54 protein-coding genes (1 of these 54 cut by a window edge) are annotated in these 55,341 nt (G+C 66.9%); 33 read left to right on the top strand and 21 right to left on the bottom strand.

What is annotated here, in order from left to right; all coding sequences use genetic code 11:
* Positions 1-664: the 5' portion of a class I SAM-dependent methyltransferase gene (locus ACGFZ3_RS09500; RefSeq protein ID WP_392919951.1), read on the bottom strand. Its footprint begins 179 nt before the window's first position; 664 of the gene's 843 nt are visible here — the first part of the coding sequence; the start codon lies at positions 662-664; the stop codon falls past the left edge of the window.
* A gap of 109 nt (positions 665-773) precedes the next feature.
* Here ACGFZ3_RS09500 and ACGFZ3_RS09495 point away from each other — a divergent pair, with 109 nt between their 5' ends.
* From ACGFZ3_RS09495 to ACGFZ3_RS09485, 3 genes are all read left to right on the top strand, one after another.
* Complete coding sequence (locus ACGFZ3_RS09495) at positions 774-1,595, top strand: hypothetical protein (protein WP_392919689.1); 822 nt, start codon at positions 774-776, stop codon at positions 1,593-1,595.
* A 97-nt stretch (positions 1,596-1,692) separates the two neighbouring features.
* Positions 1,693-2,178 (top strand): transposase, encoded by a 486-nt coding sequence (locus ACGFZ3_RS09490; protein WP_392919686.1) that lies wholly within the window; start codon positions 1,693-1,695, stop codon positions 2,176-2,178.
* 509 nt (positions 2,179-2,687) lie between these two features.
* Positions 2,688-3,392, top strand: coding sequence for a hypothetical protein (locus tag ACGFZ3_RS09485; protein WP_392919683.1), 705 nt, complete (start codon positions 2,688-2,690; stop codon positions 3,390-3,392).
* A gap of 55 nt (positions 3,393-3,447) precedes the next feature.
* Here ACGFZ3_RS09485 and ACGFZ3_RS09480 read toward each other — a convergent pair whose 3' ends face one another.
* Positions 3,448-3,873 carry a hypothetical protein gene (locus tag ACGFZ3_RS09480; RefSeq protein WP_392919680.1) on the bottom strand — a complete coding sequence of 142 codons (426 nt, stop codon included), beginning with the start codon at positions 3,871-3,873 and terminating at the stop codon, positions 3,448-3,450.
* A 111-nt stretch (positions 3,874-3,984) separates the two neighbouring features.
* Here ACGFZ3_RS09480 and ACGFZ3_RS09475 point away from each other — a divergent pair, with 111 nt between their 5' ends.
* The gene (locus ACGFZ3_RS09475) at positions 3,985-4,320 is read left to right on the top strand and encodes a hypothetical protein (protein ID WP_392919677.1); all 336 of its coding nucleotides are present in this window, start codon (positions 3,985-3,987) and stop codon (positions 4,318-4,320) included.
* Positions 4,321-4,605: 285 nt separating this feature from the next.
* On the top strand, positions 4,606-5,565 hold the full coding sequence (locus ACGFZ3_RS09470) for a hypothetical protein (protein WP_392919674.1): 960 nt from the start codon (positions 4,606-4,608) through the stop codon (positions 5,563-5,565).
* Positions 5,566-5,591: 26 nt separating this feature from the next.
* On the opposite strand, the gene ACGFZ3_RS09465 is transcribed toward ACGFZ3_RS09470, so the two are convergent.
* Positions 5,592-5,963, bottom strand: a complete 372-nt coding sequence (locus ACGFZ3_RS09465; protein ID WP_392919671.1) for a MerC family mercury resistance protein — start codon at positions 5,961-5,963, stop codon at positions 5,592-5,594.
* A 70-nt stretch (positions 5,964-6,033) separates the two neighbouring features.
* On the opposite strand from ACGFZ3_RS09465, the gene ACGFZ3_RS09460 reads away from it, so the two are divergent.
* Positions 6,034-7,365: a GTP-binding protein gene (locus ACGFZ3_RS09460; protein WP_392919668.1), complete on the top strand. Its 1,332-nt coding sequence runs from the start codon at positions 6,034-6,036 to the stop codon at positions 7,363-7,365.
* Between the two features lie 9 nt (positions 7,366-7,374).
* Here the strand turns inward: ACGFZ3_RS09460 and ACGFZ3_RS09455 are convergent, their stop codons facing one another.
* Both ACGFZ3_RS09455 and ACGFZ3_RS09450 read right to left on the bottom strand, forming a co-directional pair.
* On the bottom strand, positions 7,375-8,985 hold the full coding sequence (locus tag ACGFZ3_RS09455; RefSeq protein ID WP_392919665.1) for an ABC-F family ATP-binding cassette domain-containing protein: 1,611 nt from the start codon (positions 8,983-8,985) through the stop codon (positions 7,375-7,377).
* Between the two features lie 166 nt (positions 8,986-9,151).
* The gene (locus ACGFZ3_RS09450) at positions 9,152-10,753 is read right to left on the bottom strand and encodes an EAL domain-containing protein (protein WP_392919662.1); all 1,602 of its coding nucleotides are present in this window, start codon (positions 10,751-10,753) and stop codon (positions 9,152-9,154) included.
* Between the two features lie 222 nt (positions 10,754-10,975).
* Between ACGFZ3_RS09450 and ACGFZ3_RS09445 the strand changes: the two genes are divergently transcribed.
* Entirely contained in the window at positions 10,976-11,749 is a 774-nt protein-coding gene (locus ACGFZ3_RS09445; RefSeq protein ID WP_392919659.1) for a lytic transglycosylase domain-containing protein, read from the top strand.
* Positions 11,750-11,764: 15 nt separating this feature from the next.
* On the opposite strand, the gene ACGFZ3_RS09440 is transcribed toward ACGFZ3_RS09445, so the two are convergent.
* Positions 11,765-13,282, bottom strand: coding sequence for a hypothetical protein (locus ACGFZ3_RS09440; RefSeq protein WP_392919656.1), 1,518 nt, complete (start codon positions 13,280-13,282; stop codon positions 11,765-11,767).
* A gap of 143 nt (positions 13,283-13,425) precedes the next feature.
* Here ACGFZ3_RS09440 and ACGFZ3_RS09435 point away from each other — a divergent pair, with 143 nt between their 5' ends.
* Entirely contained in the window at positions 13,426-15,510 is a 2,085-nt protein-coding gene (locus ACGFZ3_RS09435) for an NHL repeat-containing protein (RefSeq protein ID WP_392919653.1), read from the top strand.
* A 13-nt stretch (positions 15,511-15,523) separates the two neighbouring features.
* On the opposite strand, the gene ACGFZ3_RS09430 is transcribed toward ACGFZ3_RS09435, so the two are convergent.
* A complete protein-coding gene (locus ACGFZ3_RS09430) occupies positions 15,524-15,898 on the bottom strand; it encodes a YciI family protein (RefSeq protein ID WP_392919650.1) in 375 nt (124 codons plus the stop codon).
* A gap of 212 nt (positions 15,899-16,110) precedes the next feature.
* On the opposite strand from ACGFZ3_RS09430, the gene ACGFZ3_RS09425 reads away from it, so the two are divergent.
* The 11 genes from ACGFZ3_RS09425 (at position 16,111) to ACGFZ3_RS09375 (ending at position 27,566) form a co-directional block, all read left to right on the top strand.
* Positions 16,111-16,530, top strand: a complete 420-nt coding sequence (locus ACGFZ3_RS09425) for a YciI family protein (protein WP_392919647.1) — start codon at positions 16,111-16,113, stop codon at positions 16,528-16,530.
* Between the two features lie 29 nt (positions 16,531-16,559).
* Entirely contained in the window at positions 16,560-16,982 is a 423-nt protein-coding gene (locus ACGFZ3_RS09420) for a VOC family protein (RefSeq protein ID WP_392919644.1), read from the top strand.
* A gap of 67 nt (positions 16,983-17,049) precedes the next feature.
* Positions 17,050-17,457 (top strand): VOC family protein, encoded by a 408-nt coding sequence (locus ACGFZ3_RS09415; protein WP_392919641.1) that lies wholly within the window; start codon positions 17,050-17,052, stop codon positions 17,455-17,457.
* 57 nt (positions 17,458-17,514) lie between these two features.
* Positions 17,515-18,777 carry an RNA polymerase sigma factor gene (locus ACGFZ3_RS09410; protein ID WP_392919638.1) on the top strand — a complete coding sequence of 421 codons (1,263 nt, stop codon included), beginning with the start codon at positions 17,515-17,517 and terminating at the stop codon, positions 18,775-18,777.
* Between the two features lie 102 nt (positions 18,778-18,879).
* Positions 18,880-20,085, top strand: coding sequence for a hypothetical protein (locus ACGFZ3_RS09405; RefSeq protein WP_392919635.1), 1,206 nt, complete (start codon positions 18,880-18,882; stop codon positions 20,083-20,085).
* A complete protein-coding gene (locus ACGFZ3_RS09400) occupies positions 20,076-21,176 on the top strand; it encodes a hypothetical protein (RefSeq protein ID WP_392919632.1) in 1,101 nt (366 codons plus the stop codon). Before ACGFZ3_RS09405 ends, ACGFZ3_RS09400 begins: the two co-directional genes overlap by 10 nt.
* 63 nt (positions 21,177-21,239) lie before the next feature.
* Entirely contained in the window at positions 21,240-21,905 is a 666-nt protein-coding gene (locus ACGFZ3_RS09395) for a hypothetical protein (RefSeq protein ID WP_392919629.1), read from the top strand.
* Between the two features lie 18 nt (positions 21,906-21,923).
* Positions 21,924-23,459, top strand: a complete 1,536-nt coding sequence (locus tag ACGFZ3_RS09390; RefSeq protein WP_392919627.1) for a CsgG/HfaB family protein — start codon at positions 21,924-21,926, stop codon at positions 23,457-23,459.
* Positions 23,460-23,705: 246 nt separating this feature from the next.
* Positions 23,706-25,355 (top strand): M28 family metallopeptidase, encoded by a 1,650-nt coding sequence (locus tag ACGFZ3_RS09385; RefSeq protein WP_392919624.1) that lies wholly within the window; start codon positions 23,706-23,708, stop codon positions 25,353-25,355.
* Between the two features lie 188 nt (positions 25,356-25,543).
* Positions 25,544-26,803 (top strand): sensor histidine kinase, encoded by a 1,260-nt coding sequence (locus ACGFZ3_RS09380; protein WP_392919621.1) that lies wholly within the window; start codon positions 25,544-25,546, stop codon positions 26,801-26,803.
* On the top strand, positions 26,793-27,566 hold the full coding sequence (locus tag ACGFZ3_RS09375; protein ID WP_392919618.1) for a LytR/AlgR family response regulator transcription factor: 774 nt from the start codon (positions 26,793-26,795) through the stop codon (positions 27,564-27,566). Before ACGFZ3_RS09380 ends, ACGFZ3_RS09375 begins: the two co-directional genes overlap by 11 nt.
* Positions 27,567-27,625: 59 nt before the next feature.
* Here ACGFZ3_RS09375 and ACGFZ3_RS09370 read toward each other — a convergent pair whose 3' ends face one another.
* The gene (locus ACGFZ3_RS09370) at positions 27,626-28,240 is read right to left on the bottom strand and encodes a hypothetical protein (protein WP_392919615.1); all 615 of its coding nucleotides are present in this window, start codon (positions 28,238-28,240) and stop codon (positions 27,626-27,628) included.
* 323 nt (positions 28,241-28,563) lie between these two features.
* On the opposite strand from ACGFZ3_RS09370, the gene ACGFZ3_RS09365 reads away from it, so the two are divergent.
* Entirely contained in the window at positions 28,564-29,478 is a 915-nt protein-coding gene (locus tag ACGFZ3_RS09365) for an oxygenase MpaB family protein (protein WP_392919613.1), read from the top strand.
* A 136-nt stretch (positions 29,479-29,614) separates the two neighbouring features.
* Here ACGFZ3_RS09365 and ACGFZ3_RS09360 read toward each other — a convergent pair whose 3' ends face one another.
* Complete coding sequence (locus ACGFZ3_RS09360) at positions 29,615-31,735, bottom strand: M13 family metallopeptidase (RefSeq protein ID WP_392919611.1); 2,121 nt, start codon at positions 31,733-31,735, stop codon at positions 29,615-29,617.
* A 294-nt stretch (positions 31,736-32,029) separates the two neighbouring features.
* Between ACGFZ3_RS09360 and ACGFZ3_RS09355 the strand changes: the two genes are divergently transcribed.
* The 3 genes from ACGFZ3_RS09355 (at position 32,030) to ACGFZ3_RS09345 (ending at position 37,585) form a co-directional block, all read left to right on the top strand.
* Positions 32,030-34,978: an EAL domain-containing protein gene (locus ACGFZ3_RS09355; RefSeq protein ID WP_392919608.1), complete on the top strand. Its 2,949-nt coding sequence runs from the start codon at positions 32,030-32,032 to the stop codon at positions 34,976-34,978.
* Positions 34,979-35,079: 101 nt separating this feature from the next.
* Complete coding sequence (locus ACGFZ3_RS09350) at positions 35,080-35,874, top strand: DODA-type extradiol aromatic ring-opening family dioxygenase (protein ID WP_392919605.1); 795 nt, start codon at positions 35,080-35,082, stop codon at positions 35,872-35,874.
* A 67-nt stretch (positions 35,875-35,941) separates the two neighbouring features.
* Positions 35,942-37,585, top strand: coding sequence for a Na+/H+ antiporter (locus tag ACGFZ3_RS09345; RefSeq protein WP_392919602.1), 1,644 nt, complete (start codon positions 35,942-35,944; stop codon positions 37,583-37,585).
* A gap of 213 nt (positions 37,586-37,798) precedes the next feature.
* Here ACGFZ3_RS09345 and ACGFZ3_RS09340 read toward each other — a convergent pair whose 3' ends face one another.
* Positions 37,799-38,050 (bottom strand): DUF3297 family protein, encoded by a 252-nt coding sequence (locus ACGFZ3_RS09340; protein ID WP_392919599.1) that lies wholly within the window; start codon positions 38,048-38,050, stop codon positions 37,799-37,801.
* Positions 38,051-38,151: 101 nt separating this feature from the next.
* On the opposite strand from ACGFZ3_RS09340, the gene ACGFZ3_RS09335 reads away from it, so the two are divergent.
* Positions 38,152-38,694 carry a hypothetical protein gene (locus ACGFZ3_RS09335; protein ID WP_392919596.1) on the top strand — a complete coding sequence of 181 codons (543 nt, stop codon included), beginning with the start codon at positions 38,152-38,154 and terminating at the stop codon, positions 38,692-38,694.
* Between the two features lie 81 nt (positions 38,695-38,775).
* Here the strand turns inward: ACGFZ3_RS09335 and ACGFZ3_RS09330 are convergent, their stop codons facing one another.
* The 5 genes from ACGFZ3_RS09330 to msrB all read right to left on the bottom strand — a co-directional run bounded on the left by ACGFZ3_RS09330 (position 38,776) and on the right by msrB (position 42,215).
* Entirely contained in the window at positions 38,776-39,051 is a 276-nt protein-coding gene (locus ACGFZ3_RS09330) for a DUF4031 domain-containing protein (protein ID WP_392919594.1), read from the bottom strand.
* 14 nt (positions 39,052-39,065) lie between these two features.
* Positions 39,066-39,563, bottom strand: a complete 498-nt coding sequence (locus ACGFZ3_RS09325; RefSeq protein ID WP_392919591.1) for a hypothetical protein — start codon at positions 39,561-39,563, stop codon at positions 39,066-39,068.
* Between the two features lie 138 nt (positions 39,564-39,701).
* The gene (gene motB / locus ACGFZ3_RS09320) at positions 39,702-40,673 is read right to left on the bottom strand and encodes a flagellar motor protein MotB (protein WP_392919588.1); all 972 of its coding nucleotides are present in this window, start codon (positions 40,671-40,673) and stop codon (positions 39,702-39,704) included.
* Between the two features lie 9 nt (positions 40,674-40,682).
* Complete coding sequence (gene motA / locus ACGFZ3_RS09315; protein ID WP_392919585.1) at positions 40,683-41,537, bottom strand: flagellar motor stator protein MotA; 855 nt, start codon at positions 41,535-41,537, stop codon at positions 40,683-40,685.
* Between the two features lie 210 nt (positions 41,538-41,747).
* Positions 41,748-42,215, bottom strand: a complete 468-nt coding sequence (gene msrB / locus ACGFZ3_RS09310; protein ID WP_392919582.1) for a peptide-methionine (R)-S-oxide reductase MsrB — start codon at positions 42,213-42,215, stop codon at positions 41,748-41,750.
* Between the two features lie 129 nt (positions 42,216-42,344).
* Here msrB and ACGFZ3_RS09305 point away from each other — a divergent pair, with 129 nt between their 5' ends.
* Positions 42,345-42,728, top strand: a complete 384-nt coding sequence (locus ACGFZ3_RS09305; protein WP_392919580.1) for a classical arabinogalactan protein 4 — start codon at positions 42,345-42,347, stop codon at positions 42,726-42,728.
* Positions 42,729-42,740: 12 nt separating this feature from the next.
* Here ACGFZ3_RS09305 and ACGFZ3_RS09300 read toward each other — a convergent pair whose 3' ends face one another.
* Together ACGFZ3_RS09300 and ACGFZ3_RS09295 are read right to left on the bottom strand one after the other, a co-directional pair.
* Entirely contained in the window at positions 42,741-43,013 is a 273-nt protein-coding gene (locus tag ACGFZ3_RS09300) for a hypothetical protein (RefSeq protein ID WP_392919577.1), read from the bottom strand.
* Between the two features lie 87 nt (positions 43,014-43,100).
* Complete coding sequence (locus ACGFZ3_RS09295) at positions 43,101-43,580, bottom strand: Lrp/AsnC ligand binding domain-containing protein (protein WP_392919575.1); 480 nt, start codon at positions 43,578-43,580, stop codon at positions 43,101-43,103.
* A 148-nt stretch (positions 43,581-43,728) separates the two neighbouring features.
* Between ACGFZ3_RS09295 and ACGFZ3_RS09290 the strand changes: the two genes are divergently transcribed.
* Complete coding sequence (locus ACGFZ3_RS09290) at positions 43,729-45,042, top strand: D-amino acid dehydrogenase (RefSeq protein ID WP_392919572.1); 1,314 nt, start codon at positions 43,729-43,731, stop codon at positions 45,040-45,042.
* Entirely contained in the window at positions 45,021-46,097 is a 1,077-nt protein-coding gene (gene alr / locus ACGFZ3_RS09285; protein ID WP_392919569.1) for an alanine racemase, read from the top strand. The genes ACGFZ3_RS09290 and alr overlap by 22 nt, the downstream gene beginning before the upstream one ends.
* On the opposite strand, the gene ACGFZ3_RS09280 is transcribed toward alr, so the two are convergent.
* Complete coding sequence (locus tag ACGFZ3_RS09280; protein ID WP_392919566.1) at positions 46,084-46,653, bottom strand: DUF3016 domain-containing protein; 570 nt, start codon at positions 46,651-46,653, stop codon at positions 46,084-46,086. The genes alr and ACGFZ3_RS09280 overlap by 14 nt on opposite strands.
* Positions 46,654-46,886: 233 nt before the next feature.
* On the opposite strand from ACGFZ3_RS09280, the gene ACGFZ3_RS09275 reads away from it, so the two are divergent.
* Positions 46,887-48,872 (top strand): ATP-binding protein, encoded by a 1,986-nt coding sequence (locus tag ACGFZ3_RS09275; protein ID WP_392919948.1) that lies wholly within the window; start codon positions 46,887-46,889, stop codon positions 48,870-48,872.
* 86 nt (positions 48,873-48,958) lie between these two features.
* Entirely contained in the window at positions 48,959-49,249 is a 291-nt protein-coding gene (locus tag ACGFZ3_RS09270; protein ID WP_392919564.1) for a DUF3247 family protein, read from the top strand.
* A 42-nt stretch (positions 49,250-49,291) separates the two neighbouring features.
* Here ACGFZ3_RS09270 and ACGFZ3_RS09265 read toward each other — a convergent pair whose 3' ends face one another.
* Entirely contained in the window at positions 49,292-49,555 is a 264-nt protein-coding gene (locus ACGFZ3_RS09265) for a hypothetical protein (protein ID WP_392919945.1), read from the bottom strand.
* Between the two features lie 156 nt (positions 49,556-49,711).
* Here ACGFZ3_RS09265 and ACGFZ3_RS09260 point away from each other — a divergent pair, with 156 nt between their 5' ends.
* Genes ACGFZ3_RS09260 through ACGFZ3_RS09250 form a run of 3 tightly spaced genes read left to right on the top strand, consistent with a single transcriptional unit; the run spans position 49,712 to position 52,220 of the window.
* A complete protein-coding gene (locus ACGFZ3_RS09260) occupies positions 49,712-50,830 on the top strand; it encodes a class I SAM-dependent methyltransferase (RefSeq protein ID WP_392919562.1) in 1,119 nt (372 codons plus the stop codon).
* Positions 50,827-51,546: a pseudouridine synthase gene (locus ACGFZ3_RS09255; protein WP_392919559.1), complete on the top strand. Its 720-nt coding sequence runs from the start codon at positions 50,827-50,829 to the stop codon at positions 51,544-51,546. The genes ACGFZ3_RS09260 and ACGFZ3_RS09255 overlap by 4 nt, the downstream gene beginning before the upstream one ends.
* The gene (locus tag ACGFZ3_RS09250; protein ID WP_392919556.1) at positions 51,543-52,220 is read left to right on the top strand and encodes an HAD family hydrolase; all 678 of its coding nucleotides are present in this window, start codon (positions 51,543-51,545) and stop codon (positions 52,218-52,220) included. Before ACGFZ3_RS09255 ends, ACGFZ3_RS09250 begins: the two co-directional genes overlap by 4 nt.
* Positions 52,221-52,266: 46 nt before the next feature.
* On the opposite strand, the gene fabB is transcribed toward ACGFZ3_RS09250, so the two are convergent.
* Both fabB and fabA read right to left on the bottom strand, forming a co-directional pair.
* Positions 52,267-53,475 carry a beta-ketoacyl-ACP synthase I gene (gene fabB, locus ACGFZ3_RS09245; protein WP_392919553.1) on the bottom strand — a complete coding sequence of 403 codons (1,209 nt, stop codon included), beginning with the start codon at positions 53,473-53,475 and terminating at the stop codon, positions 52,267-52,269.
* Positions 53,475-53,990: a 3-hydroxyacyl-[acyl-carrier-protein] dehydratase FabA gene (gene fabA / locus ACGFZ3_RS09240; RefSeq protein ID WP_093535600.1), complete on the bottom strand. Its 516-nt coding sequence runs from the start codon at positions 53,988-53,990 to the stop codon at positions 53,475-53,477. The genes fabB and fabA overlap by 1 nt, the downstream gene beginning before the upstream one ends.
* 219 nt (positions 53,991-54,209) lie before the next feature.
* Between fabA and dinB the strand changes: the two genes are divergently transcribed.
* Complete coding sequence (gene dinB, locus ACGFZ3_RS09235) at positions 54,210-55,277, top strand: DNA polymerase IV (protein WP_392919549.1); 1,068 nt, start codon at positions 54,210-54,212, stop codon at positions 55,275-55,277.
* Positions 55,278-55,341: the final 64 nt, after the last annotated feature.

Below are 55,341 nucleotides of genomic sequence, written 5' to 3'. Positions count from 1 at the left end.
CCTGCGAGTACAGCTCGCCGGCGATGCCGAAGCGCGGCGGGTCATGCAGGATGGCATCCACCGAGCTGCTTTCCAGCGCCTCAATGGCCTGCGACACATCGCCCTGGGTGAGCGAGAGCCGGCCGCCGCTGCTGGGCGCATCCGGGTCGGGCGACCACGGGTTGAGCGTCCGCAGCCACAGCACATCGGGGTTCTTCTCGAACGATTGGATGCGGGTGACCCCGGCTTCCAGGCAGCAGGCGGCGAAGTAGCCCAGCCCGCCGCAGGTATCGAGCACCGTCTTGCCGGCCGGTGCAACCAGTGCCACCTTGCGGCGCGCATCCTCGTAGGGTGACACCTGCGCGCTGGGCAGCATCTTGATGCCGTCGATCTCGAAGGTGGGCGCGTCCCACTCGGTGGGCACCAGCTTGATCAGCGCCGAGCCGAACCGCGATACCGCCAGGAACTCCTCGCCATCCCAGTAGTACAGAGTGCGGTCCTTGGTCTTGCCCGGGTAGGCATAGGTTTCGCCCTTCCACTGCCAGGTTTCCGCGCCCAGCGTGGCCGTGCCGGTGGAGCGTGCCAGATCGAGCGAGCCGGTCCACTCGGTGGCGCCGGCATCACGGGCGCGGACCAGGGTTTCGGCAAGGAGGCGGGTGAGCAGGGGGCCGGTGTAGTGCGTCACGGGATCAGGGCGGACCGCGCTGCGGGGCAGCCGGCCGACGGGCAGGAAGGGGTGGGCATCGTAACCGAGATAGCCGCCGGCCTGGTTCATGCAGGTCTAGAATGCGGCCATGACTCCCTCGATCCGTACCACGTTGCGCCTGTTTGCCGGCAGTCCCGCGTTGCTGCTGGTGGCGTGCGCCGTGCCGGGCGGTGGGTCGCCACCGGTTGCGATAGACAACGTGCGCTCGGTGGAGATCCAGTACCAGTACAGCGGCTGGAGCCGTGCCGACGAAGTCCACTGGCTGCAGCGCAGTGGGAGCCAACGTGCGTTTACCCGTACCTCGAAGGTGGAAACGGCCGAAGGCGTGCAGACCACTCAGGCTACGGTCCCGGCGCAGCGGGTGGGCGAGCTCGTGTGGGCGCTGTCGGCGCCTCCTTGGCCGCGCGAGCGGGCGGTGCAGGTAGTGGCACGCCGGGTGCCGGCGGCGTGGATGATGGAGAACGCGTTGATCTCCGCACGCGGTAACGTGCCCGGCTGTGACACGGAAGAGGAGATCCGCAACCGCATGTTTCCGCATCTGAGTGGTGCTGCGTTGCGTACCCAGTTGGATGCTTACTACCGGGGGATGCCGTGGACAGACGATTACCCCGGGATGCGGGTGGTGATCTCGTTCCGCCATGGGCCTGACCGGGTGATCTCCTCGAAATCGCAGGCGCTGCTCATGCTGCCATGGACGCTGGGTGAGCTGCCTGTGCCGGGACCCGCGAACGCGGGCCCGCACAGCTGGTCGGTGCCTGTCAGTGACGCGCTGCGCCGGCTGCTGCCGAGCACCTCGCAGGCTGCCCAGCGGTTGGCGATGGACGCCGACATCCATCTTGCGTCGATGGTGGCTGCTGCGGCGGAGCAGGAATGTGTGAAGGAGCTGGCTGGCGCGCGCGCTGCGCCCTGAGCATGCCCCAGCCTGACGCCTGGTCAGGTGTCACGCCGACACGGCCGCACGCACTGCCCTGATCGTTCGCATCCGCGCAGATTTGCACACTGCGCGCATGGCTACTGAACACCTCTCCTGGCAACCCGGCAGCGCGTACTTCTTCAGCGCGCATCTTCGTGATCGCTACAGTCGCCTGCTGGTGGAGCACGCGCAGGTACTGGGGCTGGCATTCCGGGTAGCGCAGCAGGCGCGGCCGTTCCGGATCAATGCCATCGTGGTGCTGCCCGATCATCTGCATGGGGTATGGACCTTGCCGGATGGGGACGAAGACGGCCACCGGCGATGGCTGCAGATCCAGGCAGTGTTCGACCGCCAGCTTCCGGGCCACCCACCCCGCGCTATGGTGCGCCGTGACCGCACGGTTCGTCCGCTCTGGCACACCGACTTCCGCGAACGTCGTCTGCTCGACGCTGAGGACGTGCAGCGCCACATCGCCTACGTGCACAGCTATCCCGTGCAGCACGGGTTCGTGCGCGAGGCCTGCGAGTGGCCCTACAGCTCCATCCACCGCCGCTGCGCCAGGGAGGGCGGGCCATGCTGAAGTACGGGCGGGCCGTGCCGTGCGGCGTGCGTTGGATGGTGGGAGGCCGACTCGGATGGCTGGCGCGTCCTGTGCCCTGGGATTCGCGCCGCCGTATGCCGCTACCGGGTGTGGCCGTGCAGCGAGGGCGTACGTGGCGTTGGCCTGCTGCGCCCGTGCAGGCAGGCTCCACTGCCAGCGCGGGCCGGCCGTACAGGGGAGCGGGAGCACGGCGGCACATGCGCCGCTACGTGCGGAAGTCACACCGGGGTTTGGTGCGGTGGGGATCCGCACCGACGAGGAAACCCCGGCGGCAACTGCATATCCGTGGTTCGCCGCAGGGCTGCGCCGCCAGCAATGCCGCCCCCCCTCGTAGCAATTGGCACCTCGTGATCCGATATGTAGCTTGAATCGTGAGTTGGAGTTTAATCGGAAACTTCGATGCCCAATGCATCAATAGCCGCGCAGTGGCACAAAAGCTGTTGAGGAGGAGCGGGAGAATAGGTCGTCAACTTTCAAGAGGGTTCTCCATGAAGAACTTGAGTCTTGCACTCCTGGCGCTGGCCAGCTGTGCTGCATCAGCCGCAGCAGCGACAAATAATCAGGGTTACTCCGATCACGTGGAGTTTGACAGAGCAGGTTTCCCCGTAACGGTCCGTACGAGTGAAGCGCCTGACCTGAAGGGGGGCAAGATGCGAATCGAGCAGCGCCTTGATGCCATCGATGCGGAGTCGTTCGTCTACGACTATCATTCGCAAAGCGCGGAAACCAAAAAATATCACCGCGAGTTTTGTGCGGAGCGCGGCATGGAACCAGCGATGGATGGCGATTCTGTACTTTCCAATGCTGTCAGTGGTTGGGTTTGTCGTAAGGACATGACAGTGCCTTCGGGCCAGGAGCATGAAGCCGGCAGCACCAGCAGCCTTGAGTCGTCGAAGGCAGTTGATTACGTCGTTGTGAGAGCGCCGTCCGGCACAGTCAGAGTTGGTGACAACTTTTATGCAGAAGGTCAGGCCAGGGCGCAGAGTAGCCGAGCGGGTGCGCTCAATACGACCGTCGTCGTCGACAATCGTTGTCGACACAATCGAGTGGAGCACCATGGGGGACCGTTCTCCACCCAGTTCTTCATTGGGGTGAACTGTATTATCGACCAAGCCCGCTCTGTACCAACGCGCATGGAAGCCTGCATTCCAGATCAATGCGGACAAGCGTCAGGCTCGGTGACGGCGCGATAGAGCCTGAATGGGCCGGTGGTTGTGTGCATTGTACTAGCCACCGTGCCTTATCGATTCAGGAGCACTGGACTGGGAACACCGGGCCAGCACCGATCAGGACCAGCGCCATGTAGTCGCTGTCCTTGTCCTTGCCCTTGAGGGTGGCGCCTGGGTTGAAGTGGAAGATGCCGAAGCCGCCGGTGGGGCGCACCAGCGCCTTGTCGATCTGGTCGGCGTCATCCTTGAAGAAGCGGGCGATATCGGCGCGCGAGGAGAGCTGCAGCGGCGTGGTGTCGCGCTGCCATTGCTCGTCGCGGTTGAAGGAGACGAAGTACTGCCCCTGCTGCTGTTCGATGCGGAATTCGGCCGGCTTGCGGGGGTGGGTGGCGAAGCAGCCCAGCAGCGGGTCGGAAGAGAACACACCGGCGGTGTTGTCATGGTTGCGGCAGGCTGAGAGCAGCAACAGGCTGGGCAGCAGAAGCAGGAATGGCAAAGAGCGCATGGCGGATCCCCCCCAGGGACAGGTTTGCCGGCATCGTGAGCCTTTGCCTGCGCAGGCGGTGTGTACGCGCTGCGTTGGGTGTACGGTTGGGGAGACCTACGGAGCAAGTCCATGCCACAACCCACTTCCCCATCGCTGCACAACCGTGTCGATTCCCCTGGTGCAGGCCGACGGTGGCCGCTGCTTGGCACCACCAGCTGGCTGGTTGCGCCCGCGATCCTCGCGGCGGCCTATGCGGTAGCGCAGGCAGCACCGGAGATGGGGCGGCTGCTGGTCGGAAGTGCCGGGGTGGCGGTGGGTGTGCTGGCGTCGTCGGTACTGGGCCTGCTGCTGACCATCGGCTCGCGCGTACGCCGCGAGCGCTGGCCATGGGTGGGCATTGTAGGCGCGGTCATCAGCGCGCTGCCGCTGCTGTTGTTCCTCGCAGGAATGTTGTTCCGGCTGTAATCTCGGCTTCGCCACGTAGGGCCACGCCTTGCGTGGCTGGATTGTTCGCAGGCCAAGGGTGCCCGACGGTCCAGCCAGGCAAGGACGTAGCTCTACCAAGTAGAGGAGACACCTTACTCATGCGACGATTTCTCTTGATTGAACCGGTCAATCAATCGTTCACCAGCGATTGAAAACTGGATATTTGTAAGTGGTCTTAGGAGATCCAGAGCACAGACCTGGCGATCGAGCCACGCGAATCTAGCGACTCCTATCGCTACAGATTGTCTTTCTATGAAGAAACGCATGTACTTGATGATCGCATTGGTCGTCCCGTTCTCTCTGCACGCGATGGATCAGCCCAAGTTTCAGGACAGAATGGAGTTCGACGCCTCCGGAGGCCGGGTCATTGTGCGAAGTGCACTCTGGCCTGATTCGAAACAGAGCATGGTGGGAATCGAACAGCGCCTCCAGGTCAACGCTGATGGAAACCTTCGATACGAGTTCGAAGAGCAGGATGAAAGGACGAAGGCCTACCATCGGGCGTACTGCGCAGCTTCTGGTCTTTACCCGTTCGTTGATGGCGAAGTCATCTTTACCCCCGAAGCCGCCGGGTGGCACTGCAGCAAAGACCAGCTGCACGGTACTGGAGCACCACTCCCCGCGGAACCTTCCAGCGGCGCAATACTGGCTGACAGAGTTGAGAGGGGCAGCTTTGGCAACGAACTGGTAGTGAGAACAAGTGCGCTCGATGACTTGCGCGGTGGGGTAATACACGTTGAACAGCGACTAGAACGCGTCGGTACCGCCAACTATAGATACAGGTACGAAGACCAGAGTGAGGGAACCAGAAAGTATCACTGGGCGTACTGTGAGGCATTGGGAATGGAACCGGACCAGGAAGGTGAAACCACCTTTGAAGGCGCGTCCAGTGCATGGGTATGCGGACAGACGACCGGGGAGAAGGCGCTGGACGCCGTGATTGCTACTGCACCGTCCGGGTCAGTTCCCTCAGGGACGAATTTCGCCGCCCACGGCCATGTAAAGTTTCGGAGCAGTCAGGCGGGAGCTGCCAGGGCGTTCATGGTGGTCGACAACCGCTGTCGTGTTGACTGGGTCCGCAACTTTGGCAGTGCCTTCAGCGACCAACGTTTCATGGGCGTAGCCTGCCTCGCACACGATTCCCGATTTCTTGCGACACGCCTCGATGCCTGTGTCCCCAGGGTGTGCGGGTATGACACAGGCACCATAGCAGTGCGCCCCTAGTGTTAAGCGTGGCCCGCTCGTATCGCTCAATGACGGTGGCGGCGCCAGGCGTTCCAGATGTGGGTGGTGGCGAGGAGCAGGCTGCCGGCTACCGTCATGGGGGTTTCGGCATCGTGGCTCGGCCAGCCTGCTGCACCTGCCAATAGCAGCAGGAGGCCTGCCGCTGCGGTCACGCCGGCCACGGCCGGCAGCGGCTGCTGGCGGTGGGCGCGCCATAGCGCGAAGCCGGTGGTCGGGGCGGCGATGGCCACGAACACGATGTGTATCCACTCCGCTTCGGCCCATACCCCCATCAGCGGCAGGGCGGCGGCGAGCAGCGGCAGGGCCAGGCAGTGCAGCAGGCACAGGCTGGAAAGGGCGATGGCGCTGGCGTCGAGCAGGGCGTTGGTGGTCTTCATGGGGGGAAGGGGTCTGGAACGGCGGATGTTATATAGTAACATTTAAGTCCACTTCCACGCTTTCGCCACCATGACCGCCTCTGCCACCTCTTTCGACTCCCGCCTGCCGGTTACAGTGCTGTCCGGTTTCCTTGGCGCGGGCAAGACCACCCTGCTCAACCAGCTGCTGCGCAACCGCGAGGGGCTGCGGGTGGCGGTGATCGTCAACGACATGAGCGAAATCAACATCGATGCGCAGCTGGTGCGCGGCGGCGGGGCGGCACTGAGCCGCACCGAGGAAACCCTGGTGGAGTTCAGCAATGGATGCATCTGCTGCACGCTGCGCGATGACCTGCTGCAGGAGGTGAAGCGGCTGGCGTCCGAAGGGCGCTACGACTACCTGCTGATCGAATCGACCGGCATCGCCGAGCCGTTGCCGGTGGCCGCCACGTTCTCTGTGCGCGATGACGCCGGGTTCTGCCTCAACGACATCGCGCGGCTGGATACGCTGGTGACGGTTGTGGATGGGCAGAACTTCCTGCGGGATTTCAGCAGCAACGCGCTGCTGGCCGACCGCGGCCAGCAGGCCGGGGCGGACGACACGCGCGGGGTGGTGGACCTGCTGGCCGAGCAGATCGAGTTCGCCAACGTGATCGTGGTGAGCAAGGCCGATCTGGTGGACGATGACCTGCTGCAGCAGACGCTGGCGGTGCTGCGCGCGATGAACCGCGATGCGCGGCTGCTGCTGTCGCGCAACGGTGATGTACCCGCGCATGAGCTGTTGGATACGCGCCGCTTTGATTTCGTGCGCGCGCAGCTGGCGCCGGGTTGGATGCAGGCGCTGCGCGGCGAGCACACGCCGGAAACCGAGGAGTACGGCATCACCAGCTTCGTGTATCGCGCGCGCAGGCCTTTCCATCCGCAGCGGTTTGCGCACCTGCTGGAGCACGGGTTGGGCAGCGTGATCCGCAGCAAGGGCTTCTTCTGGCTGGCCAACCGCATGGACTGGGTGGGCGAGCTGTCCAGCGTGGGTGCGGCCACGCGCACCCAGGCGGCAGGTTTCTGGTACGCGGCGCGGGAGCGGGTAGAGGCCGGGCTGGAAGACACGGTGCCGTTGTTGCCGCCGCCGCGGGTGCCGTACACCGATGTGGGCTGGGTACGGCAGCAGGCCGGGTGCTGGACCGCGCCCCTGCCCGGCGTGCATGAGGTCGCCGATGCCGGCGAGTACCAGGCCATGCGCCGGATCTGGCACCCGTGGTGGGGCGATCGCCGCCAGGAGCTGGCGGTGATCGGCGTGGGGATGGATGAGCAGGCGGTGCGTGCCGAGTTGGATGCGTGCCTGCTGGATGACAGCGAGATGCAGGCGGGCCCGATGTTGTGGCAGCTGTTGCCGGATGCATTTCCCGCTTGGGCGCGTGCTTGAGGTACGCGACTACAGCAGCTGCAACTGCCACCCCTCCTCGCCGGCATCCAGATGATGGGTCAGCTGTACCGCATCCAGCAGTGCCTGGTCGTGCGAGACGACCACCACGCTGCCGCGATACTGGTTGAGCATCTGTTCCAGCGCGGCCAGCGAAGCCAGGTCCAGGTGGTTGCCGGGCTCGTCGAGCAGCAGTAGCTGCGGCGGGACGTCCGCATACAGCACGGCGGCAAGCGCGGCCTTGACCCGTTCGCCACCGCTCAGGCTGGCCAACGGGCGCAGGCTGCGCTCGGCATCCAGGCCGAGCAGGGCCAGCTGGGTGCGCAGGGTGCCCTCGCTGGCCATCGGGTTCGCGCGCTGCAACAGCTGCAGCGCGGACTCCTGCGCGGGCAGCGAGCACAGGGTCTGGTCAAGCAGGGCGACGCTTGCCGCGCGCTTGACCTGCCCACGGAGCGGCGGCACTTCACCGGCCAGCACCCGCAGCAAGGTGGACTTGCCACTGCCGTTACGGCCCCGCACGCCGATGCGGTCGCCGCGCTGGAGGTGCAGGGTGATGTGCTGCCAGGGCGCCTGCACCCACGGCAGGTGCACGTTGCCAAGCGTGGCGACCTGCTGCGGACCGGGCGCGGCCAGGCTGGGCCCGAGCATCGCAATCGGGGTGGCCTCCTCCACCCCCGCTGCCGCCTCCCGTACCCGGCTGTCCGCCGCCGCGCGCCGTTCAAGCTGCTGCGTCTGCAGCCGGCCGGCGCTGTTTTCGGCGCGGTTCTTCATGCCGCCTAGCAGGATCGGTGCCTGGTTGGCGGCGCGGGCATCGCGCTGGGCGCGTGATTGGCGGTGTGCCTGCCGCTCGCGCTGTTCGCGCACTGCGGCCTGTTCCTGCCGGCGCTCGCGCTTGCGCAGGGCCAGCTCGGCTTCGGCGCTGGCCTGTTCGGCCTGCTTCTGCCCGGCGTACAGGTCGTAGTTGCCGCCGTAGCTGCGCAACCCGCCGGGCGTAAGTTCGACAATGCGCTGCATCTCACGCAGCAGTGCGCGGTCGTGGCTGATGACGATCAGCCCGCCACGCCACTGCGCCAGCGCCTCGACCAGCCGGGTTCGATGTGTGCTGTCGAGGTGGTTGCTGGGCTCGTCCAGCACCAGTGCATCTGCGTCTGAGAGCAGGGCACCGGCCAACGCCACCTGCATGGCCTGCCCGCCGCTGAGGGTGGCGGCCGGTTGCGCGGGATCCAGTGCGGGCAGGCCAAGCCGCTGCCATTGTGCCTGCAACTGCTCGCGCAGGGTCCAGCGTTCGCCCACCACGGCGAAGTCGCGCGGGTCCACGCTGCCGGCTTCGATCCGGTCCAGTGCATCCAACTGCGGCGCCACGCCCGCCAGGTCGGCGATGCGGCCGGGCAGCACGCCACTGTGCTGGTCGAGCAGGTGTACGCGGCCTTGCCGCTGGATGTGCCCGCTGCTGGGCTGCAGCTGCCCGGCCAGCAGGCGGCCGAGCACGCTCTTGCCCACCCCATTGCGACCAACCAGGCCGGTGGGGGTGGTATCGAACGAAGCAGAAAGCTCGGGGAACAGCCCACGCCCATCGGGCAGGGTGAATGTCACGCGGTCGAGCGTGAGGGTGAATGCGGTCATGCGACCTCCAGCAATGCCAAGGACTCCCCCTGCGAACAGGGCGGGAAGGAGACTGGCCGTCAAACGACGGCGGCATTACTGGCGCATGCAGGCACACCTCATTACGGGGACGGCTGAATGCCGTGCGCCCATTATAGGACGGCTTTCCAACCCGCCGATGAATCCGCTAGTCGGTGATGCTGTTGGGGTTCTGCATGTCTTCCGGTGCCTTCCCATACTGCGTACGTCGCTGCTCGTGGAAAGCAATGAACTCCGGCCCCGGCAGCGGCCGCGAGAACAGCCAGCCCTGCCCGAATTCCACCTGCCGCGACTGCAGATAGGCGAGCTGGGCGGACGTCTCGATGCCCTCGGCCACGGTGAACAGCCCCAGCGTCTTCGCCATGTCGATGATGTGCGAGGTGACCGGGCTGGTCACGCTGTGGGTGCCGATGGAATCAATGAACGACTTGTCGATCTTCAACGCGTCCAGCGGCAGCTGCTGCAGGTACTGCAGGCTGGAGTAACCCACGCCGAAATCGTCGATGGCCACGCAGTGCCCGGCGCGCCGGGCGGCGGCAAGTGACGTGCGTGCCCCCTGGATATCGAGGAAGCCACGTTCTGTCGCTTCCAGCCAGATCTGCTGCGGGTGGATGCCGCTGCCGACCAGTTTGCTGGACAACACCTTCAGCGCCCGCCCGCTGCTGACATCGCCGGCAGACAGATTGATGGCGATATGCGCACTGCGGTCGTGGATGAGCAGCTCGCGCATGTCGCTGATCACCAGATCCATCACGTGGTCGGTGAGCGCTTCAATCAGGCCGGTTTCTTCGGCAACCGGGATGAACAGATCCGGGCGCACCTGGGTGCCGTCTGCGCGCGACCAGCGCACCAGCGCTTCGGCGCCTACGCAGATGCCGGTGTCCAGTTCGATGATGGGCTGGTAATCCATGCGGAACTCGCGGCGACGCACCGCGCTGGCCAGTTCGTTGCGCAGCGACAGGCGGCGGCGCGAGAGCCAGATGCCGGCCACGGTGGCCAGTACCGCGCCCACCACGCCCAAGGGCACCAGCTGCCAGAACTGCTGCTGGAAGGCGGCCATCAGACCGATGCGCGGGGCGAGGGCGATGGCCAGCCATTCCTGGTCCTGCGCGCTGACAAACAGCGTGCGGGCAGTGTGCCCGTTGTGCGGTTCGCGCAGCAGACGCTGCAGCAGTTCCGGGTCGGCCATCGGTTGCTGGGCGATCAGCCGGCCATCGGGGGTCGCCACGGCCAGCCGCACGTTCGGTTCGGCGATGACGTCCACGAACCGGGACGGGTCCACGAGGATGTCGTGGCGGCCCAGCTGCAGCGAGAGCAGCGACGCGGCACCATCGCCGGCGACCGGCCGCACGCCCAGGGTGATGGAGGCGCCATCCGCAGTGATGTGGTCCGGGGTGGGTTCGGGCACCAGGTCTTCGACCATGCCCCAGGAGGTGCAGCGCAGCCGGCCTTCCTCGAAGTAGCCCACCTGTTCGGCCGAGGTCGTGCCCAGCGCCAGGCTGCGCATCAGCTTCAGATGTTCGGGTGAGCAGCCGGGCAGCTGGGCCTGATTGAGCTTGCGCAGGGCCAGCAGACCGGCCTCGTAGGCGCGGTGGGCACGCTGCAGGGTACGTTCGGCGGTGCGCTCGAGACGGTCGGTTTCGGTCACCTGGGCGCGGCTCCAGCTGATGTAGACCAGCGCGGCCACGGGCAGGAGGGCCCCCAGAAGGGCGGCAAGCGCGATGGCGGCGATGGTGCTGGCGCGCTTCAAGCGGACCTCTCTGCCGGTGGGGCGTGGGTTGAGTCCTATATGACCATCTCGAACGATGGTTTGGAACAGGGCTTCACGTAGATTCCTGTCGGGTTTTCCCCAGTGTCCGTATCAGGCCGCGTGAAGGGGGTGAAGCCATCGGTGGATTCACCTGCAGTTCGCACCCCGGGCCGGATGATCGCGCCACCCCTCGATCTGGCCGCCCCCGGTGGCCCCGGAGCCATGAAGCCTCTGCTGCCTGCCGTGCTGGCCCTGTTGCCGCTGCTGTTGCCCGGCACGGCGGCCGCGCGCACGGTGTACCGCTGTGTGCAGAACAACACGGTGAGCCTGGCCACGGCGCCCGAACCGGGTTCGAAGTGCAAGGCGCAGCAGATCGACGATAACGCGGTGCAGGCTCCCAACCTGTGGGGCAACATGGGGGTGTTCAGCGGCACCCTGTATGAGCGCGAGCAGGACGGGCAGCTGGTCTACTCCACGCGCAACCTGCCCGGTTCGCGGGTGTTCCTGAAATTCACCGTGGCCACCCCGCCGGGCGAACCGGCGCACGAAGGGCTGGGCAAGGTCGGCGCGCCGCAGCTCAACCGGCATGCGAAGCAGTTCAAGGCGGCGGCAAAGGCCACCGGGGTGGACGACGCCTGGCTGCGCGCGATTGCCCATGCCGAAAGCGGCTTCGATGCCGGTGCGGTGTCGCCCAAGGGCGCGCAGGGCGTGATGCAGCTGATGCCCGATACCGCCACCGAACTGGGCGTGTCCGATCCGCTGTCCGCCGAGCAGTCAATCAATGGCGGCGCGCGCTACCTGAAGGCGCTGCTGGCGCGCTACAAGGGCGACCGTACGCTGGCGGCGGCCGCCTACAACGCGGGCATCGGTGCGGTGACCCGCTACAAGGGCGTGCCGCCGTACGCCGAAACGCTGGCCTACGTGGAGAAGGTGGGCACGCTGTACGCACGCTACCGCGAGGCGATGGGGTTCAAGGCGGAAACCCCGGCGCGATAGCCGGGGAACCGCACATCACTCGTTGTAGAGCGGGTAGCTTTCGACCCGGCCGACACGGCGTATCGCCTTCTTGACGTCGGCACGCTGCGCAAACTGTTCCCAGCGTGCATTGGACTCGATATCACCCGGCAACAGCGGCGACATGCGGGTGTCCTGCAGCTCCAGCAGCGCGGTACCGCGTTCCATCGGGTCGTCCAGGCGTGCGGTCAGTGCCGCCACCGCTTCGTCCAGGCGGTTGTCGGCCACCAGCCCGGCCATGTAGTGGGCGGCGTCCGCTTCCCGCGCAGCAAACAGCGCATCGCGCGCTTCCTGCGCAGCGGCTTCATCCTTGAGCTGCAGCGCGGCCAGCAGTTGCACCAGCTGCCGGGCACCTTCGCCCAGCGCGTTGAGGTGCTGCAGGTCCTCGACCTGCTGCCGGGCCATCGACGGGCGGTGCAGGCCGATGTACAGCACGGCCAGGCCCAGTGGCTGGTTGGCAAGGCCGCTCTGCGAGGTCATGCGCACGGCAAGCTGCTGGGTTTCCACCGCATCATCGATCTGGCCCAGCTGCTGCTGCGCACGCGAGCGCAGGTCCAGCAGCCAGCCGATCGACTCCACCTCTTCCGGGGCGGGCACGGTGGTGGCGTTGGGTGCGAAATCGGCCAGCCATTGGGTCATGCCGATCACTTCCTGCGGCTTGCCGGCCACCAGCAGCGAGTAGGCCAGCTCCACGGCCACCTCATCCAGCGCCGGCGCCAGCATGCTCTGCACGCGCAGGCGGTCGATATGCCGTTGCGCCGACGCCACCGGATCGAAGCGGGGATCGGTGCGCGGCAGGTAGCGGTCGAAGCGCTTGTCGCTGCGCAGGGTGATCAATGCCAGCGGCTGGTCGATCCGCTCCAGCGTGTCGCGCACCTTGTCGCGCTGCCCGGCTTCGACCTGCAGCGTGGCCAGGGTGACCCACAGTGCGGCCGGATCGATGTCGTCGTTCTTCCAGTTGCGGTCGAACAGCGCCTGCAGCAGGTCCAGCCGGGTCGCTGGGGTGTCCTTCAGGAGCAGGTCCAGCTGCCAGACCATGTCCTTGTGCAGGTCCGGCACGCCGTCGGTATCGTCGAGCGCACGGATGATATTGCGCGCCGAGGCTTCCACTTCGTTGTCGACCAGCTGGCCGCTGGCCAGCAGCAGGCGTGCGGTGGCGTTGCCCGGATGGATCGACAGTGCGGTGTTCAGACGCTGCGCGGCCAGCGCGTCCTGCCGTTGCAGCCCGGCCACCCTTGCCGCGGCCAGCCACACGTCACTGCGTTGCTCGGCGTCCAGCTGTGCGAGGCGTGGATCGGCAAGCAGGCGTTCGAAAGCGAGGGACGCCCCCAAACTGTCGCCGCGGTCGCTCTGTTCGCCAGCCGCTGCCACTTCGGCCTGGAAGCCAGCGTCTGCGGCAGGCGCGGTACCGGCAGCGGCATCCACAGTGCCATGCGCGGCCTCGTGTGCGTCGGCCATCGGCAGGGCGAACAGCGACAGCAGCAGGGCAATCAAGGTGCGGGTAGGGCAACTCATGCGGTGGATCCTTCCTTGGCGTAAGCCTCGATTGAAACCGGAACCCGGCATCCACACAAGTCGATCCGGATACACGCAGGGTTTGCAGGCAGGCGGCGAGCGGCTAAGGTCGTGGCCGGAACGGGCAGCAGGCAAGGACAGCGATGACGCGCGGACGATGGGTAATGGTGGCGCTGGTGGGCGTGGCGGTGGCAGCGGCACTGGCGTGGACCTTCGTACGCGAACCGGCCGCACCGGCTCCGCCGCCGGGCCCGGTGGCCACGGTGCTGGGCTGGACCCCGCAGGTCAGCCTGCTGGCCGGTGACGGCGTGGGCGGGCTGCGCGATGGCGCAGCGGCGCAGGCGCGGTTTGCCGATCCCTACGGCGTCGCGGTGGATGTGCACGGCGTGCTGCACGTAGCCGATGCCGGCGACAACAACCGCATCCGCCGCGTGTTTCCCGATGGGCGGGTGGACACGCTGGCCGGGCAGGGCGAGGGCTGGCGCGATGGTCCGGCGCTGCAGGCGCAGTTCAATACACCGTCGGGCATTGCACTGGATGCGGCCGGCAACGTGTTCGTGGCCGACACCGGCAACCATGTAATCCGCCGGATCGGCACCGATGGCGTGGTCAGTACGATTGCCGGTGATGGCACCCCTGGTTACGCCGATGGACCGGCCGCACAGGCGCGCTTTGATGGGCCGATGGGCGTGGCGGTGGATGCCGGTGGCCGGGTGTTCGTGGCCGATACCTGGAACGACCGTATCCGCGTGATCGAGCCAGATGGCCACGTGCGTACGCTGGCCGGCGGTGATGCGCCGGGCAACGTGGACGGTGCAGGGGTGGGCGCGCGGCTGGATACGCCGGTAGCACTGGCGTTGGATTCGCACGGCAACCTGCTGATCGCCGACCTGCTCAACGGCGCGATCCGCCGTCTGGCGCCGAACGGCACGCTGGATACGCTGCTGGCGCGCGGCAGCCTGCTCAACGGACCGCTGGCGCTGGCGGTGACCCACGATGACGTGGTGTACGTGAGCGATGTCGACGGCAAGGTGGTGCAACTGTCGGCGCTGGGCCATGTGGTGGACCTCACCGGTGCGTCGGCGCAGCCGCGCTTCTCGCGGCCGAGCGGGCTGGCGCTGGATGCCGAAGGCGGGCTGTACGTCTCCGATGCGGCGTCGTACCGGGTGCACCGCCTGCGTGCGCTGGCGGCCGGCACCACGCCGGCGCCGGCATTGATTGGCCCGGCCGCCGATGCCGCGCTGCCCGACACAGGCGGGCGCTGGCCGCTGGCGCCGCAGCTGGGCTGGCATGAAGTGGTGGGCACGCTGGGCGAGGTGCGCGGCAACTTCAGCGGCGAGAGCCGCCACCACCTGCACGATGGCTTCGATATCCGTGGCGATGTGGGACAGACGGTGCTGGCGATGGCCGATGCGAAGGTGAGCAGCCCGTTCCCGAGCTGGTCGGTGGGCGGGCAGGCCGAAGGGCTGTCGCTGGATCGGCTGCGCTACATCCACATGAAGGTGGGCCGCGATGCGCGTGACCGTGCGTTCGACGCGCGCTGGCCGCAGCTGCGCGACCTGGACGGCAAGCTGGAGCGGGTACGCGTTCGCCGGGGAACGCGCTTCAAGGCCGGTGAGCCGCTGGGCAGCATCAACCGCATGGCGCACGTGCACCTGAGCGTCGGCGCCGGTGGCTTCCAGCGCAATGCGGTGGCGCTGGGCTTCGTGGGCTACGCCGACAGCTTCGCGCCACGTATTACAGACGTCGCGGTGCTGGATGACCTTGACCAGCCCATCAAGGCCGGGGCGAACGGGCGTGTGCCGGTTCCGCGCGTGGGGCCCGGCGTACAGATCGTGGTGGAGGCGTGGGACCAGGTGGACAACAACCTGCCGCGGCGGCGCTTGGGGGCGTACCAAGTGGGGTATCAGATCCTGGATGCGGCTGGCACGCCGCTGGCCGGGTACGAGCAGCCGCGCTTCAACATCGTGTTCAACCGCATGCCGCGCGAGGACAGCGCCACGGTAGTGGCGTATGCGCCAGACAGCGGGATCACCGTGCACGGCAGTGCGGTGACGCGGTTCCGCTACCTGGTGACCAATACCGTGCGCGACGGGTTGGTGGAAACCGGGCGCTGGCAGCCGGAGGCGCTGCCAGCGGGGGATTACATCATTCGCGGGAGTGCCCGGGATTACAGCGGGAATGAGGCGGTAGGGGCGCGGGAGTTGAAGGTTACGGTGTTGCCGTGAGGGTTGGAAAACCTCAGGCGCCGACGCGGCGGCGTTCGGCTTCGAAATCGGCTACGGGGCGAACCTCTATGCTGCCGTAACGGGACCACGGGAATTCTTGGGCGATGCGCAGCGCTTCGTCGTGGTCGCGGGCGTTGATGAGGTTGAAGCCGGCGAGCAGTTCACGGGTTTCGGCGAACGGGCCGTCGGTGATGCGGGCATTGGACCCGCGCGTGCGCAGGGTGCGGGCCCGGGCAACCGGCTCCAGCTGTTGCGAAGCGACCAGCGTGCCTTCGGCCTTGAGCTTGTCAGCGTGCTGGATGCAGCCGCGCATCATGGCGTCGTATTCCTCGGCGGGTACGTCCCGGATCAGGGCTTCGTCGATATAGATCAGCAGCAGGAATTGCATGGCCGGCGCACCGCGGGGCAGGGGATGCCCATGATGCCCCAGCCTGCGCTGCAGGCCTGTTGCAGTGCAGCGGCCGGGGGCTGTTCATGGCCGTGGCCGTCACCTTCTGGCGGCATCGGATTTTTTTTTGGCAGGCATGTCGATTTCCGTTCCACTGGGGCGTCGTAACCAGTGAAGGGCCCGCCAACCGGGCCGACAACGAGGACAAGCCGATGAAAGTCATGGTGATCGTGAAGGCGACCGAGGCGACCGAAGCCGGGGTGCTGCCCACCGAGGAACACTTCAAGGCGATGGGCGCTTTCAACGAGGAACTGGTCAATGCCGGCATCATGCTGGCCGGCGACGGCCTGCGCCCCAGCCGCCACGGCCGCCGGGTGGCCTATACCGGCGCGGCGCCGCAGGTGATCGATGGGCCATTCGCCGAAACCCGCGAGCTGGTGGCCGGGTTCTGGCTGTGGCAGGTGCGCTCGGTGGATGAAGCCACCGAATGGCTCAAACGCGCCCCGTTCCTGCCCGGCGACGTGGTGGAGATCCGCCCGTTCTACACCGAGGAAGATTTTGGCGAGGTTTTCACCCCGGAATTACGTGCGCAGGAACAGCGTCTGCGCGAGCAGATCGGCCAGGCCGACTGACCCACCCCCGTGCTTTTCAGGAGATTCCCATGAAACTGATTCCGTTCCTTGGCTTCAGCGGCCAGACCCACGAAGCCATGGCGTTCTATGCCCAGGTGCTGGGTGGCAAGGTCACCTCGGAAACGAAGTACAGCGACATGCCGCCCAGCGACATGGAAGGCTGCGGCGACAACGCCGGCCCGGCCGATCCGAACCTGATCGCGCACAGCCAGCTGGAAGTGGGCAGCGCGATTCTGATGGCCGCTGACGGCCCGTCGTCCTCGAATGGGGGCGGCACTACGATCAACATCGAAGTTGAGACCGAGCAAGAAGCCGAGCGTGTGTTCGAGGCGCTGGCCGAAGGCGGGACCGTAACGTTTCCCATCGTGGAAACGTTCTGGGCCAGGCGCTGGGGCATGTTGGTGGACCGCTACGGCAAGCCGTGGATGGTCAACTGCATGAAAGCGTATTGATCCTGCCCCCACCCGATAGCGCCGGCCGTTGGCCGGCAGAACGCCAAACGATTGCAAGGACCCTGCAATGACCGATACACCCCAGATGATTTTCGTGAACCTGCCTGTCCGTGACCTGGAAAAGAGCAAGGCGTTCTTCACCGCGCTCGGCTTCACGCCCAACCTGACCTACACCGACGACAAGGCCGCCTCCTTCAACATCAGCGACACCATCATGCTGATGCTGCTGCTGGAGCCGTTCTTCGCCACCTTCATCAATCGACCCATCGCCGATGCCCGCAAGCAGGCGCAGGTGATCCTCGCGTTGTCGTCGCCCAGCCGCCCGGCCGTGGATGCCACCCTGGAAAAGGTACTGGCCGCCGGCGGCAGCGAACCGACCCCGGCGCGCGATTACGGCTTCATGTACCAGCGCAGCTTCGAGGACCTGGATGGCCACCTTTGGGAAGTGGCCCACATGGATGGCGAACCCGGCTGATGCCCGCTGCCGCGCCGCCGCTTGTGCGGCGCGGTAACCGATGCTCTCATTCGCCGCATGGAAGCAGCGCTGACACAACGACTGGATACCCTCTGGCGCATGGAGTCGCCGGCGCTGATCGCACGCCTGGCGCGGATGCTGGGCGGCGATATCGGGCGTGCCGAAGAACTGGCCCAGGACACCTGGCTGGCCGCGCTGGAGCGCTGGCCCACCCAGGGCGTCCCGGACAATCCGGGAGCGTGGCTGATGACCACTGCACGCAATCGTGCCATCGACGTGCTGCGCCAGCACCAGCGGGTGGCCGGCCAGCATGCGCAATGGGGCAGCGAGCTGGAACCGCAGCCCTTGCCGCTGCCCGATGACAGCGACGCCCTGCAGGACGACATTGGCGATGACCTGCTGCGGCTGATGTTCGTGGCCTGCCACCCGGTGCTGTCGGCCGATGCACGGGTGGCACTGACCCTGCGCCTGCTGGGCGGGCTGACCACCGATGAAATCGCGCGCGCGTTCCTGCAGCCCGAACCGACCATTGCCCAGCGCATCGTGCGCGCCAAGCGCACGCTGGCCGACAGGCAGGTGCCGTTCGAGGTACCGCGCCAGGCGGCGTTGCCGGAGCGGCTCGGCTCGGTGCTGGCGGTGGTGTACCTGATCTTCAACGAAGGCTATGCGGCCAGCAGCGGCGATGACTGGATGCGCCCGGCGCTGTGCGAGGAAGCCCTGCGGCTGGGCCGGGTGCTGCAGCAGCGCCTGCCGACCTGGCCGCAGGTGCACGGCCTGCTCGCATTGATGGAACTGCAGGCTTCGCGCGCGGCCGCGCGCGTGGACGCGCACGGCAACCCGATCCTGCTGCCCGACCAGGACCGCAGCCGCTGGGACCACCTGCAGGTGGCACGCGGCCAGGCGGCATTGCAGCAGGCCGTGGCGCTGGGTGGGGCCGATGATGGCTACGTGCTGCAGGCGTCCATTGCCGACTGCCATGCGCGCGCACGCCACGTCGACGCGACCGACTGGGCGCGCATGGCCGCGCTGTATGCGCGGTTGGCGGAAGTACAACCGTCACCGGTGGTGGAGCTCAACCGTGCCGTGGCGGTATCCCGTGCGGAAGGGGCGGCAGCGGCATGGCCCTTGGTAGAGCAGCTGGCCGATGATCCCCGGTTGCGGGACTATGCGCCGCTGGCGGCAGTGCAGGGTGACCTTTTGTCGCAGATGGGCCGTCCTGCAGAAGCGGCCGATGCCTTCGCGCGGGCGGCGCGGCTTACTCCCAACGCGCGTGAACGCGCGCTGTTGCAGGCGCGGGCCGCGCGGCTGCAACCGGGCTGACACAATTTTCCGCTTGCCGGAAATCTGAACAGGCACTATGGTGGCGCCTCACAAAAGTGACCAGGCGCCTTGCCGGGTCCGTTCGAGAAGGATTGCGGGACGATGGTTTCAGGGAAGAAGCGTACGCGCGCGCGTAGCGCGTGGCTGTTGTTGTGCGGGTTTGTCTTGGTGGGCACTGCCACCTTCGCCACCGCCGCCCAGGCCGCCGACAAATCGCAGCAGGCCTATTGGGCCGGTTTTGCCTATACCGCCGACCAGAGCGCCGTGGAGGCCAGCACCCCGCGTGCGGCCGCCGTGCTCAAGGCGCGTGGCCTGGCGCCGCTCAACCAGGCCCTGTGGGCGCGGCTGCAGGCACAGCGTCCGGCCAGCCTCGAACTGATTGACCAGCCGCTGGCGATGCTCGATGGCACCACCAGCGCCACGGTGCTGGCCACCGCGCTGGACCGCGAGCTGGTCTCGATCGAACCGATCGGTGGCCAGTACAAGGTGCTGGTGGAAGTGGCGCTGCAGGCACTGTTCTTCGATTTCCGCGAACGCCAGGTGGTGGCGTCTTACCCGATCACCCTGCAGCGCATCGACGTGATGGAGTTCCTGCCGGACGAGGACGACATCGACGCGATCGTCGCCGATCTGCTGTACGGCAGGGCCGCCACCGGCCTGCCGCAGGTGCTGGCCGATACGCTGGCCAAGGCGCAGCTGCCAGCCGCGTCCACGCGCCGCCTGCAGGTGGGCGAAGTGACCTTGTCCGACGCAGTGCGCGCCAGGCTGCCCGACGCGGTGGATGAAAAGGTGCTGCGCGCCACGCTGGCCCACGAACTGTCCAAGACGTTGTCGTCCAACACCGGCATTGGCCTGCTGCCGCCGGCCACCGGCCAGGCGATCGGCGGGGCGATGGCCGCGCGCTTTGCCGACGGCAAGGTGTACCAATTGAAGATCCCCGAGCCGGATTACGTGGTGAAGCTGCGCCTGGATGCGCTGAAAAACGGTGTGGTCAATGAAACCCCGGCAATGAAGACGATGCTGTTCGGCGCGTTCTTCCAGGCCACGGTGGTGGAGCCGTTCTCGGGCAAGGTGTTCTTCGACCAGCCGCTGCGCAAGGGCGCCACCAAGGTGGTGCCGTCGACCCAGTGGCACGTTGACCAGTGGTCGGCCAGCTACGAAACCACCCTGGCCGGCCTGGACGCCTTCGCCGGCGCCGCCGCCAAGCGCGCGGATTCGAAAGCATGGCTGGACGAACAGAAGCCCGGCGGCAAGCCGTTGCAGCAACAGACCCAAGCCCTCCAGGAGTTGATCACCTCATGCCGTTGATTCGTGCCGTACTGCTGATTCTCATTGCACTGATGGTTGCCGCGCCGGTGTCGGCGCAGACCGCCAGTTCCCGTGGCACCGGTTCGGCCAGCTATGGCCTGCGCCTGAGTGCCGATACCCGCGCCCAGGCCCTGAACAAGGCCAAGGTCAACGCACTGGAGGCGTACATCGCCGAATCCGGTGCGGCCAAGCTGCGCCTGTTCGAAGACCGCCGCGCCGAGTTCATCGGCGAAATCGACCGCTACGTGCTGTCGGCCGTGCCGCTGTCGGATACCGAGGACAAGAAGGCCAAGACCTACACCGTCAGCATCCGCGCCGAAATCAACGCCACCCTGCTGCAGACCAAGCTGGATGCCGGCTCGGCCACCGCCGGGGCGCGTGGCAACGAGCGTTCGTTGCTGACCTTCCTGTTCATGGCGCGCTCGCAGGACACCGTGCAGTCGTTCCAGGACAAGGAATACCGCCGCGTCGACGCCAGCCAGAGCTACGACGAGAAGACCCGCGAAGGCGACAGCTTCCGTGGCAACTCCGTAAGCACCAACGGCAGCATCAACCAGAACGCATCGGTGTCGATCACCTCCGGTGGCAGCACCACCGCGCGCAGCGACAACATCAGCTGGAAGGTGGCCAACGCCAACGAAGTGAACACCGCCATGACCGGCGCCTTCAGCGCGGCCGGCTATGAGGTGGTGGAAGCGGAATACGTGGAAGGTGAATCGCGTGGCCTGCTGAGCATCGAGCGCATCCGCAAGGACTTCAGCACCGGCAACGACCTGTCGGCTGCCACCCTGCGTGACACCGCCAACGGCATCAAGGCCGCCAACATTCCGTACCTGGCCGTGGGCACCCTGGACGTGGGCATGCGCGATCGTGATCCGGTCAGCGGCAACACCCGCGTGTTCGTCACCGTCACCGGCAAGGTGCTGGACGTGAGCGGCCGCTTCCCGAAGACCGTGTCGTCGGTGGGCCCGGTGCAGTTCTCCGGTACCGGTCCGAACGAGACCGTGGCCCGCACCAATGCGCTGCAGATCGCCGCCGAAAAGGGCGCGCAGCAGATGATCAACGAATTGAACGTCAAGGCCGTGCGTTAAGGCGTACCGACCAACGGTCGGTACCCGCCGGTTCGCGCCAACATTTTCCAACAAGGACACACCATGATCCGCAAGACCCTCATCGCACTGGCCATCGCCACCACCTTCGCCGCCCCGGCGCACGCGCAGTTCGGCAAGCTGAAGGACCTGGCTGGCGGCGGCAACAGCACCGCAGCCGCCTCGGCAGGCGCCCCGGACGAAGCCGCGCAGGAAGCGCTGGTGCGTCGTTTCGTCGCCTCGCAGTCGCATTCGATCGACGCGCAGACCTCTTTTGCCAAGGCCTTCGGCCTGGCCGAGCAGGTAAAGCTGCTGGAAGCCGAGCGCATGGCGCTGTCGTCCGGCTCGGTCAACGTGGACCAGATGAAGAAGTCGGTCTCGGTCAGCGAAGCCGCCCAGGCCGCGATCGACGAGCGCGTGGCCGCGCAGCCGGAGCTGAGCGCTGAATCCAAGCAGCACTACACCACCGGCCTAGTGGCGCTGGTCGCGTCGGCTGCCGAAGGCCAGAAGCTGAGCGGTGAAGCCAGCAACTTCGCCAATGGCATGAAGAACCTGAGCGGCACCCAGCTGGTCACGGTGGGCCGCAAGTTGGCTGCCGGTGCGTGGGTGGCCAAGGAATCGCCGGGCTACCTGAAGGGCCTGTACTCCTCCTCGAAGGCCGCACTGACCTTCGCCCGCGCCGCCAAGATCAAGGTGCCGGGCAACGCCGAGTCGATGCTCGACAGCCTGTAATAGAAGGAAACGCCGCGCATGCAGACCTCATACCGACTGTTGAGCCTGACCCTCACCGCTACCCTGCTTGCCGCCTGCGGCAAGCAGGAGGCACCGGTGGAGACCACGGCGCCGAAGGCCGAATCCAGGCTGGATGCACCGGCTGAAAAGCCGCTGCGCGGCGCCCCGGATTTCGGCGGCACCACCCAGGTGGCGCGCGAAGCCGAGGGCATCGGCAGCACGCCGGAGCTGGCAGTGCTGGCAGCGCTGCAGTCGGCGGTGGCACAGGTCAATGGCGTGCGTGTCGCCAGCCAGATGCAGAGCCTGCGTGCGGGCCTGCATGTGGACGTGGATGGGGAACACGTCGGCGATATCCGCGCCGACGCGTTCGCCCAGCAGATGATCGCCGCCTCGCAGGGGGCGGTGCTGGGTTACGAAATCCTCTCGCAGGAGGAAGTCAGCCAGCTGGATGAAGAAGTGATTGCCCGCGTGCGCGCCAGCGACGCCGGCTCCCGTTATCTGGGGTCTGGCGCGCAGTCGTTCGAAGCCGACGCCACCCGCCGCACCATGCGCAGCTACTGGAAGGTGCGCGTGCGCGCCGACATCGCCAAGTACCGTGCCCCGGACGAGCAGGGTCGGCCGAAGATCGTGGTGGCCCAGCCGCACGTGCGCAGCGGCACCTACGCCGTCGGCGATGGACGCGTGGCCAGCGAGGAAGTAGCCGCGGCCATTCGTGCGCGCCTGAACGACACGCTGACCCAGACCAAGCGCTTCATCGTGCTGGACCGTGAGTTCGGCGAGGAGATGCAGGCCGAGATCGACCACATCAACAGCGGCAACGTGCGCCTGCAGGACACCGCGCGGCTGGGCCAGCAGCTGGCCACCGACCTGATCCTGATCCCCACCATCGAACGTTTCGAATACCCGCGCAGCGTGCGCAACCTGCGCATGTCCGACCGCCAGGTGACCTCGTATTCGGGCGGCGGGCGCATCACCCTGCGCCTGATCAACGCCACCACCGGTGAGGTGGTGATGTCCGACAGCTTCGACCACCAGCTGGCCTCGACGGGCCCGAGCACCCTGCCGCGCGTGGTGGATGGCAAGGGCATGGCGGCGGCGATGATGGATTCGCTGTCCGGGCAGATCGGCACGGCGATCATCACCGAGATCTTCCCGGTGTCGGTGGTGGCCATGACCGGTGACCAGGTGGTGCTGAGCCAGGGCGGCGAATCGCTCAAGCCCGGCCAGCGCTGGCAGGCGGTGATGCTGGGCGAGGAACTGAAAGACCCGCAGACCGGGCGTTCGCTGGGCCGCAATGAAAGCCCGTGCTGCACGATCCGGGTGGACCGCGTGGCGACGCAGACCTCCTACGGCACCATCGAAGGCGGCGCGGACCTGGGCGGCGCGAACTTCAAGCCGGGTTCGATCGAGCTGCGCCAGTTGGCCGGTGCGGCGAAGCCGACGGCTGCGGCGGCGACCGCAGCGAACGGGGGTGGCGCGGCCAAGCCGAAGCCGGCGCCGGCGCGCGCGGCTGCACCGAAGGCGGCTGCGCCGGCGGAAGATCCGAACTGGTGATTCTGTCGGGGGCTCACGACCAACGGTCGTGAGCTACCACGGATGGCACCCGGACCACGGATGGCACCCGGACCACGGATGGCACCCGGACCACGGATGCCACCCGGACCACGGATGGCACCCGGAAACGGGAATGGCGGCTGCCCTGCCGGTAGCGCACGACCGTTGGTCGTGCGGCGGCCCACGGCCAGCGCCCTTCGGGAATGGGTATCATCGAACGATGATGTCCCTGCCCCGGAGTAAGCAATGAAGCGAGTGGTTTTGAGCGTGCTGGCACTGTCGGTGTCCAGCGCCCTGATGGCGGCGACGCCGAAATTCGATGGCGCGCGGATCTCCGCCGACGTCAAGGAACTGGCCTCCGACGCCTATGAAGGCCGCTCGCCCGCCACGGCCGGCGAAGCGAAAACCATCGCCTTCCTCAGCAAACAGTTCGCGGCCGCCGGCCTGCAGCCGGGCGGCGACCTGAAGGACGGCAAGCGTCTGTGGACCCAGGCCGTGCCGCTGCTCAAGGGCGATATCGTCGGCGCCCCCAGCCTGGCGCTGTCCAGCAAGGGCAAGCCGCAGTCGCTTACCCAGGGCCAGGAAATCGCCGTGCGCGCAGCCATGAACGGTGCCTCCGAGGTCGACATCCAGAACGCCCCGCTGGTGTTCCTGGGCTACGGCGTGAACGCACCCGAGCGCAACTGGAACGACTTCAAGGACGTGGACCTGAAGGGCAAGATCGCCGTGGTGCTGATCAACGACCCGGACTTCGAAACCGGCGAAGGCGACTTCGACGGCAAGGGCATGACCTACTACGGCCGCTGGACCTACAAGTACGAAGAGGGCGCCCGCCAGGGCGCGCTGGGCGTGCTGATCGTGCACGAAACCGCGCCGGCCTCCTACGGCTGGGCCACGGTGGCCGGCTCCAACACCAACACCATGTTCGACGTGGTCCGCGACAACCCGGCCGAGGCGCACCCGCTGCTGGAAGGCTGGATCCAGCGCGACCTGGCGGTGGACCTGTTCAAGCGTGCCGGCCAGGACTTCGAGGCGCTCAAGAAGCAGGCGCAGCGCCGCGACTTCAAGCCGGTGGAGCTGAAGGGCGAAACCTTCTCGGCCAAGTACGCGGTGAAGACCGAGGTGATCACCTCGCACAACGTGGCCGCGCGCCTGGAAGGCAGCAAGCACCCGGATGAAACCGTGGTGTACAGCGCGCACTGGGACCACATCGGGGTGGGCAAGCCGGATGCGAACGGCGACACCATCTTCAACGGCGCGCTGGACAATGCCAGCGGCACCGCCTCGCTGGTGGAACTGGCCCGTGGCTTCGCCAAGGGCAAGCGCCCGGAGCGCTCGGTGCTGTTCCTGGCCGTGACCGCCGAAGAGAAGGGCCTGCTCGGTTCGGAATATTACGCCAGCCACCCGCTGTACCCGCTGGGCAAGACCGTGGCGGTGATCAACATGGACGGCATGGCGCCGTTCGGCCCGTCGCGTGATTTCGGCATCTACGGCTCGGCCAAGCTGGAACTGCTGGACCAGCTGAAGGACGTGGCCCAGGGCTGGGACATCCGCTACACGCCGGACCCGAAGCCGGAAGCCGGCCTGTTCTTCCGTTCCGATCACTTCCCGTTCGCCAAGCGCGGCGTACCGGCGGTGTCCTACTCGGCCGGCCAGGACTGGGTGGACGGCGGCGTGGCCGCAGGCAAGGCGGCCTCGGACGACTACACCGCCAAGCGCTACCACCAGCAGGGCGACGAGTGGCAGCCGGACTGGAAGTTCGCTGGCGCCGCCCGCGATCTGGAAGTGCTGTACACGCTGGGCAATCAGCTGGCCAATTCCCGCAGCTGGCCGAACTGGAGCGATGACTCCCAGTTCCGCGCACCACGCGACGCGTCGGCCGCCGACCGTAAATGATCGAAACCACCCCGCCGGCGCTGCCGGCGGGGAATGCGGCGCCGCAATGCTGCCGGCGCGGAACGGGAAGTGCCGACTGTTACTGAAGATTCCTCCTTCACCACCGTTTTCAGGGCTTTCGTCGCATCCCGCTTGTTCCCCCGGGCGGCAGGGCTATCCTCACACCATCCCATCGTGAAGACGCCGCCGTGTTTGCCAGCCTTTCCCTGATTCTCCGTATTCTGGTGGCCTGGGCCGCGGCGATCGTCGTGGCCGGGTTCGTGTGGAGTGGCTTCTTCCACGGCATGGATGAAGGCCCGGGCTGGGTGTTCGGACTGCTGGCGCTGTTCCTGATGATCACCGCGCTGGGCAGCTGCATCACCCACCTGCGTCGCGTCTCGACCCTGGCCGGGCACTTGGACGCGGCCACCCTGTCCAGCCGCCAGCGGCGCCAGATCGAACTGCCCATGGATGCCGGCGAGGCCTTCAGCCTGGTCGAACAGGCGATCAAGGAACTGCCGCGCGTGGAAGACATCGAAAGCGCCGCCGGCAGTCTGCAGGTACGTGCCTACGTGCGTCGCGTGGACCCTTACAACGGTCGCCCGCCGTCGCGCTGGAACCTGCCTGCGCGGCTGGCGATCAAGCGCAACAGCGTGCTCGCCACGGTGACCCCGGGGCAGGGCACCAGCAGCGTGACGCTGGTGTTTGAACCCGATGCCGGAGTATGGGCCGACCTGCTGGCGGTGGATGAAGGCAGCAACTACGAGAACGCCGAAGCGGTCAGCCGCGCGATCACCCGCCGGGTGTCCGAACAGCGCCGCGACGAGCAGGCCGCGGCCGAACAGACCGCCACCGAAAAGGAACTGTCGGTGGCCCGTTTGAACCTGCTGCATGCGCAGGTGGAGCCGCACTTCCTCTACAACACGCTGGCCAACGCGCAGGTACTGACCCGCACCGACCCGCCGCGCGCCGATCAGATGCTGGGGCACCTGATCCAGTACCTGCGCAGTTCACTGCCGAGCGTGGACGAATCGATGTCCACCCTGGGCGTGGAGCTGGAGCGCACCAAGGCCTACCTGGAGATCCTGAAAATCCGGATGGGCGCGCGGCTGGCGCTGCAGGTGGACGTGCCGCCGGTGCTGGAAACCCTGCCGCTGCCGTCGATGGCGCTGCAGACCCTGGTCGAGAACGCGATCAAGCACGGGCTGGAACCCAAGCCGGGCGGCGGCACCGTGTGGATCATCGCGCGCGCGTTCGATGACCACGTCACCCTGACCGTGGCCGATGACGGTCTGGGCTTCGGCCAGGGCAGCAGCGGTACCGGTATTGGCCTGAAGAACCTGCGCGAACGGCTGCGCCTGACCTGCGGCGAACGCGCCGGCGTGGCCATCGTGTCCAACTTCCCCAGCGGCGTGGCGGCAACGATCACCCTGCCGCGCGATGCACGCGAGGCGATCCATGCTGCTTGATGCCCTCATTGCCGAAGACGAACACCTGCTGCGCCAGTCGCTGGTGGCCCAACTGCAGCGCTTGTGGCCGGAACTGCGGCTGGTTGCCGAATGCGAGGACGGCGCCAGCGCGCTGGAGCGGCTGGCCGAACTGAAACCGGACCTGGCCCTGCTCGACATTCGCATGCCGGGCATCAGCGGCATTGAAGTGGCGCGCGCGCTGCCCGAGATCAGCCCACGCACGCAGGTGGTGTTCGTGACCGCCTACGACCAGTACGCGATCGATGCGTTCGAGCAGGGTGCGATGGACTACCTGCTCAAGCCGGTCAGCGATGAGCGCCTGCTGGCCACGCGCGAGCGCATCCTCGCGCGCATGCAGCTGGGACGGCCGGACAACGCGATGCTGGAACAGCTGCTGCAGCGCCTGGGCCAGCAGCCGGGGATGCACTCGAACGCACCGCCGCTGGCGTGGATCACCGCCAGCAATGGCCGTGATACGCAGCTGATCATGCTTGAAGACGTGGTCTATTTCCGCGCCGACAGCAAGTACACCACGGTGGTGACCGAGGCCGGCGAGAGCCTGCTGCGCACCCCGCTGCGCGAACTGCTGGACGTGCTGGACCCGCAGCGGTTCCGCCAGATCCACCGCTCCACCATCGTCAACATGAAGGCGGTGGCCGCAGTCAGCCGCGACGACAGCGGCCGTGGCCAGCTGCGCCTGAAGCAGCGGCCCGAAGTGCTCAACGTAAGCCAGCCGTTCATGAGCCTGTTCCGCGGCATGTAGAAAAACAATGCCACCGTGTTCGCGCACGGTGGCATGGGATCGCCCTGGACCTCGTGGGGTCAGAAAGCCGGTTGCAGGTGCAGGTTCTGGCCGGGGTCGGGTTCGCCGATGTGGTTGAGCTGGCCGACCAGTTCCGAATGCTGCTTCATGCGCCCGATCTCACGCATGATGCGGATGTCTTCGTGGCGCAGCTCGCGCCTGGCGGTGACCGCCTGCTTGTAATCGAGCACTTCCGGGTAAAGCTGGGCCATGTCCAGCGCTTCGGCCACGCATTCCACCGTATCGGCATCGGAGGTGATCCGCGCGCGGCTGTTGAACGCCTTCATCCAGCGCTCGAAACCGGCGGTGTGGTCGAACATGTTGGCCATGAACCAGATCACGAACAGGATCGAGACCCACGAGCCGAACACGATCACCACGCGGGTGAAGGTGATATGGAAATCGTCCTTCCACAGGTAGTTGGCGATCAGGCCGAGGATCAGCAGCGAGGCCGCCTGCCAGCCGACGATGGACGCCATGAGCCATTGGCCCTTGGCCTTGGCCAGGGTGGCCACTTCTTCGCGGATCTGCTGCTCACTCTTGTTGCGCCAATGCGCGACCTGCTTTTCGAACGGGCTGCCGTAGAGCTCGTTGTCCTGGAGCAGTAAACCCAAACCTTTGAACAAAGCGATCATCACGGGCTCCTTCGGGAACGTGCAGCGGCGCATTTGGACGGACGGTGAGGCGGCTTCAGTTCTAGCACTTTCATTTCGCTTGGCAATGGGCAGTGCGACAAAACGCCGCAGGGGGGTTAACTGAATAGGGCGGTCGCAAACTTTTTTGCGCGATGCATCATTAAAAACTTCCCGAAAAACCGAAAAACCAGCCCCGTTTTCTGCTGCACCCGCACAATTCAAAGGCGGGGAGGCCCGGGCGCGTGGCCCAGGCGTCGTAGATCACGCAGAATTGACGCAACCGCGCAGGATCGCGGCCCTTTCGACCCCCTGGAAGCCCCCTGATGTCGTCACTGCTGCACCGTCTTACCGCCCCTGCCACCGTGCCGATCCGGCGCTGGGTGCTGGGCGCCTTTCCGCGCGGGCAAAGCGGCATCGATTACGACCATCCGCTGGGCGACCCGGGCTGGTTCGGGCCGGACAGTGTTACCTGGCGGGTGCATGCCGAGTTTCCGGGGATGCTGGCCGGTGGGCTGTGCGCGCTGATGCTGCAGACCCTGCACCCGCTGGCGCTGGCCGGGGTGTACGACCATTCCAACTTTCGCGATGACCTGGTGGGGCGGCTGCGGCGGACCACGGCGTTCGTGGCGTGCACCAGCTACGGGCCCACGGGCGAGGTTGAAGCGCTGGTGGCGAAGGTGAAGCGCATCCACGCGCGGGTGCGTGGGCAGACCCCGGACGGGCAGGCGTACTCCGCTGACGATCCGGCACTGCTCACCTGGGTGCATGTGACCGAGGCGTACGGGTTCCTGCAGGGCTACCGGCGGTATTGCCGGGACGTGCCCGCGGAGATGGCGGACCGCTACTACGATGAGTACCGGCGCGTGGCTGAAGCGTTGGGTGCCACCGGGGTACCGGCATCGGAAGCGGATGTTGCGGCATATTTCGCACAGCAACGCACGATGCTCCGTTTCGACACACGCTCGCGCGAAGTGCTGGAGGTGCTGTCAAGCATCCGCCTGCCCGTACCGATGGCGGGGCTGTCGCGCGAACTGTTTCTCGGCGCCGGTGCCGCACTGCTTCCCGAGTGGGCCACCACGATGCTGGAGCGCACGTCGCTGCAACGCACCCAGGCACGCGCCTCGGCGCGCTTGCTGCAGGGCATGTCGCCGCTGTTCCGCCGCGCGCTGCAGGATGGCGTGGCGGCACGTGCCTGCGCACGCGTCGGCGTGCCAGCAGGCACGCTCGCCCATTGGTGAACCGGAACGCATCGGCGTTGGGATCAATGACTCATCGGTGCACGGGTCAATGACGCATCTCAACGTCATGCGTCACCGCGCCGATCATTGTTATCGGCAGTCGTTTGGGAAACGGGCGCCGAAGCGCCCGTCTTTGTCACCACACCTTGACCCGCTTTTCCGGGGCCAGGTACAGCTTCTGCCCTTCCTTCACCTCGAACGCGGGGTACCACGCGTCCAGGTTGCGCACGGTGAGCGCGCGGAACTGGCCAGGCGCGTGCACGTTGGTCAGCAGCGAATTGCGCAGGGCCTGCTCGCGCGCCTTGCTCCGCCATGCCTGGGCGAAGCCCAGGAAGAAACGCTGGTCCGGGGTGAAGCCTTCCAGGGTCTGGCCGGGCTTGCCCTGCAGCGACAGCTGGTAGGCGTCGTAGGCCGTGGCCAGACCGGCCACGTCGGCGATGTTCTCGCCCAGCGTCAGGCGGCCGTTCACTGACACGCCCGGGAACGGCTGGTAGCTGCTGAACTGCGCAGCCAGTGCATCGCCGGCGGCGTTGAACTTCTTCAGGTCTTCGGCCGTCCACCAGTTGTGCAGCCTGCCGGTTTCATCGAACAGCGCACCGGCGTTGTCGAAGCCGTGGCTGATCTCGTGGCCGATCACCGCACCGATCGCGCCGTAGTTCACGGCATCATCAGCGGCCCCGTCGAAGAACGGGGGCTGCAGGATCGCGGCCGGGAACACCAGGCGGTTTTCCAGCGGCACGTTCATCGCGTTGATGGTCTGCGGCAGCATCGCCCATTCGCTGTGGTCCACCGGCTGGCCCAGCTTGGCCAGGTTGCGGCGGTATTCGAACAGGCCGGCGCGTTCGGCGTTGCCCAGCGCATCGTCGCGCTTCACTTCCAGGCCGGTGTAGTCGCGCCACTTGTCCGGGTAGCCCATGCCCACGGTGAGACCCTCGACCTTGGCCTTGGCGTGTGCCTTGGTTTCCGGCGACATCCATTCCAGCGCGTCGATGCGCTTGGCGAAGGCGGCGATGATGTTCTTTGCCATCTCATCGGCGCGCGCCTTGGTGGCCGGGTCGAAGTGCTTTTCGACATACAGCTTGCCGATCGCTTCGCCCACGGCGCTGTTGCTCTCATCCACCGCACGCTTCCAGCGCTCGCTCTGCTGCGGGGTGCCATTGAGGGTGGTGCTGTGGAAGGCGAAACGCGCATCGGCCAGTGCCTTGGGCAGGTACGGCGCGGCGCGGTCCAGCGCGTGGAAGGTCAGGTAGTCCTTCCACACATCCAGCGGTTCGGTGGCGACCAGGCGCGAAATACCGGCCACCGCCTTGGGCTGCCACACGATGAAGTCGTCCTGCTTGTCCAGGCCGGCGGCGGCCAGGAACGCGGCCCAGTCCATGCCCGGCGCCTTGGCGCTCAGGTCGGCCTGCTTCCACGCGTTGGCACCCTTGGCCACGTCGTTGGTTTCTTCCTGGGTGGCGTGCGCCTGGGCGATGCGGGTCTCCAGCGCCAGGATGCGCTGCGCCTTGGCGGCCGGGTCGGCCACGCCGGCCAGCTGCAGCACCTGGGCGATATAGGCCTGGTACTGCTTGCGGATCTCGGCCATGCGGCCGCCCTGCAGGTAGAAGTCGCGGTCGGGCAGGCCCAGGCCCCCCTGCACCAGGTACGGCGCGTTGCGATCGGGCTGCAGCAGATCCACCGAGACCCAGGTGCCGAACAGGCGGTCGGTGTAGAAGTTGGTGGCGTTGAGCAGGTCGACGTCGGCGCGCAGGGTGCCGCCCAGGGCGGTGGCCAGCGCGGCCTTGTCGCCGATGCCGCCGATGGCGTCCAGCTCGGGCTTGATCGCGCCCATGCCGCGCGATTCGATTCCGGCCTCATCCATGAAGGCGGCGTAATAGTCGCCGATCAGCTTGGTTTCACCGCTGGCCTGGGTATCGGCGGCGGCGCCTTCGAGGATGGCGCGGGTGTCGGCCAGGGTTTTCTCGGAAATGACGTTGAAGCTGCCGTAGCTGGAACGGTCGGCCGGTATTTCGGTGTTCTTGACCCAGCTGCCGTTGGCGAAGCCGAAGAAGTCATCGCCGGCAGCGACACTGCGGTCCATGCCGGCGGTATCGAAGCCGAAGCTGCCCAGTTGCGGCTTGGGTGCGGCGGGCGGGGCGGCGGCATCGGCGGCGGGCGGGGCGGTCGGCGCGGCCGCATCGCGGTCGCAGGCGGCCAGGCCCAGCGACAGGCTGGCGGCGATGGCAAGCATCAGGGTGGGGCGGCGCAGCTTGGACATGAACTTCTCAGGCGACGGGGAAACGCCAAGTCTAATCCGCGGCCCGGCCCTGGAACCGGCCGGATCTGGCGGGAATTGTGGCCGCATTCGGCTCCGTCAACATGTGACGGCTATCGCACCCCTTCCCGCGCCGGGCGGGCTGGTGCATGCTGGGGTCACGGCGCTGGGCCAAGGCCTTGCCCGTGGGAAACGGGCAAGACAGACGTCAAGAAACTGCGACGTCGGCCGCTCAGGTTTGGGGAAACCAGGAAGCGTTTACATGAAGTCAGGCCGTCACCGGGGTAGAGGTATGCGATGCCCGCATTGAGCCAGCCCATGGCGCGGCCGCTGCGGACGATCGTGTGGCTGGGCATCGGCCTGGGCCTGCTGCTGGGCGCCGGCCTGGTGGTGATGCTGCTCAATGATTACCAGCGCCGGCTGGAGGCCGCGCAGCGGCAGAGCACGGCGCTGGCCACCGGTTCGCAGCGCCTGCTGCGGCTGGAGCTGCGCAACCTGGAACGCGCCATGCGCGGCATCGCCGCCGACGGCGCGCAGCTGTTCGAGCGCGTGCCGGCGCAGGCGCCAGACCTGCTCGACGACGCCATCGATGGCGTGCTGCAGCGGCATGCCGAGCTGGAAAGCATCGTGGTGGTGGACCAGTTCGGCCGCGCCCTGACCAGCGGCAGTGGCGATCTGACCCTGCCCCTGTGGGCGGTGGAGCCGCATCGCGGTGCAGAAAGCCTGCTGTACCTGGGTCCCCCGCAGGACCTGGGCATGCGCCGCTGGGTGCTGCCGCTGGCGCTGCGCATGGGCGAGGACCGTTGGCTGCTCAGCCGGCTGCATACCAGTGAACTGCAGTCGATCATCAGCGGGCTGGATATCGGGCTGCATGGCGTGCTCTCCATCAGTGATGTCGGCGGCCATGTGCTGGCGCGCAGCCCCGACAACGACGGCCTGACCGGCCAACAGTTCAAGCTGCAGCGGCGCGACCTGGTAGGCAGCGACTCGGTGCTGCCGCTGGGCGTTGAAAACAGTCCCATCGACAAGGTCGAGCGCATCACCACCCTTACCACCCTGGCCGAGTACCCGCTGGCGGTGTACGCCGGGCTGGGCCGGCAGGACGTGCTGGCGCCGTGGTGGCCTTACGTGCAGGCCTCGATCGGCCTGTACCTGCTGTACTGGGGTGCGTTCGCGCTGGTCTACACCAGCCTGCGCCGCGCCACCCGCCGCCAGGATGCGATGAGCGAGGAACTGCGCACCGGCCATGCCGAACTGCGCATGGCCCACCAGGTCGGCAAGATCTGCACCTGGACGGTGGACGAGGATGCCTCGGTGCTGCGTTGGTCGCCGCTGGCGCGCGATGTATTCGGCATCCACCTGGATTCGCTGCCGGTGGCCGAATTCTTCAACCGCGTCCACCACGAGGATGTGCAGCGGCTGCAGGCCGCGTTCGACGATGCGTTCGCCGGCAACGGCGTGCTCGACGAGATGTTCCGCATCGTGCTGCCCGGTGGCACCACGCATTGGGTGTCCGCGCGCGGCCAGCAGGTGGGCGCCAGCGACCGCGAGCGGCGCATGATCGGTGCCCTTACCGACGTGAGTGAGCGGGTCCAGGCGCTGGCGCGCGCGCAGCAGGCCGAGCGCCAGTTCCGCCTGCTGTTCGACCGCAACCCGGCGCCGTTCTGGGTGTTCGACCCGGACACGCTGCGCTTCCTGGAAGTGAACGAAGCGGCGGTCCGTCAATACGGTTACAGCCGCGACGAATTCCTGGCAATGAGCATCCTCGATATCCGCCCGCGCGAAGGCTGGGAGGAAATCCGCGGGGCGATCGCCAATGCCGCCAACGGCGACCTGCAGGATGCCAAGGTGCGCCTGCACCGGCGCAAGGATGGCACCGTGTTCGAAGTGCGTGCGCACCTGGCGCGGCTGGACTTCGACGGGCGCCAGGCCTGCCTTGTACTGGCCGAAGACATCAGCGACCGCATGGCCTATGAGCGCGACCTGGCCTACCACGCTACCCACAACCCGGCCACCGGCCTGCTCAACACCCGGGCGCTGGCCGCGCAGCTGGACGAGGAAGGCGGCAGCTACACCATCGCCTATGTGCAGTTCCGTGGCCTGCAGCTGGTGGCCGACACGCTGGGCCGCGAAGTGGGCGAGGTGGTGCTGCAGGCCATGGCCAAGCGCCTGGGCGGGCTGGGGGTGCGCTATGGCTTGCTGGCATTCCAGCCTGCCGAGGATTTCATCTTCGCCATCCGCGACGACCACGAGCGCCAGACCGCGCTGGATACGCTGGTGCAGACGGTATCCGAACCCGTGCGTGGGCAGGACTGGCTGCATCAGTTCGAGCCGCGCATTGGCGTGGCGGTGAAGTTCGACGGCGATGTGGTCAGCGCCGAGCAGGTGATCGGCATGGCTGCACAGGCCGCGCATGCCGCGCGTGACGAGGGCAGCGTGATTGCCTGGTTCGACAGCGCGGTGAGTTCGCGGCTGGCTGACCGGCTGCGCCTGGCCGGGCGCATCCACAGTGCGATCGATGCCGAATTCGCGCTGTATTTCCAGCCGATCTGCCACGCCAGCGACGGCAGCCCGGCCGCGCTGGAGGCCCTGCTGCGTTGGCCGCAGGCGGATGGCAGCTTCATTCCGCCGGGCGAGTTCATCCAGCTGTGCGAAGACACCGGGTTGATCCTGGCGCTGGGTCGCTGGGTGATCCGCGAAGCAGCGCGGGCGCAGCGGCAGCTGGTGGATGCCGGCTGGGACCTGCCGATCGCGGTGAACGTATCTGCGGTGCAGTTCTTCAACAGCGACCTGGTGGCTGAGTTCAGCCGCGCCAGCCAGGAGTTCGGGCTGGCGCGCGGGGCGCTGCACGTGGAGCTCACCGAAAGCAGCCTGATGCGCAAACCCGGCCAGGCCAAGCAGACCATGCAGCGCATGCACGAGCAGGGCATCTGCATTTCGCTGGATGATTTCGGCACCGGTTATTCGAACATGTCCTACCTGCAGCACCTGCCGCTGGATATCCTGAAAATCGACCGCAGCTTCGTGGCCGATGTGGAAACCAATCCGCGCAACGCCTCGATCTGCCGCGCGCTGTTGTCGCTGGGCCACAGCATGGGCCTGACTGTGATCGCCGAGGGCGTGGAAACCCCGGGCCAGTACGAGTGGCTGGCGGCCCACGGCTGCGACCAGGTGCAGGGCTTCCTGCTGGGTCGCCCCGCGCCGCTGCTCGATGTGATCGGGCGGTTGGAGCTGGCCGCAGTGTGAAGGCGCTTGTTCCGTATGTGGAACTAATATCTGTTTTTTTGGCAATTTAACTTCACTGATATTGGCAATAGGCTGACCTTCTGGATTCCCGGAGCTCCGCCATGAACCGCCTGCCGTCGCTGTACATCTCCCATGGTTCGCCGATGACCGCCCTGACTCCCGGGCTGGTGGGCGTGCGCCTGGCCGAGCTGGCCGCGCAGCTGCCGCGCCCGCGCGCGATCGTGATGGCCTCGGCGCATTGGCTGACCCGCCAGCCGGTGGTGGGCGGGCACCCGCAACCGCCGACGATCCATGATTTCGGTGGCTTCCCGCAGGCATTGTTCGACCTGCAGTATCCGGCGCCGGGCGACCCCGCCCTGGCCGGGGAGGTCGCGCAGCGGCTGGCCGCGGCCGGACTGCCTGCCGCGGTGGACCCGACCCGTGGGCTCGACCACGGCGCGTGGGTACCGCTGCGCCTGCTCTACCCGCAGGCCGACATCCCGGTGGTGCCGCTGGCGCTGCAGCCGCTGCAGGGCCCTGCCCACCAGTTCGCGCTGGGCCGCGCGCTGGCACCGCTGCGCGGGCAGGGCGTGCTGCTGATCGGCTCGGGCAGCATCACCCATAACCTGCACGATTTCCGCGAGTACCAGCGCGGCGGCGAAGCGCCGTACGTGCGCCCCTTCATCGAATGGGTGGAGCAGCGCCTGCAGGCCAACGACAGCGCCGCGCTGCTCGACTACCGCCGGCAGGCGCCGCATGCCGAACGCGCGCACCCCACCGACGAGCACTTCCAGCCGCTGCATTTCGCCCTCGGCGCGGCCGGCGGTGACGTGCTGGGTGCGCAGCGCATCGATGCCGGTATCGATGCGGGCATGCTGGCGATGGACATCTACCGCTTCGATGGCGAGGCGGCCTGACGTCGCCGCTGTAGGGCGCGGTTCGGGATGGGTGTGGTAATTTTTTTCCAGGCTCTCTGGAAAATGCATGCATACGATTGAAGTCGTCCTGGCGATGCTGGTGGCGGTTGTTGCCAGCGGCTACCTGGTCCGCGTACTGCCGTTGTCGTTGCCGCTGCCGCTGGTCCAGATCGGCCTGGGCGCGGTGATTGCGGGGGTGTTCAACCGCGGGCATGCGCTGGAACCGGAGATGTTCTTCCTGCTGTTCCTGCCGCCGCTGCTGTTTCTGGATGGCTGGCGCATTCCCAAACAAGGCCTGTTCCGCGACAAGGGCGTGATCCTGGAGCTGGCGTTCGGGCTGGTGGTGTTCACCGTGATCGGCGCCGGCCTGCTGATCCACTGGATGATTCCGGTGATGCCGCTGGCGGTGGCCTTCGCGCTGGCGGCGATCATTTCGCCGACCGACCCGGTGGCGGTCAGCTCGATTGCTTCGCGCGCGCCGATTCCCAAGCGGCTGATGCACATCCTGGAAGGCGAATCGCTGTTGAACGATGCGTCCGGCCTGGTCTGCTTCCGCTTCGCGGTGGCCGCGGTGATGACCGGTACGTTCTCGCTGGCCACGGCCTCGGTGACCTTCCTGTGGGTGGCGGCGGCCGGCCTGGCGATCGGCGTGGCGGTGACGCTGGGCGTGTCCACCTTCCAGCGCTGGCTTTGGCGGCGCTTCGGTGAAGAGCCGGGCGCGGCGTTGCTGGTGAACCTGCTGATTCCGTTCGCGGCCTACCTGCTGGCCGAAGAAGCCAACGCCTCGGGCATTCTCTCGGCGGTGGCCGCCGGCATCACCATGAGCTACGTGGAGCTCACCGGGCGGGTGTCGGGCAGCATGCGCGTGCAGCGCATGGCGGTGTGGAACATGCTGCAGTTCTCCTTCAACGGCATCATGTTCGTGCTGCTGGGCGAGCAGCTGCCGGGCATCGTGGAACGCGCCATGACCACGGTGAGCGAAAGCGGGCACCACAGTGCCTGGTGGCTGCTGGTGTACGTGGTGGTGATCAACCTGGCGCTGGTGCTGCTGCGCATGGCCTGGGTGTGGTTGTCGCTGCGCTGGAGCCTGCTGCGTGCGAAGCATCGCGGTGAAGCGCGGCAGGGCACCTCCTGGCGGATCGTAGTGGCCACGTCGCTGGCCGGCGTACGCGGTGCCATCACGCTGGCCGGTGTGCTGACGCTTCCGCTGTTCCTGCCGGATGGCAGTGCGTTTCCGGCGCGCGACCTGGTGATCTTCCTGGCCGCGGCGGTGATCCTGGTATCGCTGGTGGGTGCCAGCGTGGCACTGCCGCGCCTGCTCAAGGGGCTGGAGCTGCCGGCCGATTCGGGCGAGCGCAAGGAAGAAGACCTGGCGCGGCGATTGGCCTCCAAGGCCGCACTGGCCGGGGTGGAGCGCATGCGCCAGCAGCTGGTGCAGAACCAGACCACCGACAACGTGCAGCTGTACAACGATGCCGCCTCGCGGGTGAGCCTGCTGTACCAGCGCAACCTGGAAAAAGACCAGGGTCCGGATGCGGATCCGGAAAAGGTAAAGCGCATGGAGCAGGGGTACCGGCAGCTGCGCAGTGCCGGTTTGACCGCCGAGCGCGAAGAACTGTTCCGGTTGACCCGGCGCGGGCGGATTTCCGACGAGATCTCGCGCAGGCTGATCCGCAACCTGGACCTGCTGGAAACCCGGCAAAGGGATTGAGGCGCGGGGGAATTCACCGCACGGCAATCGAACGTGGGAATGGCCGGGGACGGGTAGGGTCGGTTCCCAAACGACTGCCGATAACGCAGATCGGCACGGTGACGCATGGAACTTCGGCGAAAAAACGCGTTTCCGCCAACGGTCATGCGTTCCCGGGCCAATCACCGATACCGGCGGTTGTTTGGGAACCAACCCTACCAGTGGTGCCGCTGCTTACGCTTCGGGCTTCTGATCCAGGTAATACGCCACCACGGTGCCCTTGACCTTGATGGTCATCGGGTTGCCACGGCGGTCGCGGGCCTTGCCGGCCTGCACGCGGATCCAGCCTTCGCTGACCGAATACTCTTCAACGTTGTCGCGCTCGACATCGTTGAAGCGGATGCCTACGCCGCGCTCCAGCGCCGCGGCATCGTGGAAGGGGCTGGCCGGGTTGATCGCCAGGTGGTCGGGAGGGGTATCGCTCATGGTCATTGGATGCTGACAGCCACCACGGCCATCTTCAGGCGCACAGGATAACCGTAGGGTGGCCGTGGCAGAATGCCTGCCTGTCTCCAGGAATACCGGCCATGCCCGACAACAGCGACTATTTCGACTTCGAAGAAGACGAACGCGATTTCGACGAAGACGATTTCGAGGCCCGGATCTGGAATCTGTTCGTGCTGATCAACCCGGGCGATGAAGAGCTGGGCCTGCAGCAGTTCAACCGCTGGCGCGAGGCGCTGCTCGAGAATGGCGAGGAAATCGACGAGGACGCCGACTGGCTGCCGCCGTTGATGACCGCCATTGCCTGGCAGTCCGGCTTTGAGGTGGAGCGTGAGGACACCGATGCGCTGGTGTCGGCGGTGAACGAACTGGCCGCGCGCTGGAACCTGCAGCTGGATTGGGGTGGCGACCTGGACGACGAAGATTTTGCCGCGGATGTGGACGCGCCGAAGCTGATGGGCACCGCTTACGACCGCCTGCGCGAGCACAACTACTCGCTGTGGAGCGTGGATACCGGCAATGGTGGGCTGGCCGGCTGGATGGCGCTGCAGCGCGATGATGACGCCATGCTGGCGCTGTGTTCGCTGCTGGGGGTGGAAGTGCGGCCGGGGTCGGATCCGTTCTGATTCACCCGACCAACGGTCGGGTGCTACCCGTGGAGTGCGATCGGCGGGGGCGTCACGGGCGTGGGGCGGCCGGCGGGGGCGTTACGCGGTGTATTGCGATCTGGCGTTGGCGATGACGGCTTTGAGCAGGTCCCGATCCGTGTGCCGGGAGATGGCGGTCGCGCCCAGCGCGATGGCCTGCAGGCGCAGGGGCGCGGGGACGTCGTAGTGGGCGCCGCTGCGGCGGTTCTGGAACGCCCGCCGCGGAATCCCGAGCTGCGCCGCCATGGCGTGCAGCTCGGGCAGGGTGTCGGCCATCAGATGCGCCCAGCGCTCGCCGCGCCAGGGGTGGACCGCATCATCGATATAGACCGTCACCGGGTGGCCGTGGCTCAGGCCTGCGGCTTGTCGTCGCTGGCGGCCGGGGTGGCCTCGGCGGCGTCGGCAGCCGGTTCTGCGGCCTCGGCGTCTTCGGCGGTGGGTTCAGCGTCCTGGCCTTCTTCGCCTTCCACGCCTTCGAACTCGGAGACCAGCTGGCTCAGGTACTCGTCGGCGGTCTTGCCTTCATCGGCGGCCAGGTCGTCGATCAGCTGCTGCAGCTGGGTCGAGTACTCCAGGGTGACCTTGCGGCCCTCCTTCTCCTGCACGTTGGAGAGGTGCTTGAGCATGGCCAGCATCGGTACCGGGTTGTCGGCGTTGCCCATGGTCTGGCCGCCGATGGCCAGCAGCCATTCGGTGCCCTGCAGCCCGATCGCGGCGACCACCTGGCCTTCCTCGTTGGTCAGCACGGCGTGGTTCTGCACCGGCTGCTGGGCGTTGAGGCGGTTGATCGGGCGCTTGGGCTGGAGCTTCTTGCGCTTGTCGCGCTTGGCCTTGGACTGCTTGGACATGGAATCGGTCTGTCTGGAGGAGAAAGACCGCCATTGTAATGGGGGATCGGTGGGGATGCTGGGAAGGCCCGTTCGCGCGAACGGGGATGCCGCGATTTTCGGGTAGGTAACGACCGTTGGTCGTTACCCTCTGGGCCGTCAGGGCGAGGCGGAGGCCGGCGCTGCGGCCGGGGCCGGGACGCCCTGGGCCGCCTGGATGTCGGCGTCGTGGACGGTGGGCGACAGCGCCACTTCCTGGCCCGAACCGGCCAGGGCGGCGGCTTCGGCGGCCTTGGTCATCACCACGATGCTGATGCGGCGGTTGATCGGGTTGTCCGGCTGAGTCTTGTCGAACAGCACCGACGAGGACAACCCGACCACGCGGGTGACCTTGTCCTCGGCCATGCCGCCATCGAGCAGCGCACGCCGGGCGGCGTTGGCGCGGTCGGCGCTGAGCTCCCAGTTGCTGTAGCCGTGTGCGGCGTTGTAGGCCGTGGTGTCGGTGTGGCCGGTGATGCTGATCCGGTTCGGCACGTGATTGATGAACTGCGAAAGCTCGCCGAGGATGTCGCGGGTATAGGTTTTCAGCGCCGCGCTGCCCATGTCGAACATCGGCCGGTTCTGCTTGTCCACGATCTGGATGCGCAGGCCTTCCGGGGTCAGGTCCAGCAGCAGCTGGTCCTTGAAGGGTTCCAGCGCCTGGCTTTTGCTGATCGCTTCTTCCAGTTCCTGCTTGAGCACTTCCAGCTGCTTCTTTTCCCGCTCGCGCTCGTCTTCCTGCGGCACCGGGCGTTCGGCCTGCTGGTTCTGGAAGGGATCGTTGCTGTTGCCGCGCGAGACATCAGTGGCGCCGCCCAGTTTGATCATTGACGTGCTGGCGCCGCCCGGGCCGGCCATGCCCGGCGCGGGCGTGGGGCTCTGCCCGGTGAGCGGGCTGGGGTTGCGGAAATACTCGGAAATGGAGGCACGCTCGGGTTTGGTGGTGGCCGCCATCAGCCACAGCACCAGGAAGAACGCCATCATGGCGGTCACGAAGTCGGCATAGGCCACTTTCCAGGCGCCACCATGGTGCGCGCCGTGGCCGCCCTTCTTGACCCGGCGAACGATGACGGTGGGTTTGTTCTCGGCCATGGCGCTGCCTTACTTGACCGTCTTGAGATGTTGTTCGAATTCGCTGAAACCCGGGCGCACGTTGGACGGCAGGGTCTTGCGGGCGAACTCCAGCGCGATCTTCGGGTTGTAGCCGCGCAGGCAGGCCAGCAGCGCGGTCTTGACCGATTCGTAGATGCGGCTGTCCTGCTCGGCGCGCGCTTCCACCGCCGCGGCCAGTGGACTGACGAAGCCATAGGCCAGCAGGATGCCCAGGAAGGTACCGACCAGCGCGCCGGCCACGTGTGCGCCCACTTCGGTGATTTCGCCGCCGATCGAACCCATGGTGATCACGATGCCCAGCACCGCGGCCACGATGCCGAAACCGGGCAGGCCGTCGGACACCTTGTTGAGCACGGCCGAGGGCTGCATCGCTTCGGCGTGGTGCTTTTCCAGCTCCATTTCCAGCAACGGTTCAAGCTCGTGCGGTTCGATGTTGCTGCCGATCATCAGGCGCAGGCAATCGGTGATGAAGTCCACCAGGTGGTGGTCGGCCTGCACCTTGGGGTAGTTGGCGAAAATGGCGCTCTCGCCCGGGCGTTCGACATGGTCTTCGAGCGCCATGAAGCCCTCGCGACGCGCCTTGTTCAGCAGTTCGTAGAGCAGGCTCAGCACATCGATGTAGTCCTGCTGCTTGTAACGCGGGCCCTTGAACACGCCCACCGTGGCCTGCAGGGTCTGCTTGACGGTCTTGACCGGGGTGCCGACCAGGAACGCGCCCAGCGCCGCGCCACCGATGATGACCAGCTCATAGGGCTGCCACAGCGCGCCGAGCTTGCCGTGCGCGCCGACATAGCCGCCGAGCACGCTGAGGATGACGATCAGGAAGCCAACAATGATGAGCATGGGGCGGACGCGGCGGTGGGGGATATCACCATGTCGGCCTGGCGCGCGCGTTCTGAAGGGGGGCGTGGTCGGACGTCACACTTTTGGCTGGCGCGTCATACCCACCAACGGTGGGTATCTACCAAGGAGCCGGCCCGGATGTGACCCGGGCGCGGGGCCGGCCTGGCGCGGTAGGTGCCCACCGTTGGTGGGCACGCGGTCTGCGCGGGCTCAACCCGCTGGCTGGGCCTCGGCGCCACCGCGCTGCAGCGGATCCGGATACGGCTGACCGTTGGCGGTGAACTGCAGCGAGACCGAATTCAGGCAGTGCCGCTCGCCGGTCGGTGGCGGGCCGTCCGGGAAGACGTGGCCAAGATGGCTGTCACAGCGGGCGCACACGATTTCAGTTCGCACCATGCCATGACTGACATCACGGATTTCGCGCACATGGGCCGGGTCGAACGGGGCGAAGAAGCTCGGCCAGCCGGTGCCGGAGTCGAACTTCGTGCTGGAACGGAACAGCGGAAGGCCACACAGGCGGCAGCCGTAGACGCCGTCCTGCTTGTTATCCAGGAATACCCCGCAGAACGGGGCCTCAGTGCCGTGCTGGAGCAGGACGCGGCGCTCGTCGGCGCTGAGCCCGTCTACGAGGGCGGCGCGTTGGGCGTCGCTGGGCGGGGAGAGATCGAATGCGGTCATGGGCAGTCCTCGTGGGGATGACAGGAAAATGGGGGCGGCCGCCGCCGGGGGCAAGCGCTGACGACATTCATGGTGCTGACACGCACGGGGGCGCAGGGTGAACGCATGTTCCCTCGTGAGTCTGCCGCCATGAAACGTTTCTTCTGGGGCGCCGTGTCGCTGGCCGTGCTGGTGCCGTTGGGCGCAGCCGCACAGATGCCCGCGCCCCGCAAACCCACCGAGACCCGTCCGGTCACCACCCCCGTGCCCGCGCAGGCGCCGATGCCTGCACCGGTGAAAACCCCGGCGCAGACCACGCAGCAGCTGCGCACCCACCCGATCCAGAGCCAGGGACCGGCGCAGGTGGTACCGCCAGCACCGCCGGCCACCACTGCCCCACCCAAGGTGTATGACCGCCACGGTCGCATCGTGCCGGGCATGAAGCAGGCCGGCCCGAACCGCGTGCTGGACACCCGCACCGGGCGCTACTACGACGCGGTGCCGACCGGCGATGGCCAGCGCATCAAACCCTGATGCATGAACGTTTTACAACCGATGCCCGCAGTCATCGGTGTCAAGGCCGCAGCTCACTGCAATTTCGCCTGCGATTAACTGCTTCTCGCCGAGTCTGTACGTGCGCCGCAACAGCGCGCATCCCCAAGCTAAGAAGGTGCAGTCATGGCTAATCAGCAGAAGGGCAATCCCGGCAAGATGCCGCAGGAACAGCAGGGCCAGCAGAACCAGAAATCCGGCCAGCAGAACCAGCAGCAATGGGATCAGCAGAACCAGAAAGGTGGCAAACAGCAGGACCAGCGCCACCAGGACCAGAAACAGCAGCGTTGATGCCTCTGGTCGGCAGCTACACGGGCGGTGCGCGCAAGCGCGCCGCCTTTTGCGTTTGGCGGGTCAGTCCGGGATGGGCAGGGTCAGCGTTTCCTTGACCTCTTCCATCACGATGTAGCTCTTGGATTCGCGCACGTGCGGCAGGGTCAGCAGGGTGCTGCCCAGCAGCTTGCGGTAGGACGCCATTTCGCTGATGCGCGCCTTGAGCAGGTAATCGAAATCGCCCGATACCAGGTGGCATTCCAGCACGTTGGGCAGCTTCAGCGCCGCGCGGCGGAATTCCTCGAAGATGTCGCCGGACTTGTAGGCCAGGCTGATCTCCACGAACACCAGCAGGCTGGCCTTGAGGTACTGCGGGTCCAGCCGCGCGTAGTAGCCGGTGATGGCGCCATCGCGTTCCAACCGCCTTACCCGCTCGGTGCACGGGGTGGTGGAGAGCCCCACGCGCTCGCCCAGCTCGGTGAAGGAAATGCGGCCTTCATCCTGCAGGATCCGCAGGATCCTGCGGTCGATCTTGTCCAGCTCGCGGGCACGTGCGGCCATGGTGTCAGCTTCCCCGGGGTGTTGGCGCGACAATAACCTGCCTGAGGCGCCAAAAACAGCAAAATTGCTTGGTTTGGCCGGAATATACTTCCTCAATTATGGTCCCGGCACGCGCCAGTGCAGGGAATGATCGGGTTGGAGAGGTCTCATGCGCGTTCTAGTCCTTGGCAGTGGGGTAATCGGCACGACCAGTGCCTGGTACCTGCGGCAGGCCGGGTTTGAAGTCACGGTGGTGGACCGCCAGCCCGGCCCGGCGCTGGAAACCAGCTTTGCCAACGCCGGCCAGCTGTCGTTTGGCTATACCTCGCCGTGGGCCGCGCCGGGCGTGCCGCTCAAGGCAGTGAAGTGGCTGTTCTCCGAACACGCGCCGCTGGCGATCCGCCCCGGGCTGGACCTGAACCAGTACCGCTGGCTGGCCCAGATGCTGCGCAACTGCACCCACGAACGCTACGCCATCAACAAGGCGCGCATGGTGCGCATGTCCGAATACAGCCGCGACTGCCTCAATGAGCTGCGCGCGCAGACCGGCATCGAATTCGAAGGCCGCGACCTGGGCACCACCCAGCTGTTCCGCACCCAGCAGCAGCTGGATGCCTCGGCGCAGGACATCGAAGTGCTCGCGCAGTATGGCGTTCCGTATGAAGTGCTGGACCGCGCCGGCATCATCGCCCACGAACCGGCGCTGGCCAGCGTGGCCGACAAACTGGTGGGCGCGCTGTGGCTGCCGCGCGACCAGACCGGCGACTGCCAGCTGTTCACCCGCCGCCTGGCCCGGATGGCGATGGATGCCGGAGTGGAATTCCGCTTCGACCAGGACATCGCCGGTCTGGAAACCGACGGCGACCGCATCACCGGCGTACGCATCGACGGCAAGGTTGAAACCGCCGACCGCTACGTGGTGGCGCTGGGCAGCTATTCACCGTCGCTGGTGGCCCCGCTGGGCATGCACCTGCCGGTGTACCCGCTGAAGGGCTACTCGCTGACCCTGCCGATCACCCAGGCAGCGATGGCGCCGACCTCGACCATCCTGGACGAGAGCTACAAGGTGGCGGTAACCCGCTTCGACGACCGCATCCGCGTCGGCGGCATGGCCGAAGTGGGCGGGTTCGACCTGTCGCTGTCGCCGCGCCGCCGCGCCACCCTGGAAAAGGTGGTGGGCGACCTGTACCCGGACGGCGGCGACCTGTCGCGCGCCGAGTTCTGGACCGGGCTGCGCCCGGCCACCCCGGACGGCACGCCGGTGATCGGCGCCACCCCGTACCGCAACCTGTTCCTCAACACCGGCCACGGCACGCTTGGCTGGACCATGGCCTGCGGCTCGGGCCGCTACCTGGCCGATCTGATGAGCGCGCGCCAGCCGCAGATCAGCACCGAAGGCCTGGACATCTTCCGTTACGGCGGCCACACCGCCGCTTCCGTCCAACACAGTGAACAGAACGCATGCGCCCAGCCCGCGCGTTGATCGACCTGGAGGCGTTGCGCTCCAACTTCCGCCTCGCCCGTGAACTGGCCGGTGGCCGCAAAACCCTGGCCGCGGTGAAGGCCGATGCCTACGGCCACGGTGCGGTGGCCTGCGCGCGGGCGCTGGATGGGGAAGCCGACGCGTTCGGGGTGGCCTGCATCGAAGAAGCGCTGGAACTGCGCGCGGCCGGCATCACCTCGCCGATCCTGCTGCTGGAGGGGTTCTTCGACGCCGACGAACTGCCGCTGATCGTGCAGCACGACCTGTGGTTCGCGGTGGCCGCGCCGTGGCAGGTGGACGCGGTGGAGGCGTTCCGGACCGATGCCACCCTGCAGATCTGGTTGAAGCTGGACAGCGGCATGCACCGCCTGGGCCTGGCCCCGGCCGAGTTCCGCGCCGCGCATGCGCGGTTGTCCGCGCTGCCGCAGGTGGCGCCGATGGTGTTGATGAGCCACATGGCCCGCGCCGACGAACTGGACAGCCCGCGCACGCGCGAACAGGCCGATTTGTTCGCCGCCACCATCGACGGCCTGGCCGGCGAAACCAGCCTGTGCAATTCCCCGGCGCTGCTGGGCTGGCCGGACGTGCGCAGCGACTGGGTGCGCCCGGGCCTGATGCTGTACGGGGCCAACCCGTTGCAGAAGCACAACGCCTTCACCGAGCGCCTGCGCCCGGTGATGACCATGCAATCGAAGATCTTCGCCATCCGCGAAATCGCCGCCGGGGAACCGGTCGGCTATGGCGCGCGCTTCGTGGCCGAACGTCCCACCCGGGTGGGCGTGGTGGCGCTGGGCTATGCCGACGGTTACCCGCAGTTCGCGCCGAACGGCACGCCGGTACAGATCGATGGCCAGCCCGGCCACCTGATTGGCCGCGTCTCGATGGACATGCTCACCGTTGACCTGACCGACCTGCCGCACGCCGGGGTGGGCAGCACGGTCACCCTGTGGGGCGAGGCGCCGCGCTTGGACGTGCTGGCCCCGCTGTGCAATGTCAGTGCCTACCAGCTGCCCTGCGCGGTGAAGCGCGTGGCGCGGGTGCTCAGCGGCGCGTAGCCGTCAGCAGCTTGCGCAGCCAGTCGTCCAGCATCTGTTCCTCGTAGCGGAGCGGATCGCTGTTGCTGCGCAGGCCGACGCCATTCTGCAGGTAGTTAAGGCCGACCAGCTTGACGTCCTTGCCCTCCTGCAGCACGCGGCCACCTGCATCACGCAGGGTGAAGTCGAGGGTGATCCGCGGCGGATAGACGTCGCGCATGATCCGGATGTCGTTGGCGCGTGGACCGTGCTGAGGCTCGAAGTCGCCCGCCCGCTTGATGTCGGTGAACCGCACCTCCAGCGTCTGGCCCGGGGGCAGGCGCTTGACGGCGCTTTTGCGCAGCGCCTCGGCCAACTGGTACACCCAGTTGCCGCTTTGGGCCTCGAAACGGTTGGAACTGCTGCGTATTTCCGTGAACTGGGCCGGGTCGGTCCAGCTCACCTGCACCGGGCTGTCGCCGCTCAGGGCGCGCGGTGCGTCGGGGGCGGTCACCGTGCGCGGTCCGGCGGTTGCACACGCCGCCACAAGCAGCATGACGCAGCTGAGAGCACCAGCCAACAAGGGTTTGCGGTTCATGGCGTTGCCTCGGTCGGGGTTGCGGAAAGAGGGTGACCCGCAGTGTGATCCTGATGACGGGCGGGAACAATTGCCTATGGCGATCCCCAGCATCGGCGGTGGGAACGAATTCACTTACGTCAAATCCCTACCCCGTGCTTGACGCTACGAATACGCGGTCTGGAAGATGCTGTATTCCTCCGTTCCGCCAGTTGCCCCTCTTGACGCCCTTGCCCAGCCTGCCTGCCTCCACCCTGGAACGCGCCCCGTTTGCGGCCCCGGCCTCGGATCCTTCGCTGCATCGCGCGGTACTGGAAGGCCTGAGCGCGGGTTTCTGCATCATCGAGGTCCTTATCGAGGACGGCGTCGGGGTGGATTACCGTTTCCTGGAAGTCAATGACGCCTTCGAGCGCAACACCGGCCTGGAGCGCGCCTCCGGCCGGCTGATGAGCGAACTGCAGCCGGCGCACGAACCGGAGTGGTACCGCGTCTACGGCGAGATCGCGCTGACCGGGCGTTCCCAGAAGTTCGAACTGGAAGCGCGCGCGCTGGGCCGCTGGTACGCGGTCGAAGCGATGCGGGTAGGCCAGGCGCATGAGCGGCGGGTTGCGGTGCTGTTTTTCGATATCACCAACCGCAAGCAGATCGAAGTGGAGCTGGCCGAGAGCGAGGCGCGCTTCAGCGCCCTGGCCGATGGCCTGCCCATGCCCGTATGGGTGTTGGACGAGCGCGGCCATGCGCGTTTCGTCAACAGCGCGTTTACCGAATTCTTTGGTGGTGACGAACAGCGCGTGCCTGAAGATGTCTGGCGTGGCGTGGTCCACCCCGATGATGTTCCCGTGTTCGACTACGAACTGCAGGCTGCGCTGAAGGCGCAGCGTTCCATGCAGGTGCTGGTGCGCGGGCTGCGTGCCGATGGCCAGTGGCGCTGGCTGGAAATGAACGCCCAGCCGCGTTTCTCGCGCATGGGCCGCTTCATCGGCCTGGCCGGCAGCAGCACCGACGTCACCGACCGCCGCGAAATCGAAATGGCGCGCGAGGAACTGCTGCAGTCCGAGCGCGCCGCGCGCAATGCCGCCGAAAGCATGGCGCGGCTGAAGGATGAATTCCTGGCCACGCTGTCGCACGAGCTGCGCACCCCGCTGACCACCATCCTGGGCTGGAGCGAACTGCTGCTGCAGCGCGTTGACAGCACCAGCCCGCTCTTCAAGGGCCTGGGCGTGATTGCCAACAGCGCCATGGCGCAGAAGCGGCTGATCTCGGACATGCTGGACCTGAGCAGCATGCTGCTGGGCAAGGTGCAGCTGGAAGTGGAAGTGCTGGACCTGCGCACCCAGCTCACCGAAGCCATGCGCGCCCAGGAGCTGGTCGCCGAAGGCAAGGCGCTGGATACCCGGCTGGTCATGCCCGACGAACCGGCGCTGGTGCTGGGTGATGCCACCCGCCTGCAGCAGGTGCTGTGGAACCTGCTCAGCAACGCCATCAAATTCACGCCTGCCGCCGGCTCGGTCACCGTTACCCTCGACACCGACGGTGATCACTGGACGATTACCGTGGCCGACTCGGGCGACGGCATCGCGCCGGAGTTCCTGCGCCACCTGTTCAGCCGCTTCCGCCAGGCCGACGGCACCACCACCCGCCGCCACGGCGGGCTGGGCCTGGGGCTGGCGATCGTGCAGCAGCTGGTGGAACTGCACGGCGGCACGGTCACCGCCAACAGCGAAGGGCAGGGCAAGGGCGCGGAATTCACCGTGCAGCTGCCGCGCTACCAGCCGCAGGCCGATGGTCGGCCCCTGCGCGAAGTGTTCAGTGGCCCGATCCGCGAGCAGCTGATCGAGCCGTACCCGCTCAAGGGCCTGCGCCTGCTGGCAGTCGAAGACCAGCCCGAAGTGCTGGAATACCTGCGCCGGTTGCTGGAAGAGCAGGGCGCGCAGGTCACTGCGGCGGCCTCGGCCGGCGAAGCGCTCGCGCTGCTGGATGCAGGCGGGCACGAGAAAGTGGACGTGCTGCTGACCGACATCGGCATGCCCGGCATGGACGGCTATGGGCTGGTCAGCACGTTGCGCCAGGATTTCGGGCTCGATGCCAATGCCCTGCCGATCGTGGCGGTTACCGCGCTGGCCCGCGCCGACGACCGCAAGCGCGCGTTGGCCTCTGGATTCCAGGAACACGTGGCCAAGCCCTATTCGGTAGCCCAGCTGGTGTCGGCCGTACGCACGGTGCTGGCCAACCGGCAGTAACCGGTAACTCAACGCCGGGCCAGGGTTCCCTGGAGAGCCGCTCCCGGCGTGGCTGACGTAACACATCACCGTTCCAGGAGACCCGCATGTCCCGCACCGCCCCCCGCATCCACACCGACCCGGCAGACATCGCCGCCCTTGAATCCCTGCTGCCCCAGCTGAAGGGCCAGACCCAGGTCGAAATCACGCTGAAGGACGGCAATCGCCTGCTGGGCACCGTGGCGGTACAGCCCACCGTGCAGCAATACCGCGACGCGGGCGAGAATGAAGGGAGCAACGGCCAGCTGCGGCTGGACGACCTGGACACCCCGGCGCAGCACCACACGGTGTGGCTGGATGAGATCAGCGCGATCCGCGAGCTGCCGCCGGTGGAATGAGGTTCCGGGCCGTGCCGGGCCTGGCCCGGCACGCGCGGTACCTCAATGCGTGAATGTCTCCGGCTCGGCGTCGAAGCGGCGCGCGTAGGCGCGCTCATCTGCAATCCGGGCTACTTCGTCGTCGGCCAGCCCAGGTGCACCGTACACCGCATAGGCCACCGCGCCATCGGGAAGTTTGCCCACCTGATGCAAGCGGTACCTTGAATGCCCACCCCCGGTGTCCTCGGGGTAATGCACCGGCGGCTGTGTGACCTCAAGATCCATTTCGCTGTTGTCGACCACGCCACCGACGAACAATGCGCGCATGAGCATGAGCTACCTCCGTTGCGAATGAGCCTTCACCCTGACCGACTGTGTGTTGCGATGGCATCAAGGCAGCGTTGAATAAACGCAAATCGGCCGCGGAGCGGGCCGGTTCGGCCGAAACGGTAGAATGGCGGTCTCTTTTCAAGATGTGCCCCCATGGCTGCCCAGCACGACGCCCCCCTGGAAACCCTGTTCCTGCCGTTCGGCGGCGCGCTGACCTGGCCGGCCGGCCCGGTGCTGTTCCTGCGGGCCCGCGATGGCTGGCCGCTGCGCGGGCACGCCCAGCCGGGCCAGCTGGTCTGCGAGCAGAGCTTCCGCCCGTTCGCCGATGCGCTGGAAGCCAGCGGCTGGACCGTGCGCGACGAGCAGCAGCTGGCCGATGACGGCACCCGCTACGCGGTGGTGCTGGTGCTGCCGCCGCGCCAGCGTGAAGAAGCCCGCGCGCTGTTTGCCCGCGCGCTGGCGCTGGCCGCCCCGGGCGGCATCGTGGTGGCCTGCCAGCACAACAATGAAGGCGCGCGCTCCGGCGAAGGCGATCTGCAGCAGTTGGCCGGGCTGGGCGGCAAGATGACCAAGAACCACTGCCGGGTGTACTGGACCGCGCCGCTGGACGGCCAGCACGACGCGGCGCTGGCCCAGCGCTGGGCCGCGCTGGACGCGCCGCGCGCGATCCTGGGCGGGCGCTTCCAGAGCCGCCCGGGCATCTTCGCCTGGGACCGTATCGACCCGGCCTCGGCGCTGCTGGTGGAACAGCTGCCGGCGGATCTGGCCGGGCGTGGCGCGGACCTGGGCGCCGGCTTCGGCTACCTCTCCAGCGAAGTGCTGCAGCGCTGCCCGCAGGTGAGTGCGCTGGACCTGTTCGAAGCCGAGGGCCGGGCGCTGGCGTTGGCCAAGGTCAACCTGCAGGCGCTGGGCAAGCCGGCCACGCTGGGCTTCCACTGGCAGGACGTCACCGCCGGCATCGAGGCGCAGTACGACTTCATCGTCACCAACCCGCCGTTCCACACCCCCTCGCGGGCCGACCGTCCGGACATCGGCCAGCGCTTCATCGCCGTGGCCGCGCAGGCGCTGCGCCCGGGCGGGCGGATGTGGCTGGTGGCCAACCGCCACCTGCCGTACGAGCAGATCCTCAACGAAAGCTTCGGCCAGGTGCGCGTGGCTGCAGAACGCGACGGCTTCAAGCTGATCGAGGCGACCAAGGCCAGCAAGAGCGCCACCCCTGTCAGGGCCCCCCGCAGCGACGAGCCGAAGTGGGGCCGCGGAGGTCGCCCATGAAGCTGGTGAAGTTGCTGGCCAACCTGGGTTACGGCAGCCGCAAGCAGGTGCAGGGGATGTTCCGCGAGGGCCTCATCACGGATGCGGAGGGCGAGGTGCTGTATGCCGATGACCAGGTGCCGCACGAGGCGATCCGGGTCGAGGGCGAACCGCTGGATCCGCCGCAGGGGCTGACCCTGATGTTGCACAAGCCGCGTGACTACACCTGTTCAACCAAGGACAAGGGCCGGCTGATCTACGACCTGCTGCCGCCGCGTTTCCGCGAGCGTTCGCCGGTGCTGTCGTCGGTGGGCCGGCTCGACCGTGACACCAGCGGCCTGCTGCTGATGACCGACGACGGCGCCCTGCTGCACCGGATCGTGTCGCCGAAATCGCGGCTGGACAAGGCCTACCAGGTGACCCTGGCCGAAGACCTGCACGGCGATGAAGTGGCCCGTTTTGCCAGCGGTTCGCTGATGCTGGAGGCCGACGACAAGCCGCTGTTGCCGGCGGAACTGCACGTGCGTTCGGCGCGCGAGGCCGAACTGGTGCTGCACGAAGGGCGCTACCACCAGGCCCGGCGCATGTTCGCCGCAGTGGGTAACCACGTGCAGGCGCTGCACCGCAGCCGCATCGGCGGGCTGTCGCTGGGCGACCTGCCCGAGGGCGAGTGGCGCACGCTGGATGCGACGGACCTGGAAACGCTGTTTACCGGGCATCTGGCCGACGCGACATGACCGCCATTGCCGCACTGCCGTTCCTGCCCGAGGCGGTCATCTTCGACATGGATGGCCTGATGATCGACAGCGAGCGGGTTTCGCTGGCGTGCTGGTCGCAGGCGGCGGGGGAGCAGGCGCTGCCGTTTTCCGATGATTTCTGGCTGGGCATGGTCGGGCTGGGTGACCGCGACTGCGAGCAGCGGTTGCTGCAGCACATCAGCGCAGACGAGGTGGCCGCACTGTTCGCGCGCTGCCACGATCTGTACGAGGAGCGCACGCAGCAGGGCCTGCCACTGCGGCCGGGCATCGTGGAGATCCTGCAGCTGCTGCAGGCGCATGACATTCCGCGTGCGGTGGCGACCTCCACGCGGCAGCCGCGCGCCTCGCGCAAGCTTGCCGCAACCGGCTTGCTGGCCTACTTCGACCATGTGGTGACCAGCAGTGACGTGGCCCATCCCAAGCCGGCGCCGGACATCTACCTGTTGGCCGCGCAGAAGCTCGGCAAGGACCCGTCACGCTGCCTGGCGCTGGAAGATTCCCCGGCCGGCATCCGTGCAGCGGTCAGCGCGGGCATGACTGCGATCCAGGTGCCGGACCTGGTGCACCCGGACGAGGCGCTGCGCGCGCTGGGCCACCGCATCGTCAATTCGCTGCGTGACGCGCACGCGCTGCTGGTGCCGTTGCTGAAATGAAAAACCCGGCGCATGGCCGGGTTTTTCATGTCGATGCCGCGCGCAATCACACCCGCCCGAACACCAGCGCTGCGTTGGTGCCGCCGAAGCCGAAGCTGTTGGACATCACCGTGTTCAACTGCACGTCCTGGCTTTCGCGCACGATCGGGAAACCTTCCACCGCCGGGTCCAGTTCGCCGATGTTGGCCGAACCGGCGATGAAGCCGTCGCGCATCATCAGCAGGCAGTAGATCGCCTCGTGCACGCTGGCCGCACCCAGCGAGTGGCCCGACAGCGCTTTGGTCGAGGACAGCGACGGAATCGCTTCGCCGAACACTTCGCGTACCGCCTTCAGTTCGGTGACATCGCCCAGCGGGGTCGAGGTGCCGTGCGTGTTGAGGTAGTCGATCGGGCCGCTGAGGTTCTGCATCGCCATGTTCATGCAGCGCACCGCGCCTTCGCCGGACGGGGCGACCATGTCGGCACCGTCTGAGGTGACGCCGTAGCCCACCAGCTCGGCGTAGATGCGTGCACCGCGTGCCACGGCGTGGTCGTAATCTTCCAGCACCAGCATGCCGCCGCCGCCGGCGATGACGAAGCCGTCGCGGTCCTTGTCGTAGGGGCGCGATGCGGTGGCCGGGGTGTCGTTGAAGCGGGTCGACAACGCGCCCATTGCATCGAACATCACGCTCATCGACCAGTGCAGGTCTTCGCCACCACCGGCGAACATCACGTCCTGCGCGCCGTGCCGGATCAGGTCGGCGGCGGCGCCGATGCAGTGCGCGGAGGTGGCGCACGCGGCCGACAGCGAGTAGCTCAGGCCCTTGATCTGGAAGGCGGTGGCCAGGCAGGCCGAGACGGTGGAGCACATCGTGCGCGGCACCATGTACGGGCCGACCTTGCGCACGCCACGCGCGCGCAGGATATCGGCCGATTCGACCTGCCACTGGCTGGAGCCGCCGCCGGAGCCGGCGATCAGGCCGGTACGCGGGTTGGCCACCTGTGCCGGGTCCAGGCCGGCGTCGGCGATGGCGTCGCGCATGGCGATGTAGGCGTAGGCCGAAGCATCGCTCATGAAGCGCTTGAGCTTGCGGTCGATCTGCGCATCCAGGTCCAGCTCGATGTTGCCGCCGACATGGCTGCGCAGGCCGGCTTCGGCGTGGTCGGGAAGATTGCGGATGCCGGCGCGGCCTTCACGCAGTGCGGTGGACACCGTGTCCAGATCGTTGCCCAGGCACGAGGTGATGCCCATTCCGGTAATGACGACGCGACGCATCAGAAGTTCTCGGTGGAAGTGAACAGACCTACGCGGAGGTCTTTGGCGGTATAGATTTCGCGGCCATCAACCAGCATGCGGGCATCGGACTGCGCCATGACCAGCTTGCGGTTGATGACGCGGGTGATGTCGATTTCGTAGGTGACAAGCTTCGCGTCGGGCAGCACCTGGCCGGTGAACTTCACTTCACCGCAGCCGAGTGCGCGACCGCGTCCGGGCGCGCCCAGCCAGGTGAGGTAGAACCCGGTGAGCTGCCACATCGCGTCCAGGCCCAGGCAACCGGGCATCACCGGGTCGCCGATGAAATGGCAGCCGAAGAACCACAGGTCAGGGCGGATATCCAGTTCCGCGCGCACGTAGCCTTTGCCATGTGGACCGCCGTCATCGCGGATGTCGGTGATGCGATCGAACATCAGCATCGGGTCATTGGGCAGGCGACCGCTGCCCGGCCCGAACAGTTCGCCGCGGGCACTGGCCAGCAGCTGTTCGCGCGAGAACGCGTTGAGACGAGTCATGGAAAACGCAATCCTGAAGATGAAGGGCGGCGGTTTGTTGCCGTTGAAAGCACCCAAGAGTGCAGAGTAATTTCCATTCAATCAAACGTTTTAACCGTACGCTGGCGTAGTGTTTTCAGCTTGAAAAACGCATGTCCTTGTTATGAAAAGACCATACCCAGGCGTGTGGCTGTAATCTTGTTCATCTGTTCCTGCCGCTTGAGCCCTTGAGTCGCCGCCGTGTCCGCACAACGCAAGATCATCCACGTCGACATGGACGCGTTCTACGCGTCGGTGGAGCAGCGCGACAATCCGTCGCTGCGGGGGCTGCCGGTGGTGGTGGCGTGGAAGGGGGCGCGTTCGGTGGTGTGCGCGGCGTCGTACGAGGCGCGGGTGTTCGGGATCCGTTCGGCGATGCCGGCGATCCGCGCGGAGCGGCTGTGCCCGGACGCGGTGTTCGTGCCGCCGGATTTCGTGCGTTACAAGGCGGTGTCGCGGCAGGTGCGGGAGATTTTCCTGCGGCATACGGATCTGGTGGAGCCGTTGTCGCTGGATGAGGCGTACCTGGATGTGACGGTGCACAAGGGCGGGATGACGGTGGCGACGGAGATCGCGACGCTGATCCGCACGCAGATCCGGGAGGAGACGCAGTTGACGGCATCGGCGGGTATCGCGCCGAACAAGTTCCTGGCGAAGATCGCGTCGGACTGGCGCAAGCCGGACGGGCAGTTCGTGGTGCCGCCGCACCGGATCGAGCAGTTCCTGACGCCGCTGCCGGTGAAGCGGGTACCGGGGGTGGGCAAGGTGATGGAGGGCAAGCTGGCCGAGCTTGGCATCGTGACGGTGGGCGATCTGCGTGGGGTGCGGCTGGAGGAGCTGGAAGGGCGCTTCGGCAGTTTCGGTGCGAGTCTGTACCGGCGTGCGCGCGGTATCGATGAGCGTGCGGTGGAACCGGACCAGCCGGTGCAGTCGATTTCGTCCGAGGACACGTTCGCGGAGGATCTGCCGCTGGAGGCGCTGGAGCCGGCGATCGTGGAGCTGGCGGGCAAGACGTGGAACGCGACGCGCAAGACGGACCGGGTGGGGCACACGGTGGTGTTGAAGTTGAAGACGTCGCAGTTCCGGATCATCACGCGCAGTTTCACGCCTGAATCGCCGCCGGAATCGCTGGAGGAGTTGCGCGATATCGCGCTTGCATTGCGTGCGCGCGTGGACCTGCCGGCGGAGACGCGTTATCGGTTGGTGGGGGTTGGGCTGGGTGGGTTCCGCGAGCGCGAGCCGGTCAGCCAGATGGGGTTGTTTGACTGAAGCAACAGCAACAGCAACAGCAAGGTTTCATTGCTCCGGGTAGCGGGCCGGCGCGTGCGGGTTG

It is taken from the genome of Stenotrophomonas sp. NPDC047960 (assembly GCF_043204395.1).
In the GTDB taxonomy this organism is placed as follows: Bacteria; Pseudomonadota; Gammaproteobacteria; order Xanthomonadales; family Xanthomonadaceae; genus Stenotrophomonas.
Note: the sequence above shows the minus strand (reverse complement) of the source record. Positions and strands in the feature narration are given on the sequence as shown.

Coding starts and splice junctions, on each gene's coding strand:
- ACGFZ3_RS09495 (WP_392919689.1), top strand. CDS start 774: ATGACTCCCTCGATCCGTACCACGTTGCGCCTGTTTGCCGGCAGTCCC.
- ACGFZ3_RS09475 (WP_392919677.1), top strand. CDS start 3,985: ATGCCACAACCCACTTCCCCATCGCTGCACAACCGTGTCGATTCCCCT.
- ACGFZ3_RS09400 (WP_392919632.1), top strand. CDS start 20,076: ATGCCGTTGATTCGTGCCGTACTGCTGATTCTCATTGCACTGATGGTT.
- ACGFZ3_RS09435 (WP_392919653.1), top strand. CDS start 13,426: ATGACGCGCGGACGATGGGTAATGGTGGCGCTGGTGGGCGTGGCGGTG.
- ACGFZ3_RS09350 (WP_392919605.1), top strand. CDS start 35,080: ATGAACCGCCTGCCGTCGCTGTACATCTCCCATGGTTCGCCGATGACC.
- ACGFZ3_RS09490 (WP_392919686.1), top strand. CDS start 1,693: ATGGCTACTGAACACCTCTCCTGGCAACCCGGCAGCGCGTACTTCTTC.
- ACGFZ3_RS09365 (WP_392919613.1), top strand. CDS start 28,564: ATGTCGTCACTGCTGCACCGTCTTACCGCCCCTGCCACCGTGCCGATC.
- ACGFZ3_RS09335 (WP_392919596.1), top strand. CDS start 38,152: ATGCCCGACAACAGCGACTATTTCGACTTCGAAGAAGACGAACGCGAT.
- fabA (WP_093535600.1), bottom strand. CDS start 53,990: ATGACTCGTCTCAACGCGTTCTCGCGCGAACAGCTGCTGGCCAGTGCC.
- ACGFZ3_RS09270 (WP_392919564.1), top strand. CDS start 48,959: ATGTCCCGCACCGCCCCCCGCATCCACACCGACCCGGCAGACATCGCC.
- fabB (WP_392919553.1), bottom strand. CDS start 53,475: ATGCGTCGCGTCGTCATTACCGGAATGGGCATCACCTCGTGCCTGGGC.
- ACGFZ3_RS09410 (WP_392919638.1), top strand. CDS start 17,515: ATGGAAGCAGCGCTGACACAACGACTGGATACCCTCTGGCGCATGGAG.
- ACGFZ3_RS09280 (WP_392919566.1), bottom strand. CDS start 46,653: ATGAACCGCAAACCCTTGTTGGCTGGTGCTCTCAGCTGCGTCATGCTG.
- ACGFZ3_RS09295 (WP_392919575.1), bottom strand. CDS start 43,580: ATGGCCGCACGTGCCCGCGAGCTGGACAAGATCGACCGCAGGATCCTG.
- ACGFZ3_RS09465 (WP_392919671.1), bottom strand. CDS start 5,963: ATGAAGACCACCAACGCCCTGCTCGACGCCAGCGCCATCGCCCTTTCC.
- ACGFZ3_RS09255 (WP_392919559.1), top strand. CDS start 50,827: ATGAAGCTGGTGAAGTTGCTGGCCAACCTGGGTTACGGCAGCCGCAAG.
- ACGFZ3_RS09440 (WP_392919656.1), bottom strand. CDS start 13,282: ATGAGTTGCCCTACCCGCACCTTGATTGCCCTGCTGCTGTCGCTGTTC.
- ACGFZ3_RS09375 (WP_392919618.1), top strand. CDS start 26,793: ATGCTGCTTGATGCCCTCATTGCCGAAGACGAACACCTGCTGCGCCAG.
- ACGFZ3_RS09470 (WP_392919674.1), top strand. CDS start 4,606: ATGTACTTGATGATCGCATTGGTCGTCCCGTTCTCTCTGCACGCGATG.
- ACGFZ3_RS09250 (WP_392919556.1), top strand. CDS start 51,543: ATGACCGCCATTGCCGCACTGCCGTTCCTGCCCGAGGCGGTCATCTTC.
- ACGFZ3_RS09260 (WP_392919562.1), top strand. CDS start 49,712: ATGGCTGCCCAGCACGACGCCCCCCTGGAAACCCTGTTCCTGCCGTTC.
- ACGFZ3_RS09395 (WP_392919629.1), top strand. CDS start 21,240: ATGATCCGCAAGACCCTCATCGCACTGGCCATCGCCACCACCTTCGCC.
- ACGFZ3_RS09265 (WP_392919945.1), bottom strand. CDS start 49,555: ATGCGCGCATTGTTCGTCGGTGGCGTGGTCGACAACAGCGAAATGGAT.
- ACGFZ3_RS09340 (WP_392919599.1), bottom strand. CDS start 38,050: ATGAGCGATACCCCTCCCGACCACCTGGCGATCAACCCGGCCAGCCCC.
- ACGFZ3_RS09480 (WP_392919680.1), bottom strand. CDS start 3,873: ATGCGCTCTTTGCCATTCCTGCTTCTGCTGCCCAGCCTGTTGCTGCTC.
- ACGFZ3_RS09370 (WP_392919615.1), bottom strand. CDS start 28,240: ATGATCGCTTTGTTCAAAGGTTTGGGTTTACTGCTCCAGGACAACGAG.
- ACGFZ3_RS09415 (WP_392919641.1), top strand. CDS start 17,050: ATGACCGATACACCCCAGATGATTTTCGTGAACCTGCCTGTCCGTGAC.
- ACGFZ3_RS09420 (WP_392919644.1), top strand. CDS start 16,560: ATGAAACTGATTCCGTTCCTTGGCTTCAGCGGCCAGACCCACGAAGCC.
- ACGFZ3_RS09405 (WP_392919635.1), top strand. CDS start 18,880: ATGGTTTCAGGGAAGAAGCGTACGCGCGCGCGTAGCGCGTGGCTGTTG.
- ACGFZ3_RS09460 (WP_392919668.1), top strand. CDS start 6,034: ATGACCGCCTCTGCCACCTCTTTCGACTCCCGCCTGCCGGTTACAGTG.
- ACGFZ3_RS09325 (WP_392919591.1), bottom strand. CDS start 39,563: ATGTCCAAGCAGTCCAAGGCCAAGCGCGACAAGCGCAAGAAGCTCCAG.
- alr (WP_392919569.1), top strand. CDS start 45,021: ATGCGCCCAGCCCGCGCGTTGATCGACCTGGAGGCGTTGCGCTCCAAC.
- ACGFZ3_RS09425 (WP_392919647.1), top strand. CDS start 16,111: ATGAAAGTCATGGTGATCGTGAAGGCGACCGAGGCGACCGAAGCCGGG.
- ACGFZ3_RS09360 (WP_392919611.1), bottom strand. CDS start 31,735: ATGTCCAAGCTGCGCCGCCCCACCCTGATGCTTGCCATCGCCGCCAGC.
- ACGFZ3_RS09455 (WP_392919665.1), bottom strand. CDS start 8,985: ATGACCGCATTCACCCTCACGCTCGACCGCGTGACATTCACCCTGCCC.
- ACGFZ3_RS09485 (WP_392919683.1), top strand. CDS start 2,688: ATGAAGAACTTGAGTCTTGCACTCCTGGCGCTGGCCAGCTGTGCTGCA.
- motB (WP_392919588.1), bottom strand. CDS start 40,673: ATGGCCGAGAACAAACCCACCGTCATCGTTCGCCGGGTCAAGAAGGGC.
- ACGFZ3_RS09345 (WP_392919602.1), top strand. CDS start 35,942: ATGCATACGATTGAAGTCGTCCTGGCGATGCTGGTGGCGGTTGTTGCC.
- ACGFZ3_RS09390 (WP_392919627.1), top strand. CDS start 21,924: ATGCAGACCTCATACCGACTGTTGAGCCTGACCCTCACCGCTACCCTG.
- ACGFZ3_RS09355 (WP_392919608.1), top strand. CDS start 32,030: ATGCCCGCATTGAGCCAGCCCATGGCGCGGCCGCTGCGGACGATCGTG.
- motA (WP_392919585.1), bottom strand. CDS start 41,537: ATGCTCATCATTGTTGGCTTCCTGATCGTCATCCTCAGCGTGCTCGGC.
- ACGFZ3_RS09290 (WP_392919572.1), top strand. CDS start 43,729: ATGCGCGTTCTAGTCCTTGGCAGTGGGGTAATCGGCACGACCAGTGCC.
- ACGFZ3_RS09445 (WP_392919659.1), top strand. CDS start 10,976: ATGAAGCCTCTGCTGCCTGCCGTGCTGGCCCTGTTGCCGCTGCTGTTG.
- ACGFZ3_RS09385 (WP_392919624.1), top strand. CDS start 23,706: ATGAAGCGAGTGGTTTTGAGCGTGCTGGCACTGTCGGTGTCCAGCGCC.
- msrB (WP_392919582.1), bottom strand. CDS start 42,215: ATGACCGCATTCGATCTCTCCCCGCCCAGCGACGCCCAACGCGCCGCC.
- ACGFZ3_RS09430 (WP_392919650.1), bottom strand. CDS start 15,898: ATGCAATTCCTGCTGCTGATCTATATCGACGAAGCCCTGATCCGGGAC.
- ACGFZ3_RS09305 (WP_392919580.1), top strand. CDS start 42,345: ATGAAACGTTTCTTCTGGGGCGCCGTGTCGCTGGCCGTGCTGGTGCCG.